Annotated in this window: 51 protein-coding genes and 4 pseudogenes; 25 read left to right on the top strand and 30 right to left on the bottom strand. The window is 68.8% G+C overall.

Annotated features, from left to right (window positions below):
- The 5 genes and pseudogenes from ACFV0T_RS35570 to ACFV0T_RS35550 form a co-directional block, all read right to left on the bottom strand.
- Window positions 1-155: pseudogene (locus ACFV0T_RS35570) on the bottom strand (IS5/IS1182 family transposase); the annotation flags it as partial.
- A 44-nt stretch (window positions 156-199) separates the two neighbouring features.
- The gene (locus tag ACFV0T_RS35565) at window positions 200-367 is read right to left on the bottom strand and encodes a hypothetical protein (RefSeq protein ID WP_385788632.1); all 168 of its coding nucleotides are present in this window, start codon (window positions 365-367) and stop codon (window positions 200-202) included.
- Window positions 364-552: a hypothetical protein gene (locus ACFV0T_RS35560; RefSeq protein ID WP_385788630.1), complete on the bottom strand. Its 189-nt coding sequence runs from the start codon at window positions 550-552 to the stop codon at window positions 364-366. The genes ACFV0T_RS35565 and ACFV0T_RS35560 overlap by 4 nt, the downstream gene beginning before the upstream one ends.
- The gene (locus ACFV0T_RS35555; RefSeq protein ID WP_385788628.1) at window positions 549-830 is read right to left on the bottom strand and encodes a helix-turn-helix domain-containing protein; all 282 of its coding nucleotides are present in this window, start codon (window positions 828-830) and stop codon (window positions 549-551) included. The genes ACFV0T_RS35560 and ACFV0T_RS35555 overlap by 4 nt, the downstream gene beginning before the upstream one ends.
- Window positions 831-1,311: 481 nt before the next feature.
- Window positions 1,312-1,683: a hypothetical protein gene (locus ACFV0T_RS35550; RefSeq protein WP_385788627.1), complete on the bottom strand. Its 372-nt coding sequence runs from the start codon at window positions 1,681-1,683 to the stop codon at window positions 1,312-1,314.
- A gap of 365 nt (window positions 1,684-2,048) precedes the next feature.
- Between ACFV0T_RS35550 and ACFV0T_RS35545 the strand changes: the two are divergent.
- Window positions 2,049-2,246: pseudogene (locus ACFV0T_RS35545) on the top strand (transposase); the annotation flags it as partial.
- Window positions 2,247-2,381: 135 nt separating this feature from the next.
- Here ACFV0T_RS35545 and ACFV0T_RS35540 read toward each other — a convergent pair.
- The 3 genes from ACFV0T_RS35540 to ACFV0T_RS35530 all read right to left on the bottom strand — a co-directional run bounded on the left by ACFV0T_RS35540 (window position 2,382) and on the right by ACFV0T_RS35530 (window position 6,138).
- The gene (locus tag ACFV0T_RS35540; RefSeq protein ID WP_385788625.1) at window positions 2,382-3,110 is read right to left on the bottom strand and encodes an SDR family oxidoreductase; all 729 of its coding nucleotides are present in this window, start codon (window positions 3,108-3,110) and stop codon (window positions 2,382-2,384) included.
- 295 nt (window positions 3,111-3,405) lie between these two features.
- Window positions 3,406-5,214 (bottom strand): MFS transporter, encoded by a 1,809-nt coding sequence (locus ACFV0T_RS35535; RefSeq protein ID WP_385788624.1) that lies wholly within the window; start codon window positions 5,212-5,214, stop codon window positions 3,406-3,408.
- Between the two features lie 165 nt (window positions 5,215-5,379).
- Window positions 5,380-6,138, bottom strand: a complete 759-nt coding sequence (locus ACFV0T_RS35530; protein ID WP_385788622.1) for an IclR family transcriptional regulator — start codon at window positions 6,136-6,138, stop codon at window positions 5,380-5,382.
- 601 nt (window positions 6,139-6,739) lie between these two features.
- Between ACFV0T_RS35530 and ACFV0T_RS35525 the strand changes: the two genes are divergently transcribed.
- The 3 genes from ACFV0T_RS35525 (at window position 6,740) to ACFV0T_RS35515 (ending at window position 9,946) form a co-directional block, all read left to right on the top strand.
- Window positions 6,740-7,702 carry an alpha/beta fold hydrolase gene (locus ACFV0T_RS35525; protein ID WP_385788620.1) on the top strand — a complete coding sequence of 321 codons (963 nt, stop codon included), beginning with the start codon at window positions 6,740-6,742 and terminating at the stop codon, window positions 7,700-7,702.
- A 14-nt stretch (window positions 7,703-7,716) separates the two neighbouring features.
- Window positions 7,717-8,463, top strand: a complete 747-nt coding sequence (locus tag ACFV0T_RS35520; protein ID WP_385788619.1) for an SDR family NAD(P)-dependent oxidoreductase — start codon at window positions 7,717-7,719, stop codon at window positions 8,461-8,463.
- A gap of 190 nt (window positions 8,464-8,653) precedes the next feature.
- Window positions 8,654-9,946 carry an MFS transporter gene (locus ACFV0T_RS35515; RefSeq protein ID WP_385788617.1) on the top strand — a complete coding sequence of 431 codons (1,293 nt, stop codon included), beginning with the start codon at window positions 8,654-8,656 and terminating at the stop codon, window positions 9,944-9,946.
- Between the two features lie 263 nt (window positions 9,947-10,209).
- Here ACFV0T_RS35515 and ACFV0T_RS35510 read toward each other — a convergent pair whose 3' ends face one another.
- Window positions 10,210-11,127, bottom strand: coding sequence for a hypothetical protein (locus ACFV0T_RS35510; protein ID WP_385788637.1), 918 nt, complete (start codon window positions 11,125-11,127; stop codon window positions 10,210-10,212).
- Window positions 11,128-11,319: 192 nt separating this feature from the next.
- Between ACFV0T_RS35510 and ACFV0T_RS35505 the strand changes: the two genes are divergently transcribed.
- Window positions 11,320-11,676, top strand: a complete 357-nt coding sequence (locus tag ACFV0T_RS35505) for a PadR family transcriptional regulator (RefSeq protein WP_385788635.1) — start codon at window positions 11,320-11,322, stop codon at window positions 11,674-11,676.
- The gene (locus tag ACFV0T_RS35500; protein ID WP_385788616.1) at window positions 11,673-12,281 is read left to right on the top strand and encodes an HAAS signaling domain-containing protein; all 609 of its coding nucleotides are present in this window, start codon (window positions 11,673-11,675) and stop codon (window positions 12,279-12,281) included. The genes ACFV0T_RS35505 and ACFV0T_RS35500 overlap by 4 nt, the downstream gene beginning before the upstream one ends.
- 113 nt (window positions 12,282-12,394) lie before the next feature.
- Here the strand turns inward: ACFV0T_RS35500 and ACFV0T_RS35495 are convergent.
- Both ACFV0T_RS35495 and ACFV0T_RS35490 read right to left on the bottom strand, forming a co-directional pair.
- Window positions 12,395-12,523 (bottom strand): annotated as a pseudogene (locus ACFV0T_RS35495) (transposase); the annotation flags it as partial.
- Window positions 12,524-12,936: 413 nt separating this feature from the next.
- Window positions 12,937-13,134 (bottom strand): hypothetical protein, encoded by a 198-nt coding sequence (locus ACFV0T_RS35490; protein ID WP_385788614.1) that lies wholly within the window; start codon window positions 13,132-13,134, stop codon window positions 12,937-12,939.
- 357 nt (window positions 13,135-13,491) lie between these two features.
- On the opposite strand from ACFV0T_RS35490, the gene ACFV0T_RS35485 reads away from it, so the two are divergent.
- The gene (locus ACFV0T_RS35485) at window positions 13,492-13,833 is read left to right on the top strand and encodes a LexA family protein (protein WP_385788612.1); all 342 of its coding nucleotides are present in this window, start codon (window positions 13,492-13,494) and stop codon (window positions 13,831-13,833) included.
- On the opposite strand, the gene ACFV0T_RS35480 is transcribed toward ACFV0T_RS35485, so the two are convergent.
- The 3 genes from ACFV0T_RS35480 to ACFV0T_RS35470 all read right to left on the bottom strand — a co-directional run bounded on the left by ACFV0T_RS35480 (window position 13,790) and on the right by ACFV0T_RS35470 (window position 15,403).
- A complete protein-coding gene (locus tag ACFV0T_RS35480) occupies window positions 13,790-14,050 on the bottom strand; it encodes a hypothetical protein (protein ID WP_385788610.1) in 261 nt (86 codons plus the stop codon). The two genes, ACFV0T_RS35485 and ACFV0T_RS35480, sit on opposite strands and share 44 nt — an antisense overlap.
- A complete protein-coding gene (locus ACFV0T_RS35475; protein WP_385788609.1) occupies window positions 14,047-14,343 on the bottom strand; it encodes a DUF6247 family protein in 297 nt (98 codons plus the stop codon). Before ACFV0T_RS35475 ends, ACFV0T_RS35480 begins: the two co-directional genes overlap by 4 nt.
- Window positions 14,344-14,533: 190 nt before the next feature.
- Window positions 14,534-15,403, bottom strand: a complete 870-nt coding sequence (locus ACFV0T_RS35470; RefSeq protein WP_385788607.1) for an IS5 family transposase — start codon at window positions 15,401-15,403, stop codon at window positions 14,534-14,536.
- Window positions 15,404-15,649: 246 nt separating this feature from the next.
- Here ACFV0T_RS35470 and ACFV0T_RS35465 point away from each other — a divergent pair, with 246 nt between their 5' ends.
- Window positions 15,650-16,240: an SMI1/KNR4 family protein gene (locus ACFV0T_RS35465; protein ID WP_385788605.1), complete on the top strand. Its 591-nt coding sequence runs from the start codon at window positions 15,650-15,652 to the stop codon at window positions 16,238-16,240.
- Window positions 16,241-16,466: 226 nt separating this feature from the next.
- On the opposite strand, the gene ACFV0T_RS35460 is transcribed toward ACFV0T_RS35465, so the two are convergent.
- Genes ACFV0T_RS35460 through dnaK form a run of 8 tightly spaced genes read right to left on the bottom strand, consistent with a single transcriptional unit; the run spans window position 16,467 to window position 25,502 of the window.
- Window positions 16,467-18,278 (bottom strand): FAD-dependent oxidoreductase, encoded by a 1,812-nt coding sequence (locus tag ACFV0T_RS35460; RefSeq protein ID WP_385788603.1) that lies wholly within the window; start codon window positions 18,276-18,278, stop codon window positions 16,467-16,469.
- Window positions 18,278-18,541 carry a UBP-type zinc finger domain-containing protein gene (locus tag ACFV0T_RS35455; protein WP_067378125.1) on the bottom strand — a complete coding sequence of 88 codons (264 nt, stop codon included), beginning with the start codon at window positions 18,539-18,541 and terminating at the stop codon, window positions 18,278-18,280. The genes ACFV0T_RS35460 and ACFV0T_RS35455 overlap by 1 nt, the downstream gene beginning before the upstream one ends.
- Before the next feature lie 5 nt (window positions 18,542-18,546).
- Entirely contained in the window at window positions 18,547-18,993 is a 447-nt protein-coding gene (trxA, locus tag ACFV0T_RS35450) for a thioredoxin (protein ID WP_385788602.1), read from the bottom strand.
- Window positions 18,990-21,629 (bottom strand): ATP-dependent chaperone ClpB, encoded by a 2,640-nt coding sequence (gene clpB / locus ACFV0T_RS35445; protein WP_385788600.1) that lies wholly within the window; start codon window positions 21,627-21,629, stop codon window positions 18,990-18,992. The genes trxA and clpB overlap by 4 nt, the downstream gene beginning before the upstream one ends.
- A complete protein-coding gene (locus ACFV0T_RS35440) occupies window positions 21,620-22,027 on the bottom strand; it encodes a chaperone modulator CbpM (RefSeq protein ID WP_385788598.1) in 408 nt (135 codons plus the stop codon). Before ACFV0T_RS35440 ends, clpB begins: the two co-directional genes overlap by 10 nt.
- Window positions 22,024-22,977: a DnaJ C-terminal domain-containing protein gene (locus ACFV0T_RS35435; RefSeq protein WP_385788596.1), complete on the bottom strand. Its 954-nt coding sequence runs from the start codon at window positions 22,975-22,977 to the stop codon at window positions 22,024-22,026. The genes ACFV0T_RS35440 and ACFV0T_RS35435 overlap by 4 nt, the downstream gene beginning before the upstream one ends.
- A 6-nt stretch (window positions 22,978-22,983) precedes the next feature.
- Window positions 22,984-23,592 (bottom strand): nucleotide exchange factor GrpE, encoded by a 609-nt coding sequence (locus ACFV0T_RS35430; protein ID WP_385788594.1) that lies wholly within the window; start codon window positions 23,590-23,592, stop codon window positions 22,984-22,986.
- Between the two features lie 8 nt (window positions 23,593-23,600).
- Window positions 23,601-25,502, bottom strand: a complete 1,902-nt coding sequence (gene dnaK / locus ACFV0T_RS35425; protein WP_385788592.1) for a molecular chaperone DnaK — start codon at window positions 25,500-25,502, stop codon at window positions 23,601-23,603.
- Between the two features lie 287 nt (window positions 25,503-25,789).
- Between dnaK and ACFV0T_RS35420 the strand changes: the two genes are divergently transcribed.
- Window positions 25,790-27,559, top strand: coding sequence for a PucR family transcriptional regulator (locus ACFV0T_RS35420; RefSeq protein ID WP_385788591.1), 1,770 nt, complete (start codon window positions 25,790-25,792; stop codon window positions 27,557-27,559).
- A 328-nt stretch (window positions 27,560-27,887) separates the two neighbouring features.
- On the opposite strand, the gene ACFV0T_RS35415 is transcribed toward ACFV0T_RS35420, so the two are convergent.
- On the bottom strand, window positions 27,888-28,778 hold the full coding sequence (locus ACFV0T_RS35415; RefSeq protein ID WP_385788589.1) for a LysR family transcriptional regulator: 891 nt from the start codon (window positions 28,776-28,778) through the stop codon (window positions 27,888-27,890).
- Window positions 28,779-29,044: 266 nt separating this feature from the next.
- Here ACFV0T_RS35415 and ACFV0T_RS35410 point away from each other — a divergent pair, with 266 nt between their 5' ends.
- The 3 genes from ACFV0T_RS35410 to ACFV0T_RS35400 all read left to right on the top strand — a co-directional run bounded on the left by ACFV0T_RS35410 (window position 29,045) and on the right by ACFV0T_RS35400 (window position 31,805).
- Window positions 29,045-30,232 carry an MFS transporter gene (locus ACFV0T_RS35410; protein WP_385788587.1) on the top strand — a complete coding sequence of 396 codons (1,188 nt, stop codon included), beginning with the start codon at window positions 29,045-29,047 and terminating at the stop codon, window positions 30,230-30,232.
- A gap of 102 nt (window positions 30,233-30,334) precedes the next feature.
- Window positions 30,335-31,180: an aldo/keto reductase gene (locus tag ACFV0T_RS35405; RefSeq protein ID WP_385788586.1), complete on the top strand. Its 846-nt coding sequence runs from the start codon at window positions 30,335-30,337 to the stop codon at window positions 31,178-31,180.
- A gap of 13 nt (window positions 31,181-31,193) precedes the next feature.
- Window positions 31,194-31,805, top strand: a complete 612-nt coding sequence (locus ACFV0T_RS35400) for an NADPH-dependent FMN reductase (RefSeq protein ID WP_385788585.1) — start codon at window positions 31,194-31,196, stop codon at window positions 31,803-31,805.
- 40 nt (window positions 31,806-31,845) lie between these two features.
- Here the strand turns inward: ACFV0T_RS35400 and ACFV0T_RS35395 are convergent, their stop codons facing one another.
- Both ACFV0T_RS35395 and ACFV0T_RS35390 read right to left on the bottom strand, forming a co-directional pair.
- Entirely contained in the window at window positions 31,846-32,901 is a 1,056-nt protein-coding gene (locus ACFV0T_RS35395; protein WP_385788583.1) for an LLM class oxidoreductase, read from the bottom strand.
- 99 nt (window positions 32,902-33,000) lie between these two features.
- Window positions 33,001-33,378: a DUF2267 domain-containing protein gene (locus ACFV0T_RS35390; RefSeq protein ID WP_385788581.1), complete on the bottom strand. Its 378-nt coding sequence runs from the start codon at window positions 33,376-33,378 to the stop codon at window positions 33,001-33,003.
- A gap of 657 nt (window positions 33,379-34,035) precedes the next feature.
- On the opposite strand from ACFV0T_RS35390, the gene ACFV0T_RS35385 reads away from it, so the two are divergent.
- Both ACFV0T_RS35385 and ACFV0T_RS35380 read left to right on the top strand, forming a co-directional pair.
- Complete coding sequence (locus ACFV0T_RS35385) at window positions 34,036-34,485, top strand: DUF1931 family protein (RefSeq protein WP_385788580.1); 450 nt, start codon at window positions 34,036-34,038, stop codon at window positions 34,483-34,485.
- An 80-nt stretch (window positions 34,486-34,565) separates the two neighbouring features.
- The gene (locus ACFV0T_RS35380; RefSeq protein WP_385788578.1) at window positions 34,566-35,132 is read left to right on the top strand and encodes a type 1 glutamine amidotransferase domain-containing protein; all 567 of its coding nucleotides are present in this window, start codon (window positions 34,566-34,568) and stop codon (window positions 35,130-35,132) included.
- A gap of 126 nt (window positions 35,133-35,258) precedes the next feature.
- Here the strand turns inward: ACFV0T_RS35380 and uvrA are convergent, their stop codons facing one another.
- Window positions 35,259-37,745: an excinuclease ABC subunit UvrA gene (uvrA, locus tag ACFV0T_RS35375; RefSeq protein ID WP_385788576.1), complete on the bottom strand. Its 2,487-nt coding sequence runs from the start codon at window positions 37,743-37,745 to the stop codon at window positions 35,259-35,261.
- Between uvrA and ACFV0T_RS35370 the strand changes: the two genes are divergently transcribed.
- The 4 genes from ACFV0T_RS35370 to ACFV0T_RS35355 all read left to right on the top strand — a co-directional run bounded on the left by ACFV0T_RS35370 (window position 37,738) and on the right by ACFV0T_RS35355 (window position 43,624).
- Window positions 37,738-38,229: a hypothetical protein gene (locus ACFV0T_RS35370; RefSeq protein ID WP_385788574.1), complete on the top strand. Its 492-nt coding sequence runs from the start codon at window positions 37,738-37,740 to the stop codon at window positions 38,227-38,229. The two genes, uvrA and ACFV0T_RS35370, sit on opposite strands and share 8 nt — an antisense overlap.
- 321 nt (window positions 38,230-38,550) lie before the next feature.
- Entirely contained in the window at window positions 38,551-39,684 is a 1,134-nt protein-coding gene (locus ACFV0T_RS35365) for a hypothetical protein (RefSeq protein ID WP_385788572.1), read from the top strand.
- A 290-nt stretch (window positions 39,685-39,974) separates the two neighbouring features.
- Window positions 39,975-41,150 carry a glutathione-independent formaldehyde dehydrogenase gene (locus tag ACFV0T_RS35360; protein WP_385788570.1) on the top strand — a complete coding sequence of 392 codons (1,176 nt, stop codon included), beginning with the start codon at window positions 39,975-39,977 and terminating at the stop codon, window positions 41,148-41,150.
- Between the two features lie 299 nt (window positions 41,151-41,449).
- The gene (locus tag ACFV0T_RS35355) at window positions 41,450-43,624 is read left to right on the top strand and encodes an FUSC family protein (RefSeq protein WP_385788567.1); all 2,175 of its coding nucleotides are present in this window, start codon (window positions 41,450-41,452) and stop codon (window positions 43,622-43,624) included.
- Here ACFV0T_RS35355 and ACFV0T_RS35350 read toward each other — a convergent pair.
- The gene (locus ACFV0T_RS35350; RefSeq protein ID WP_385788564.1) at window positions 43,598-44,134 is read right to left on the bottom strand and encodes a phosphate-starvation-inducible PsiE family protein; all 537 of its coding nucleotides are present in this window, start codon (window positions 44,132-44,134) and stop codon (window positions 43,598-43,600) included. The genes ACFV0T_RS35355 and ACFV0T_RS35350 overlap by 27 nt on opposite strands.
- A 106-nt stretch (window positions 44,135-44,240) precedes the next feature.
- Here ACFV0T_RS35350 and ACFV0T_RS35345 point away from each other — a divergent pair.
- The 3 genes and pseudogenes from ACFV0T_RS35345 to ACFV0T_RS35335 all read left to right on the top strand — a co-directional run.
- A pseudogene (locus tag ACFV0T_RS35345) lies at window positions 44,241-44,584 on the top strand (IS21 family transposase); the annotation flags it as partial.
- A 288-nt stretch (window positions 44,585-44,872) separates the two neighbouring features.
- Window positions 44,873-45,937: a tyrosine-type recombinase/integrase gene (locus tag ACFV0T_RS35340; protein ID WP_385788633.1), complete on the top strand. Its 1,065-nt coding sequence runs from the start codon at window positions 44,873-44,875 to the stop codon at window positions 45,935-45,937.
- Window positions 45,934-47,301, top strand: coding sequence for a DUF6262 family protein (locus tag ACFV0T_RS35335; RefSeq protein WP_385788561.1), 1,368 nt, complete (start codon window positions 45,934-45,936; stop codon window positions 47,299-47,301). Before ACFV0T_RS35340 ends, ACFV0T_RS35335 begins: the two co-directional genes overlap by 4 nt.
- Before the next feature lie 22 nt (window positions 47,302-47,323).
- Here the strand turns inward: ACFV0T_RS35335 and ACFV0T_RS35330 are convergent, their stop codons facing one another.
- The 3 genes from ACFV0T_RS35330 to ACFV0T_RS35320 form a co-directional block, all read right to left on the bottom strand.
- Entirely contained in the window at window positions 47,324-47,854 is a 531-nt protein-coding gene (locus tag ACFV0T_RS35330) for a DUF6985 domain-containing protein (RefSeq protein ID WP_385788558.1), read from the bottom strand.
- A gap of 688 nt (window positions 47,855-48,542) precedes the next feature.
- Window positions 48,543-48,890: a hypothetical protein gene (locus tag ACFV0T_RS35325; RefSeq protein ID WP_385788555.1), complete on the bottom strand. Its 348-nt coding sequence runs from the start codon at window positions 48,888-48,890 to the stop codon at window positions 48,543-48,545.
- A 716-nt stretch (window positions 48,891-49,606) separates the two neighbouring features.
- Window positions 49,607-50,497 carry an alpha/beta hydrolase gene (locus tag ACFV0T_RS35320; protein WP_385788552.1) on the bottom strand — a complete coding sequence of 297 codons (891 nt, stop codon included), beginning with the start codon at window positions 50,495-50,497 and terminating at the stop codon, window positions 49,607-49,609.
- Window positions 50,498-50,792: 295 nt separating this feature from the next.
- Between ACFV0T_RS35320 and ACFV0T_RS35315 the strand changes: the two genes are divergently transcribed.
- The 4 genes from ACFV0T_RS35315 (at window position 50,793) to ACFV0T_RS35300 (ending at window position 54,227) form a co-directional block, all read left to right on the top strand.
- Window positions 50,793-51,515: a flavin reductase family protein gene (locus tag ACFV0T_RS35315; protein ID WP_385788550.1), complete on the top strand. Its 723-nt coding sequence runs from the start codon at window positions 50,793-50,795 to the stop codon at window positions 51,513-51,515.
- Window positions 51,512-52,717: an alpha/beta fold hydrolase gene (locus tag ACFV0T_RS35310; protein ID WP_385788547.1), complete on the top strand. Its 1,206-nt coding sequence runs from the start codon at window positions 51,512-51,514 to the stop codon at window positions 52,715-52,717. Before ACFV0T_RS35315 ends, ACFV0T_RS35310 begins: the two co-directional genes overlap by 4 nt.
- A gap of 39 nt (window positions 52,718-52,756) precedes the next feature.
- The gene (locus tag ACFV0T_RS35305) at window positions 52,757-53,545 is read left to right on the top strand and encodes an enoyl-CoA hydratase/isomerase family protein (protein ID WP_385788544.1); all 789 of its coding nucleotides are present in this window, start codon (window positions 52,757-52,759) and stop codon (window positions 53,543-53,545) included.
- A gap of 82 nt (window positions 53,546-53,627) precedes the next feature.
- Entirely contained in the window at window positions 53,628-54,227 is a 600-nt protein-coding gene (locus ACFV0T_RS35300; RefSeq protein ID WP_385788541.1) for a CGNR zinc finger domain-containing protein, read from the top strand.
- Window positions 54,228-54,343: the final 116 nt, after the last annotated feature.

Here is a 54,343-nt window from a genome sequence, read left to right as displayed (position 1 = left end):
GAGGTCGCCACGAAGATGATCGCTGCCAGGCATTCACGGTCACCCGCCCGGCGACGACCGCCACCCTGCGGACGGTTCACTTCTATCGGAGGCACTACCCGCCGGAACAGCACCCACAACTCATCGGGCACCAGCCGCTCAACCAGATCCGTCATGCACGGATCAACGAACGATCACGCCATCAGAAACGGTGTCTAAATCAGGCGCCGGACTGCTCCTCGATCTCGTCGGCGTCCATCTCGCGCGCGAACTCGTCGTGCTCCGGAGTGAACCGAGGGGCTTCCCGTCGCTCGCGCTCCTCAAGAGCGGCACACTCAGGGCCGAAGGTGGCTTCGGCATGGGCGAAGGAGAACGGCCAGCCGCTCATGCCTCTCTCTCCTCGTCGGCGGTGACCGCCGACCGGGGCGCGGGAACGACGCCGCCGGGGCGCGTCATGATCCGACGCAACTCTTGGACCAATTCAGGGCTGGGCGGCGGAGCGGCCGCGACCACCTCATGGATGTGGGCGACGATCTCCGGGCCGAGAAGCGCCAGCCGCTCTTCGCGGGTCACCGTACGCCTCTCCGCGACCGGCGGGGCAGCGGCACCAGATGCACCATCGGATGCGATCCTCCCGCCATGGCCGGCATCGCAGGCGCTTGGCCCGGCGTCGGCTCGTGGTGGAACTGGGCGTCGATCCGGTTGAGGTCGTCGTCGGAGAACGTGACGACCCGGCCCTTCTTCGAGTGCGGCAGTTGCTTGATGTGCCGGCGCAGCCATGACTCGTCGACGCGGAGGATCGCCGCGGCTTCGGGGTAGGTGTGGCGGGCGCCATAGCATGACGTGTTCATGTCGATATGTGTGCCCATCCGCGGCGTGCGGTGCTCCACTCAATCGTGGGGTTTGCCGTCGGCTCCTAGTCGTTCGTCTCGGATCCTTGTCCAGGTAACTCGGTAAGCTCGTCACCGGGTTGGACCTGGGCGGGGGTGATGGTGAGTGAGGGAGTCGGATGCCTCCGGGCCGGGGCTGGCCGTGCGGAACTCCGTGTCCCTGGGTGTGTTCCTTGCGGTCGCGGCGGATGCCAAGGTGCCGCTGCCGGTGGTCGAACTGGCGGGCCGCGGCGTCACGGCAGACGCGGCTGCGACTCGCTGGCCCGTCGACGGAGGTGGGCACGCGGGCAGTGGACCTACTGATGGCCAAGCTGACCGGTGACACCGTCCCGGAGGCGACCCTCTTGGCACCAGAGCTCACCCGGCGGGCGAGTACGGCGGCACGGACGACCGTATGAGAAGGGGCCCGCACTCGGTGACTGCGGGCCCCTCAGGCGTCTGCTCAGGCGTCCGAGGCGGCCTCCTGGACGGCTCTCACCAGGCCGTTCGCGAGCCCGAAGGCATTCTCGCGGTAGAAGCCGAGCTGGGTGTGAAACGCCTCTTCCGAAGCGAACATGCTGTGGATGGAAAGCAGCACCGCGTGCAGGATGTGCAGGTCGTCGGCCGTGAGAACCACGTGCTCATCGGCACTGAGCGTGCCGTGGAGCCGCTCCAGCCGCTCCGGGCCGGCCCCCGCCCACACCGTGACAGCGGGATCGCCCTCACGCCGGTGGGCGAGCCACAGCAGCGCGTCACGCAGGAGCGCGCACTGTGCCCCGACGAACCGGACGGAGAAGCCCGTTCCTTCCCGTCGTACAAACGGCCTATCCCTCACGGCGGGCCGCCTCCCGGATTCTTCAGGACGTACCGTCCCGCCTGTATGCCGTCCTCGAACTGCTTAACGGTGTACTGGAATGCGTGAATGTCGTACGCCGTCTTCACCACGAGCACCCGCTTGGCCTGGTCATACACGACCTCCGAACCCTTCGTCGTGTCACGGTACGTGAACTTCCCCCGCCAACTGGCGTGGTAGTCGCGAGCAATGCTGACTTGTGGATCGGTGCGGGGAGGGACGCTGAGGGCGTACTTTCCGAATGACCCTGTGATGGTCACCGAGTAGGCCCGCGTTCGCAGCGCGGGTCGGGAAGGCACGCCCGTGCTCAGCCTAGTCACCGACGACGGCTCCCTCAGTCCGGCTCCCTGATCGACGAGATCGTCCGAGAGGGCGCCCGCCGCGTGCTGGCTGCCGCGCTGGAAGCGGAAGTCAACCAGTACATAGCCGAGTTGGCGGCCGAGTCCGACGAGCGGGGGCATCGACTGGTGGTCCGCAATGGCCACCACCGTTCCCGGATCGTGGTCACCGCTGCCGGCCCGGTCGAGGTCACTGCGCCTCGCTTGGTCAAGCCGCCCCCTGCGCGTACCTCACGGTCTCAGCAGTACAACGCAGAGACCTCAACGCTCAGCCGAACGAACCGACATCGCCCAAAAGATCCAGTAACTCTGGCAAATCGAGGTCAACTCGTCGAAGAATTCCTACTGCCCTTGCCCGAAAGGCAGGTCGGCCCCATCCAGCTGGGGATACATCGCCCTGATGGGACCGGCCAAGGCCGCCTTGACAGCGCGAGTCCAGTCGTCTACGAGAACCTCCTCTCCATTCGACTCGATGACGTCGAAAGCCGCGCGCACGACATCGGCAGGATCGTTCTTCGGAACGTCCAGGCCAAGCGTCATAGGTGTGTCCGTGAATCCCATGTGTACCGCTACGACCCGAACTCCCCTCGGCTCCAGTTCAAGTCGCAGCGAGTTGGTCATTGACCAAAGCGCTGCCTTGGTCGAGCTGTAGCCGGGAGCGATCGCCATCCAGCTGAGCAGCGAGATGACGTTCACTATCCGGCCGTTTCCGTTGCGTATGAGTGCGGGTGCAAAATGCCTCGCCATACGCAGCGGCCCAAAGAAGTTCACGTCGAATGTACGGTGAAGTGCCTCTTCTGCCACATCGAGGAAGGGCTCGCGCTGCGGAATGCCGGCATTGTTGATCAGTAGTGTGACATCTTGGGCACGATCGGCCAGCGCGGCGACAGAGGCCTCGTCCGTGACATCGAGAGCGACCGGGACTACCCGGGAGTCTTCCCATGAACCAGGTCTGAGGTCCGTGGCGTACACGCGAGCCGCACCTCGGTGCAGGGCCTGGGCGACCCAGTGCTGCCCCAGCCCTCCGTTCGCACCCGTGACGAGTACGACGGCGCCGTCGAGAACAGACATGAATGTGGGATCCTTTCCTAAAATGTCGAGGCCGGTCGGAGAATGGATCGGCCGCCGTCGATCAGCAGTGTTTGCCCTGTGATGCAGGAACCTGCAAGGGAGGCGAAGAGCAGTACGGCGCCTACGACTTCGGCCCGCTGACGCTGCGGCCCAGCGCTGTCTTGTGCCTGGCGGCTTCTTGCAGCCGGCGCCGCTACCGAAGCTCTCGGCCCGGTGAGAACGACGTACTCGCCGTCCAGCGAGGATCGGGAGGACCGGTCGGCCCGACGAGGTGGCCGCGTGCGAGCCGGAACGGTCACACGTCGCGGAGGTCCAGGCCCTTGGTTTCGCTGAGCAGGCATCCGGCGATGAGCGTGCCGACACACAGGGCGACCACGTAAGCGTTGAAGGCCCAGCCGATGCCCATTGATCCGAGTTGCGCGTTGAGGTAAGGAGCGGTTCCGCCGAACAGGCCGACGGCGACGGAACTTACCGTACCGACTACGGAGGCCCGGTGTCGGGTCGTGACGTTCTCGGCCAGCACGACCGGGAATATCGCAGCGCTCATGCCCCAGAAGGCGAGCGTGATCGTGGCGGGGAGCGCGAGTGACCACCACTGGGAGCTCACGAGGTTGCTCATCGGAAAGGCCAGTGCGCCGAGAATCGCACCGAAACCGATGATCAGCGGCCTTCTGCCGATTCGGTCGGAGAGGTGCCCCCACAAGGGCAGCAGAGCCGCGCCGATGGCTTGGGAGACCAGTGCGGCCCAGTATGCGGAGCTGGGGGTCATGCCCTGCCGCGTGATCGCATACGTGCCCATGTACGAGGTCCAGGTGTAGTGCACCACGGTGCCGCCGGCGAGGAAGAAGGCGAGGGCCACGGCGCGCCTGACGATCTTGGCCTTCGACCATTCCGTTGCCGTCGTGTCGTCTGCCGTCCGGGGTGAGCGATGACCCTCGTAGACGTCGCTCTCAATCATGGTGCGGCGCAGGAAAAGGGCGTAGAGGCCGACTACTGCTCCGGCGAGGAACGGAATCCGCCAACCCCACTGGGCCGCGAACCCAGCACTCGAGAGGGAAGTGATGGTTCCCGCGAGCGCGTTGGCCGCGATCGAGCCGATCAACAGACTGACGAACACGCCACTTCCCCACAGCCCGCGCCGGGCCTTCGGCGCGATCTCGGAGACGTAGGAGTAGGAGATGGCCGACTCGCCGCCGTGCGCGAAGCCCTGAACGAGCCGGGCCGCCACGAGGATCACGGAGGCCCAGCCCCCGATGGTGGCGTAGGTGGGGATGAGTGCTATGACGAAAGTGCTGCCCGCCATCATGATCATCGTGGTGAGCAGGACGGACCGCCGTCCGCGACGGTCCGCCATGACACCGAAGACGAACCCGCCGATCGGGCGCGCGACGAACCCGACCGCGAAGACGGCGAGCGTGCTCAGCAACGCGGACGTCGGATCGGCGTGGCTGAAGAGAGCAGCCGCGATGAACGGCGACATGACGGCGTACGTGCCCCAGTCGAACCACTCCAGGGCGTTGCCGATCGCGCTTGCCGCATAGGACCGCACTGGGCTGGGTGCGGCAACAGCCCTCCATTGCGGTCTGCTGCCGCTCGTCGGCAGAACCACTTCCGTCTCGGACATGCGCCAAGCTCCTTTGCTCGGTGGGGTGGCTGCACTCTCCTGCATGCCGAGCCCATGCGTTGGCGCCGTCCAGCCATCTTGAATCGCGCGACCAAAGTGGTTGATCGGATTCGGATATGTTGAACGACCGGGTGAGACCCGGTGACGGAGCGTGCTGATGTCGACGATCGGGAACGCGCCTTCTACGTTGACAGCGGCGCGGATGCCGGGGCGCCCGGTCGGCCCCTCCAGGGCCGGCCACCGCTCGCCCTGCCGGCTCTTGCCCTGCGGGCGCTCGCGCAGCGTGCCCACACCGCCCTTCACCGTCGCCTTGGCGCGGACAGGACGGCGGCCAGCGCCGGTCGGCCTGCTTGTGGTGCTCCATCGCGGACAGGAACTGCCGGTCGTCGAGATCTTGGTGCCGTCGAGGTCGGCGAGGGTGTCGATGTAGGAGCCGTCGATCAGCTGGGACGGCTTGGCGCCCTGATGTCCCCGGTCCACCGGGGACCGTCCGGCTGCCGTCCGCGGCCGGATCCTCCGGATGACGTCCCACCATCTGGCCGCTCGCTTCGACGGTCTGCGGGGGCCAGATGAAAACTTAGGTGGTCGGCGCTGACCGCGGTCGTTGGTCGTCCGTACCGTGGAAGACTCGGGAACGGTGGCTCGCTACCAATCCGACCCGTCAGGCGAACACAATCGCTCCGATATCTGGGCCGCAGCCCCACGTGCTGCCGCAACGAATTCCCTCTCGCGACTGGAGAAGCGGCGCAAGGGCGCGCTGAGACTGAGTGACGCCACGACATCTCCTTGGGGCCCTCTGATCCCCACGGCGACACACCCCACGTCCTGCACGGCTTCGCCGTAGTCGAATGCAACCCCGGTGCGACGGATCGTTTCGAGCTCGCGCAGCAGATCGTCCGGGTCGACGGGCGAGTTGCTGCTAGGGACTCGGAGTTCCCGTCCGCGTAGCTGTTCCTCCACCGTCTGTGGCGGAAGTGCGGCAAGCAGTGCGCGGCCGGAAGCGTGGCCGTGAGCGTCGTAGCGCGCGCCGATGCGCGGTCCCATCACGGACAGCGGAACGTCTCCGACCACCTTGTCGATGTAGAGCACGGAATCACGCAGGAACACACCGAGACAGACGGTCTCGCCGAACCGTCGGACGAAGGTCTCCATGACAGGCCTTGCCATGGGGGCGAGGGACGAGGAGGAGCGCTGGACCTCGCCGAGTTCGAATATGCGCCATCCGAGCTCGTAGCGGCCTCGCCGCCGCATCTGCAAGAGCCCCGCCTCGGTGAGGCCGGTGAGCAGGAAGTGTGCCGTGGAGCGAGGGATGCCGAGCGAAGCGGCGGCCTCACTGACTCCCCACTCCGGCGTCGCAGCGCTGAAGAGGTCCAGCAACCGGCCCGCTTTCCCGATCGTCGACATCAGCACGCTCCTTGTCCGCTTCCAGGTCTGCCGATGCCGGCATTCCGGTACCAGGCACTACGCCTGGCGTCCCTGCTGGTCAGCGGCCCCGATCCAAGGTGACTCAGAGGGGCAGGCGTGCGGCAGTCGTCGTCGCGACCGCGGTGTTCCCGGGGCGGCCGGAGTCGGCGCCCGTGTCCCTGGCAGGCGCTGTCTGTCTCGAAGGGTGACCGTCACACCACCCGGACATCGCGCCCGCACTTGAGCATACGTCCGTCGGTTCGACTTTCGAAGTCGCTCGGGGGGAAGAGGCTTGCGGAGCACTCCAGACGCCAGGCACACCCGCAGCTGTTCAACATATTCGAATCCGATCACCCTTTTTGGTTGCGCCATACAGGATCGTTGAACGAGGCCAGCACACGCTTCCGGGATGCAGGACAGTGCAGCTAGCACACCGAGCGAAGGAATTTGGCCCATGTCCGAGAAGGAAGCGATGAGCTGCCCGCGGGCTTGCCTTCTGGGCGTAAGCGCTCCGATGTTCCCGGTGGGTCTCTGCGTTTCGACACGCTGATCGCTGGTTGCCTGCTCGGGGCGAAGCCAAGGGCGTGAACCTGCGCGGCGTGTGACCGATCCGGGTTGCCGCCGTGCCATGCACCCGTGTGTGCCATGGGCTTATCGGCCCGACGCTCCCTCTCCTTATCAACTGCTCAGACAGGAAGTCGCCATGACATTTTTCTCCCTCGACGTTCCCGATTCGTTCGTGGAGGTGGACGGGGTCCGCTTCGCCTACCGCAGGTTCGGCGCGGCCACCGGAACTCCGCTCGTCTTCCTGAACCGGTTCCGGGGAACGATGGACGACTGGGATCCGCTGCTCGTCGATGCCCTCGCCGAAGAGCGGACGGTGATCCTGTTCGACAATGCCGGCATCGGGCGATCCAGTGGCATGACTCAGGGCACGGTCACCGAGATGGCACAGGCTGCTGCAGCCTTCATCACCGCCGTCGCCCAGGGGCCGGTGGACGTGATCGGGTTCTCGCTGGGCGGCTACGTCGCTCAGCGTCTGGCCCTGGGGTTCCCCGAGCTGGTGCGCCGCGTGGTCCTCGCGGGAACGGGGCCGGGTGCGGGAGAGGGCATTCTGCCCTCGAAGCCCCAGGTGGGGCCGCTGCGATCGGCGCCGCACATGGATCTGGCCGCACTGCGCGTCCTGTTCTTCACCGAGTCCGGCGCGGGAATACGCGCCGGCGACGGGCTGTGGGAACGGACGCACCGGCGCGCGGACCGGGCACCTGAAGTCAGCACGGATTCGTTCGAGCAGCAGATCGAGGCCATCAAGTACTTCTCCACGGGCGGCGACACTGCCTACCCGGAACTGGGTCGGCTGTCCCACCCTGTCCTGGTTGCCAACGGCCACGACGATGTGATGGTCCCGACGGTCAACTCGTTCATCATGGCGCAGCGTCTGCCCAACGCCGAGCTCGTTGTCTACCCGGACTCCGGGCATGGTTTCCTCTTCCAGTACGCGGAGATCTTCGCCGCACGTGTCAACGAGTTCCTCGACCGGGTCGATGAGCGAGCGGCGGCGTGAGGGGCCCCTTCGGCATGACGGGGCAGACCGCGCTGGTCACCGGCTCCACGGCCGGCATGGGCCTGGAGATCGCGCGTGGACTCGCGCAAGTGGGTGCGCGAACGGTGATCTCCAGCCATGACGGTGCGGACCTCGAGGCCGCTCGCGCGCGGCTGGGGTCGGAAGGCGTCGACGTCGGGGGCATCGTATGCGACATCAGCGATGCCGCCAGTGCCCGTTCTCTGGCCGAGCGTGCCTTTCAGCGGTTCGGCAGGATCGACAGTCTGATTGTGCATGCGGGCGGGTTCACCCCGAACGGCCCGCTTGCAGAAGCCGGCCGGCAGGACGTCGAACGGGCCTTCTCCACCACGGTCTTCAACAATTTGGAACTCATCCAGAGCTTCCTGCCCCGCATGGCCGCCGCCGGAGGCGGGAGTGTCGTCGTCACCTCCAGTATCGCCTCCGTGCGGGCCTCACCGATTCTGGGCGTCTACGGTGCGGCCAAGGCAGCCCTGAACTCACTCATAAGAAACATCGCCGCCGAGTGGGGCGACCGCGGCGTGCGAGCCAATCTGATCGCTCCGGCCACGGTGCGAACCCGCTTCTCCGAGGTTCTATGGTCCGACCCCTTCCGCGAAGAAGCCGCCGGCCACAAGACAGCACTGGGCCGCATCGCCGAACCGGCCGAAGTCGTGGGCGCCGTACTGCTCTTCGCCTCCCCCGCAGGTTCCTACATCACAGGGCAAACTCTGCTGATCGACGGCGGCCGATCCATTCTCTGACCGGCCTCGACACTTCCAGCGACACGCCCCCGCGCGAACACCGTCGCCGTCTCGGCCACGCGGCGGCCCGGTAGACGGGCTGCGGGCCCGAGCCGATCCCCGGGGTTCTGCGCGCAGGCCCCGCGGCCGGGCCTGCGCGCACCCTCGCCGAAGGAAATCGTCCTGACCACTATCTGAAAGAACCACCGACGTGCACACCAAGTACCGGCGCCCGGCGAGGCGGGTATCACGCCCGGTCGGTTTCTGGCTTCTGACCGTCACGCTGTTCGCGCTCTTCGTCGCGGCCAGCGCGCCTTCCCCGCTCTACGTGGTGTACCAGCACCGTTGGGGCTTCTCACCGACCGTGCTCACCACGATCTTTGCTGTCTACGCCCTGGCCCTGCTGATCGCGCTACTGATCGTCGGAGGACTCTCCGACTACATCGGCAGGCGGCCCGTGCTCGCTGTCGCGCTGATCGTCGAGGCCGCGTCCATGGCCGTGTTCCTGACCGCCGACGGTGTCGGGCTGCTGCTGGTGGCGCGCATCCTGCAGGGGCTGGCGACGGGTGCGGCTACGGGAGTCATCAGCGCCGGGCTGATGGATCTGCAGCCGTCCCCCACATCACGCCTCGGCTCGCTGCTGAACAGCGCCGCCCCGGCCGCCGGACTGGCCCTCGGGGCGCTGGGCACCGGACTGCTGGTGCAGTACGCCCCCGCCCCCACGACGCTGGTCTTCGTCCTGCTCATCACCGCCTTCCTGTTGCTGACCGCGGCGGTGTACTTCCTGCCCGAGCCGGTCACACCCCAGCCGGGCGCCTGGGCCTCGCTGCGGCCGCAGATGGCCGTGCCGCCCCAGGTGCGCCGGACCTTCCTGGCGACCACACCCTGCCTCGTCGCCACCTGGGCGATCAGCGGGCTCTACCTCTCGCTCGGCCCTTCACTGGCTGTAGGGATCCTGCACATCGGCAGCCATCTGGTCGGTGCCGTGGTGGTGGCCACGCTCTACAGCGCGGGAACCGTCACCTCCCTGCTGGCACGCAACCTGGCGCCGCAGCGGGTGATGGCTGTCGGGTGCGTGGCCCTCGCGGTAGGGACCGTTCTTACGCTGCTCGCCCTCGTCGGACCCTCGACGCCGCTGTTCTTCGTCGGAACCGCCCTCGCCGGTGTCGGCTGGGGCAGCTCCCTCCTGGGCTCCTTCAGCGCGCTCGCGGCGCTGGCCGGTCCCACGGAGCGGGCGAAGCTGTTCGCCTCCGTCTACGTCGTCAGCTACCTCGCCTTCAGCGTTCCCGCCGTGGTGGCCGGGCTGGTCACACCGTCCCTCGGCCTGCGCACCACGACGGTGTGGTACGGCATCGTGGTGATCGTGCTGGCGCTGCTGGCCGTCGTGGAAGCCGCCGTCCGCAGGCGCGCAGCCGGGCGCTCGGTGACAGTGGCCTCCTCCGATGGCCTGGCCGCCCCCGGCCCTTCCCACTCGGGGGCGGCCAAGGTCGGGCGGAGCCAGTGATTCCTCATGCGGTCTGTCAACGCGCGAGCACCGACGCCATCCGGGCTCCGGCCCTGCCAGCCACGGTCAACACAATTGCACCAGCAGGCGGTGCAGTGGCGGTGTTCTCCGTCCGTAGCGGATGGTCAGTCCCTCGACCTGTTCAACGAAGTCGCGACGGGGCAGCTTGGCCGGTCGCACACCAGGCGGCGCACCGGCAGGTCAACGACCACTGGACGTCCGGCGAGGCCGGTGTCGGCGAAGTGCCGCTCGCGCTGCCGCGCCTAGGGTGTCGTGCCCGCGGGTTCCAGAATCGGGTTCCAGGCGAACCAGCCCAGGTTGTCGGCACCCAGTTCCCACGGAGATTCCAACAGGAGATTCCTCGTCGCCTCAAGCCTCGCGGTGACGGAAGCCGGAGCGGGACCGATCTGGGTCATCAAGTCGCCCCGTGTGCGCCAGAACTCTTCGTCCTCGCCTCTCAGACGGCTCATCGCCGCTTCCACGCAGGCAGGCCATCTCGGCATGCCGTAGTGGTCGACATGGGTGCCGATCCGAGGAGCGCCGGCCAAGAGGAGGAAGTCCTCTGACGGCAGTCTCCGCTTGAAGTGGGCGAGCATGTTGATGTGCTGTTTCACGTGCTTCTTGATGTCTCCGAGGAATCCCCAGCCGTAGTCCGTCAAGGTCCCCTCGCATCCCGGCCAGACCATGTCCCGGTCCAGGATCAGGTCCTCCAGGTCGTAGAGAAAGAACTGGCTGTCGGAGCCCAGCACATCGAACGCCTGCCGGGTGAGCCAGGTGTTGCGGGCAAACATCGTCCCGTCGTGCAACGCCTTGCGTCGGCTGGTCGGCCGGGAAGCGTGCGCGTCCTCGACCGGGCCGTTGCGCCACACGGACACGACAATGCCGTGAGCCGCTGCCCACCGCAGTCCATCCTCCGCCTCGAAGACGCCCATCTCCTTCAGGCTCTGCCGTGCCCAGTCCAGCGCGACTTGCATCTCCTCGTCCACCGGCGGACCTCCCCCCTCCACGAATTTCTGCTTCTCATCTGCGCGGTTGCCGCGCTCCGCACAGCGCAAGTCAGATCGTAAGCGGCCCCACTGACACCCCACCGTCACCTCTGCGTCCACCGGACCACGCCGGGAGAAATCCAACCGCTGGAAGTCTGCGCTGAGCGCGTGCAGTTCAGCGCGGCGGGCGAGCATGAGTTCCTCCGGCTGCCGCAGGGCCGTGTCCAGAAGCCAGACCCCGCGACGGAGCGACTGGCATACACGTCTGCATCTCGCCGATCGGTGCTGCTCGCTGGGCGGCTGTGGATCGTCGCCCTCACTGACGCCCACATCCTTGTGAGGCAGTCGGGCTATCGGAACAGATCTTCACCAGGTACCTTGTCCCGCATGGTACTGCCGGATGGAGCACGTTCTGGAGTGAGTCAACTCCGGCGCGGAATATTGCAGTTCTGCGTCCTGGCGCTGCTGCGTGGCGGCGAGAGGTACGCCTTTGAACTGGTTCGAGAACTGTGCGACGCTCACGGACTCGTCACCAGTGAGGGCACCATCTACCCGCTGCTCTCACGACTTCGGAAGGAGGGATGGGTCAACACCGTCTGGAAGGAATCCGACTCAGGTCCCCCACGCCGGTACTACACCCTGACCGCGACGGGGCGCCGAGCATTGGACGAGTTCGCTCGCGAGTGGGTGCCTTTCAAAACTTCCGTTGACAACCTCCTGGACAGTGAGGAGAGCCACGAGTGACCTCTAGGCGACATAAGCTCATAGATGAGTACCTGGAACGATTTGACAACGCGTCTGTCTTCCTCCCCGCTGATCGACGCGAAGAACTCAAGCAGGAGATCGTCGAACACATAGATGCCGGCTTGGAAGCAGCAGACGCACAGGAAGCCGACGCAGTCCGCACCGTCCTGGATCGGCTGGGGCCACCCGCGAACATCGTGGCCGCTGAGCTCAGCGGCCAACGGTCCACTGGTTCCACTCCAGTGATCAAACCTGTTGCCCTTGCCGCCGACACGGCGCACAAACACGAGACCGACCGCCAAGACCAGCTGCAACAGGACAAGAACCCTGAGCCTCCTACCTCTTCGCCTACACCTCGACGAAGAAAAATCCTCCTGATCGGGCTGGCAGGGACAGTACTCGTCGTCGGCGCGCTGGCCTTCGGCGTCACAACCAGCAACGATGCGCCTGACTATCAGGGACCGACCCTGGCTCCATCCCAAAATGAAGTCAGCGGCAATACGCCGCCAAGCGCGCAGCCCACCGGCAGCAGCGACAACCCCACTGCACTGCCCTCCGACGGGCACGCCAACGCCCAGGACAACCCCACGGCCGCAACACCCTGACGATCACGCACCGGCAGCACAGCGTCCATCAGACATAGGGTGTCGGTGGTCTTCGAAAAGGGGTTCTGGAACACTTCCAGCGCCAGGGCCACGGAGGGTCACCGAAATCGCGATCATGAACGGCCTCGCGCGGCGAGGAGGACCCGCTTGCGGAGCAGATCGAAGTTGGCACGACCGAACATCTGCCGTTTCAGCATCTTGATCTTGTTGTTGTGGCCTTCGACGGCGCCGGAGCTATAGCGCAGGCCGAGGCCGGCAACGACGGCGTCGAGGTCCTGGCTGCGATGTGCCGGCTTCGTGGCAGTGAGCCAGCTGGGGATATGCCGCCCCATGACAGTCGCGAGATCGCGAAGTACCACGCCGTGACAGTGGCAAGCCCCTAGCCACAGGCCGATGACCAGCAAGCACACAGTTCTCCCACGCAACCGTGACTGACACGCCCCCACTGACACGAAGCCAGCACATCGCACTCGGCCTGGAGTGGGCAGCGTGACGGTGCGGGCTTTTCGTCGTTGACGGGGCACCCCCGAATCGGGTTCCGGGGATCTCTGGCTGATCCCCGGAACCCGTGTTATTGCACGCACGGCGCTACCGCTCACGAGTGATCGGGTACTCATGGTCAGCAGCTCGCCGCGTTCCAGCCGGGGATGCGTGGTCAGTGGTGACGCTTCTCCTGGCTCGCCTTGCCGCTCTTGTGGCCCGCTTCCCGGGTCTCCTCGGACGTGCGGCGTTCAGTGGTGCCCTCGTCCTGGGGCGCGTGGCCTTCCTTGGGCGCGTTCTCGCGGGACGCGTTCTCGCGCTGCTTGGCGGGGTCCATGCTCTTCTTCGTCTGACCGCTCTTGTGCTCAGCCATGATGACGCCTCCATTTGGAGTAGGAACTGACGGTGACTTCAGCGTCACACGCTGTCGAAAAGACGGCATTTTGGAACGTCACCGTGAGTAGCCTGCTCGCTTTGCCCCAGAAAGCGAACATGCGATCTAATCGCTGTATGGACGCCTCCCCGTTCCCCCACGACTCGTCCAGGCCCGGACCGACACCACGTATCGGGGCCTCGCTCACGCTCCGGCCACGCACGGCACCGCCGCGCAGCGGCGACGCCTGCAGGAACTGTCCCGGCTCATCGCCGCACACCCGTACTGGCAGAGTCCGGCCGAAACGCCGACGGCCCGGATGGCGCTCAAGGAACTCGCCCGGCAGCAGGCCCACGCGTGGCGCGCGGTGCCGACCGGCAGCCCGCGACAGAGCGGCGGGCGGCGCTGCTGCGCGCCCACCGCGAGTGGGTCGCCGCGCATGGCGAGGAACCGTCCGTGCGTGAACTCTCCGCGGTGGTCGGGCTGTCCCCGTCGACGGTCAGCCACCACCTGACTCGGACGCGGCCCGCACTGCGGTCGCTGACCGCCACCCGTGACGGTGCGGGGTTGACAGAGCACCCCCTGGCGTCCTGGCCCATGCAGTTGCTGCGCTGCCCCCGTGACACCGTGCCCACGGCGCTGGCATCAAGGCCTGCTACCCGAGCCAGACGATGTCCAGGACGGACAGCCGCCGGGTGAGCCGGTTGATCACATAAACAACGGACAACTGCCCCACGGACGCGGCGCGGACGTCTTCGCCTTCCGGGTCTCCGGCGTTCCACTGGGGCCAGCCCCACGGGGAGCGCACCGCGATGTCCAGGACGTCGCGCACCATCTCCTTGGCATGGGAGGGGAGCTCGGTGAGGGTCTTCGTGGCCTGTGGGGACAGGCGCACCGTCCACGGCTGGTCGGTCACGGGCGGGGGCCGAGGATGTCGTCCAGGTCCACGAAGCCGGTCTCGTCGCGACCGGAGTCCATGTAGGCGTCGACGGCCGGGGTCGCGGCGAGGCGCAACTGCCAGGTGCGTACGACGTCGTGCAGGGGGGTGAGGCTGTAGGTGTGGCTGGAGTCCTCCAACGCCTTGGCCCAGTCCCGTTCGAAGGCCGGCACCCACATCTCGGCACGCCGGTCGGCGCGCAGCGCGGTGAGGAGCTGGGCGGCGGCGGCCGGGGCCGGCGGGGCCGGGATCTCTTCGGGCTGCGCACTCATCGGCACCTCCAGGCGGGTCCTACCCGCCACCGTACGCGCGGCAGCAGGCGACGGAAGCGGCTATGCCTGTTTTCCTTTCCGCCTAGGCCGTGTCTCTTGGATCGGTTCGACTCGGCCATGACGCTGGAGCCTGTTTGAACGAGCCGATGGTCTGCACGACACGGCTTAGAGGTCGTTTTCTCCCGTTGTTTCATCCCGGAATCTGCTGTTTGGTCTGCGCTGTCGGGTCGCGCCAGGAGATGGTGTTCTCTCCGGTGAGGCGGCGGGCCATGAGGTCGGTCATGGCGATGTAGATCATGGCTTCGGAACGTGCGGGGATGGTCTCGTAGTCGCGGGCCAGTCGGCGGTTGAGCATGAGCCAGCCGTAGGTCCGCTCGACCGCCCACCGCTTCGGGATCGGGGTGAATCCTCTGGTCCCGGGGGTGCGTTGGGTGATTTCCATGTCGATGCCGAGGGTGGCGGCGTGTTCGACGAGGTGCTGGCGGTAGCCGCCGTCGACCCACACCTTGCGGACGCGGGGATGTTCGACGGCGACCTGGTCGAGGAGTTGGGTGCCGGCGTTGGAGTCCTGCACGCTTGCCGCGGTGACCAGCACCGCGAGGAGAAGGCCGATGGTGTCGGTGACGATGCTCCGCTTCCGCCCGACGATTTTCTTCCCGGCATCGATGCCCTGGCTGGAGGCGAGCACGCTGGTGGAGGTTTTCACGCTCTGCGCGTCGATCACGCAGGCCGACGGTTCGGCCTCCCGTCCCTCCTTCTGTCGCAAGAGTTGCCTGAGCAGGCCATTGAGCTGGGCGAACACACCTTCCTGCTGCCACCTGGCGAAGTAGCCGTAGACCGTGTTCCAGTGCGGGAAGTCATGCGGAAGGTAGCGCCACTGGACCCCGGTCCGGTCCACATACAAGATCGCATCCATGATGTCGCGCAGGTCGTGCTCGGGCGGCCGGCCGAAGCCCAGGGCCCTGCCGCGGCGCTCGAAGCGCCAGGCCGCCAGAACCGGCTCGATCAACTCCCAGCGGGCATCGGACAGATCACTCGGATACGGACGTCGCGTTGTCACACTCGTGGCGTATCGCTGCGGAGCGAGTGCGCCCAGGCGCGCCGCAATGCCGACAGAAGCATGCAGGTGGCGAAGCAGGCCTTTAGGAATGAAACAGGCACGGGTTCCATCCCGTCCCGCCGGTCACTCCATCCGACCCGCATGCCGCAACCGCAACGATGCTCTCTTCTGCACCACATTGCCGCACTTCATGAAACCGCGTAATTACGTGCAAGTCGGATGAAAACGACCTCTTAGGCTCGCCCCATGACGGAGTCGCCCCTCACCGCAGACGAGATCGTCGAGGCCGAACAGGAACTCGGTGTAACTTTTCCCGAGGAATACCGGGCATACCTCTGCCAGGTGAGCGCAGGCGGGGCGCTTTTCAGGCTTGAGCGGACCAGGCGTGGTTGGTGGTGGGCCGGGAACGACGTGCGGAGGCGCGAGCTGCTGGCCATTCCCTTTGCACATCCCGACTCCTATGCCGAGGCCGACGACGAACTGATGGCGCGTGAGCCACAGGCTGAGGCGTTCGGGGACGACGCCGCGTATCGGAGAGCTTGGCGTGCCTGGGACAACGAGGCCGACAAGTTCGAGGGCCTGAAGACGGCCGGTGCGATCGTCATCCAGGAGCACGGCTGCGGCTTCTCCACTCTGTTGGCCCTCGCCGGCTCACTGGCTGGCACGGTTTGGTGGGACGGACGGGCTACCTGTGACCGGATCGTCCCGCTGTCCTTGGACCACATCGGTGGCGCCCGACCTATCCAATTCGGGGAGTGGTTGGATCACGGTTCGTGGGCACTCTTGCCGCCGGGCTGGGGGCCATCCCTTCCACCAAACCCTGTCGTTCACCGTTAGGTTCTGTCTTCTGGTCAGCTTCGGGTCCAGATGAGGACTCCTGCGAGGTGGAGTGCGGCCTGGTAGGCGATCCCGAGCTTGTCGGTTCGTGCGGCCAGGCCGCGCCACTGCTTGAGGCGGTTGATGCAGCGCTCTACGGTACCTGCAGACCGCCACCGCGATGGCGCCGGCCGGGCATGGCCATCGCCTCCTTCTTCCTTCTCATGATCGCATCGCCCGCCATTCGTCATGCGAACCATGCGGACTCCTTGTGACGTATGCGTGGGGAGACGTCCGAGCCGCCCGCGGCAGCGGAGGTGCCCGTGGTGCCGGGTGCGGCCGTGTGCCCCAGGTGCCGGTGCACGAAGTGGATGGCCATCGCGCCCTCACCGGCCGCCGAGGCCACCCGCTTCACCGAGCCGCTGCGGACGTCCCCTACCGCGAAGACCCCGGGCAGGCTGGTCTCCAGGGTCATGCGCGAGCGCCCGCGGCCGTGCCACACCTCGGGGTAGGCGCAAGCTTCCTGGGCCTCCGGCCCGGTGAGGACGAAACCGCGGGAGTCGAGGGCGATGGTGCCGGCGAGCCACTCGGTGTGGGGGTCGGCGCCGGTGAAGACGAACAGGCCCCGTACCGCGAGTCGGCGGTGCCCGCCCGTGCGGTTGTCGACGACGTCTAGCTGCTCCAGCACCTCCTGGCCGATGACCTCGGTGACCTCGGTGTGCAGCATGACCTCCACCCGCGGATGGCGCTCGACCTGGTCGACCAGGTAGCGGGACATGTTGGCCTCAAGGCTGGGTCCTCGGACCAGCAGGTGCACCTTCGGCGCGTACTTGGCGAGGAACAGCACCGCCTGGCCCGCCGAATTGCCTCCGCCGACGACGGCCACCGGGTCGGTGCGGCACTGCTGGGCCTCGTAGACGGTCGCCGAGTAGTGGACGCTCGTTCCCTCCAGGCGTTCGATGCCGGGCACCTGGAGACGGCGGTAACGAGCACCCGTGGCCAGGACGACGGCGCGGGCGGCGATCTCGCTGCCGTCGGCGAACGCCACCACGTAGTGGTCCTCGTCCTTGTGATGGAGACCGGTCGCCTCCACCGGAATGCTGATCCTGGCGCCGAACTTGTCGGCCTGGAGCACGGCGCGTTCGGTGAGTTCGGCGCCTGAGATGCCTGCGGGGAAGCCGAGCAGATTCTCGATGCGGGACGACGTGCCGGCCTGGCCGCCGGTGGCCATCGCCTCCACCACGGTGGTGCTCAGTCCCTCGGAGGCGGCGTACACCGCAGCCGCGAGGCCGGCGGGTCCGGAGCCGACGATGAGGACGTCGCCGTGACGGTTTCCGGCGGGCAGTGACGGCAGGCCGATGAGCCGGGCCAGTTCCGCGTTGCTGGGGTTGCGCAACAGGGTGGTGTCCCGCCAGATGACGAGCGGTGTCTCCTCCGGGCCGACGCCGAAACGGCGCAGCAGGTCCTCGGCCTCCTCGTCGCTCTCCAGGTCGATCCAGCGGTGCGGCAGCCGGTTGCGGATGGCGAACTCGCGCAGCCGCCGGGTGTCGGGCGAGTAGCGCGAGCCGATGATGCGGAAGCCGGCACCCTGTCCGACGAGCAGCGCGCGACGGCCCAGACAGGCGCGCAGCACGAGGTCACCGATGGTGGAGTCCTGGGACACCAGGTGGCGCAACTGGTCCAAGGAGACAACGAGGGCCTGGCCCGGGTCCCTGGCGACAGCGGTGTAGAAGGCGACCTGTCCGTGCAGCAGCCCGAGTTCGCCGATGAAGCGACCGGGGCCGTGCACGCGCAGCACGCGCTCCTCGGGAGTGCCGTAGTCCTCGACGACGGCGACGGTACCGCTGAGGACGACGAAGAATGTCTCGCAGCGCTCCCCCTCCTGGATGAGCACGTCGTTCGGAGCCATGCTCCGGGGTTGCCCGTGCTCCGCCAGACGTGCTATCTGCTCCTCCGTAAGGCGCGGGTACGCGCCATAGATGTCCGGGGTCTCCCAGAAGACCTCGCCCGCTTCCTCCGGCACCGGTTCTCCGCCTGGCAGCGGCTGGTCGCCGGACATCAGACGAACGCCTCGTGAACGTAGCACCAGCGCCATTCCTCGCCGGGCTGGAACGACTGCACGATCGGATGGGCGTCGGCAGCAGCGTGCCTACGCGCGTGCTTGTTCGGCGAGGAGTCACAGCAGCCGACGTGCCCGCAAGTCAGGCAGAGCCTCAGGTGGACCCACGGGGAGCCGAGCAGCAGACACTCCTGACAGCCTTCTGGGGTCAGCGGCTGGACCGGCCGGACAAGCGCGAGGTGGGGGTCTGCGTGCAGGGTCATCCGGATCACCCTTCCCGGGCCGTGATCGACTGTTCCACCCACTGGCGCAGAGCGGGGGCGGGCGCCGCCCCCGTCTGCCGGGCGACCGTCTCGCCCTGGTCGAGGACGACCAGTGTCGGTACCGCCTGGACCTCGAAACGCTGCGACAGCCGGGGGTTCTTGTCGATGTCGACCTTGACGAGTTTGATTCGGCCGGCGAGATCGGTGGCGACCCTCTCCAGCGCGGGGCTGACCATTCGGCAGGGGCCGCACCAGGTGGCCCACAGATCGACCACGACGGGGACGTCGGCCCTCTCGGCGACCTCGGTGAAGTCGTCGTCGCCCGCGTCCACCATCCACGGTAGGGGCTGCTTGCAGTGGCCGCACTTGGGGCGGCCCTCCGCGGCCAGGGGCACCCGGTTGGTGCGCCCGCAGTTAGGACAACTGACGGTCGTCGCCTGCATCGTGCTCATGCCGCCCGCGCTCCCTTCACGTCCTCGGGCTGGTCGTAGGTGACCACCAGCTCTCCGTGTTCGGCGTCGACGCGGACCGTCGCGCCGTCCTGGACGTCGCCGCGCAGCAGGGCGCGTCCGACCAGTGTCTCGACCTCGTGGGAGATGTAGCGGCGCAGTGGCCGGGCCCCGTACACCGGGTCGTAGCCCTGGTGGGCGATCGCTTCCCGGGCGGCGTCGGTGAGTTCGACGGTGATGCGGCGTTCGGCGAGCCGCTGTCGCAGTTCGTCGAACTGCAGCTCCACGATCCGCTCGATCTGCCGCTCGCCGAGCGGTTTGAACAGCACGATGTCGTCGACGCGGTTGAGGAACTCCGGGCGGAAGTGCCCGCGCAGCTCGCCCATCACCAGGGCGCGGGCGTCCGGCTTGATCTCACCTTCGGCGGTGGCGCCGTCGAGGAGATGCTCGGAGCCGATGTTGGACGTCATGATGATCACGGTGTTGCGGAAGTCGACGGTTCGGCCCTGCGCATCGGTGATGCGACCGTCATCGAGGATCTGCAGCAGGGTGTTGAAGACATCGGTGTGCGCCTTCTCGATCTCGTCGAACAGCACAACCGAGTACGGCTTGCGGCGTACGGCCTCCGTGAGCTGGCCGCCTTCCTCGTAGCCGACGTATCCGGGCGGTGCGCCCATCAGCCGGCTGACTGTGTGCCGCTCCTGGTACTCACTCATGTCGAGGCGGACCATGTTCTCCTCGGAGTCGAACAGGGTCCGGGCGAGGGTCTTGGCCAGCTCGGTCTTCCCGACGCCGGTGGGGCCGAGGAAGATGAACGAGCCGATGGGGCGGCGAGGGTCGCGGATGCCGGAGCGCGCGCGGATGACGGCGTCGGCGACGAGCTTGACGGCTTCGTCCTGGCCGATGACGCGCTCACGCAGAATCTCGTCGAGGCGCAGCAGTTTCTCGCGTTCGCCCTCCTGGAGACGGGCGACGGGGATGCCGGTCCAGGCGGCGACGATCTCGGCGATCTCCTCCTCGGTGACGACCTCGCGCAGCAGCCGCTCCTGCCCTTGCTTGGTGGCCAGTTGCTCCTCTTCTGCGGCGAGTCGGCGCTCCAGGTCCTGGAGTCGGCCGTAGCGGAGTTCGGCGGCGCGGTTGAGGTCGTAGGCGCGTTCGGCCTCCTCTGCGTCGTGGCGCACCTGCTCCAGTTCCTGGCGCAGTTCCTGCACGCGGCGGATCGCCTGCCGTTCGGCCTCCCACTGGGCGTGTTTGGCATCGGCCTCGCCGCGCAGGTCGGCCAGTTCCCTGCGCAGCTCCTCCAGGCGGGTCTTGCTGGCGGGGTCGGTCTCCTTGGACAGGGCCGCTTCCTCGATCTCCAGGCGGGTGACGCGGCGGGTGATCTCGTCGAGTTCGGCGGGCATCGAGTCGATCTCGGTACGCAGCCGGGCGCACGCCTCGTCGACCAGGTCGATGGCCTTGTCGGGCAGGAACCGGTCGGTGATGTAGCGGTGGCTGAGGGTGGCCGCGGAGACCAGCGCGGTGTCCTGGATCTTCACGCCGTGGAACACCTCCAGGCGTTCACGCAGTCCGCGCAGGATGGAGATGGTGTCCTCCACGCTCGGCTCGTCGACCAGGACCTGCTGGAAGCGGCGTTCGAGGGCGGCGTCCTTCTCGATGTGCTTGCGGTACTCATCGAGGGTGGTGGCGCCGATCATGTGGAGTTCGCCGCGGGCGAGCATCGGCTTGAGCATGTTGCCCGCGTCCATGGCCCCTTCGGCGGCGCCCGCTCCTACGACGGTGTGGAGTTCGTCGACGAAGAGCAGGATGCGCCCCTGGGCGGCCTTCACCTCGGACAGCACGGCCTTGAGGCGTTCCTCGAACTCGCCGCGGTACTTGGCACCGGCGACCAGGGAGCCCATGTCGAGGGCGAACACCGTCTTCTCGCGCAGGCCCTCGGGGACGTCGCCGCGAACGATGCGCTGGGCCAGGCCCTCGACGATGGCGGTCTTGCCGACGCCGGGGTCGCCGATGAGGACGGGGTTGTTCTTGGTCTTGCGGCTGAGGATCTGGGTGACGCGGCGGATCTCCGCGTCACGGCCGATGACCGGGTCCAGCCGCCCGGACCGAGCCTCGAGGACCAGGTCACGGCCGTACTTCTCCAGAGCCTCGTAGGCCACCTCGGGGTTGGCGGAGGTGACGCGCTGGTTGCCGCGGACCTGGGTGAGCGCGCTCAGGAACGAGTCCCTGGTGATGCCGGCTTGTTTGAGCAGTCGCCCGGCGGCAGTCGAGGTGCTCTCCTCGGCCAGGGCGAGCAGGAGGTGCTCCACGGACACATACTCGTCCTTGAGGCGTTTGGCCTCCCGTTCGGCGGCGTCGAGCAGGCGGCCGAGGCGCTGAGTGACGAAGACCTGGCCGGGTGCCGCGCCGGGGCCGGTGACCTTCGGGCGGCGGGAGAGTTCCTCGCGCACGGCCGCGCGCAGTTGCTTCGGCTCAGTGCCGGCCTGCTGCAGCAACCGCGGGATCAGGCCGTCCTCCTGATCGAGAAGTGCGAGCAGCAGGTGTTCCCCGTCGACCTCTGTGTGCCCCATGCCGACAGCCGCGGTCTGGGCCTCCTGGAGGGCTTCCTGGGACTTCTGGGTGAGACGGTTCATGTCCATGGGGGTGTTTCACTCCTCGTGCCGCGGCCGCGCAGGGCGGCTTCGAGCAGGCTGATGCGGTCGAGCAGGTCGAGCACCAGGCCGATGGATGCGTAGTTGAGGCAGAGTCCGGTGCGCAGCCGCTGGATGCGGGCGAGAACCGCCGGGGCCATGGGGTCGAACACCAGGTGCCCCGCGGCGTCGCGTTCGGCGTCGACAAGGCCGAGGGCGACGAACCGGCGGATCAGATCGGGGTGGAGGCCCGAGCGACGGGCCACGGCGTCGAGGGAGAGCCTGGGGGCGGGCACGAGCGCGTACCGGACAGCCGTCGAGGCGGTGATGTCGGCGCCTGTTCGTACCGGACGGGCGCCCCTGCCGGCCCAGCCGATGCCTGCCGCTCCCGCGGGTCGGTCGTTCATCGCGTCCTCCTGGGGTCGAACGAGGAAGTGGCGGCGAGCTCCTCGAACAGTTCGCGCTCCCGGTCGCCGAGGGTGGGCGGCACCATGATGCGGAGTTCGGCGTACAGGTCGCCGTTCGAGCCGCGTGGGTTCGGCATGCCCTCGCCACACAGCCGCAGCCGCCGGCCGCTGGACGAACCCGCGGGCACCGTGACTTTGGCCGTGCCACCACCCGGCGTGGGCACCGGCACGGTCGCGCCCAGGGCCGCCTCCCAGGGGGCGACCGGGACCTGGATGTGCACGTCGCGGCCGTCCAGCCGGAACCGGGGGTGGGGCTGGATACGCACCCGCAGGTACAGGTCGCCCGCGGCGGCGTCACCACTGCCCCGGCCGCCCTCGCCCGCCAGCCGGATGCGCTGCCCGTCGGTGACGCCCGGCGGCACGTCGACCTCGTACCGCCGCGGCTGCCCGGTGGGACCGGCGAGCGTGACGGTGCGCCGGCCGCCTCGGTACGCCTCCTCGACGGTGAGCGGCAGCTCGGCCTCCTGGTCCGCTCCGGGGACGCCGCCCGGGGCGGCGCCGGCTCCGAACATGGAGCCGAACAGGTCCTCGATGTCAATGCCCTCCGCGCCGAAGTCGTCGCCGAAGCCAGTGCTGTACCGGACGCGAGGACCGCCCCCGCCCGCGGTCCTCCGACCGCGGAAGCCGCCGCCCGCTCCGGCCGCGACCCGTTCGTCGAAGTCCTCGGGGATCTTGCGGAAGTCCTCGCCGAAGCGGTCGTAGCGGGCCCGGGTCTTGGGGTCGGACAGTACGCTGTGTGCCTCGTTGAGGTCCTTGAAACGCTCCTCCGCCCCGGGGTCCTTGTTGACGTCGGGGTGGTACCTGCGGGCGAGTTTGCGATACGCCTGCTGGATCTCGTCCTGGCTCGCGCTCCGCGACACGCCCAGCACCTCGTAGTAGTCCCGCGCCATGACCGGTCACTCCCGCTTCGCGACGGTCACCGCGGCCGGCCTGAGCTGCCTCTCGCCGTCCCCGTAACCGGGGCGCAACACCTCGACGACCGTGCCCGGTGGGGCGTCGGGGTCCTGGACGAGACCGACCACCTCGTGCCGGGCCGGGTCGAAGGCGACGCCGGTTTCCGCGTGCCGCGGATAGCCGAGCAGTTCGAGGACGTTCACCGCCTGGTCGCGTACGGCCCGGATGCCCTCCACGATCGCGCCCGGATCGGCGCCGGCGTGGGTCAGGGCGAGTTCGAGGTTGTCGAGGACGGGCAAGAAGGCGGCCGCCGTGCGGGACCGCTCGACCGCCCGTTCGCGCTCCAGTTCCCTGGCGTGGCGCTTGCGAAGGTTGTCGAGGTCGGCGAGCGCGCGCCGCCAGCGGTCCTCCAGTTCCTGGATCGCGGTCGTGTACTCGTCCTCGGCAGTCGCGGGGCCGGCGGCGTCGGGTCCCGGTTCGCCGTTCGCCGCTTCGGGCCGGGGCGAGCCCGGTTGGGGCAAATCCCCGCGCGGAGGGCGTCCGGCGCCTTCCGGGACCGGTTCGACCGGATCCGACGCGGCCCGGTCGGGTACCTGGGGGTAGGTGGGCATGGCGCGCCTCAGCCCTTGTCGAACTCGGCGTCGATGACATCATCGTCACCGCCACCGCCACTCGTGGGACCACCGGCGGCGGCATCCTGGCCGGGACCGCCATCCGCGGTGGCGGCGCCCTGATGGGCCACCAGCCCGGCGAGCACCTGCTGGAGTTCGGAGGTCAGGGGCCGCACGCGCTCCACGCCCGCCTCTTCCTTGACCGCCGCCCGGGCGTCGGACACGAGCATCTCGGCGCGTGCCTTCTCGTGCGCGGGCGCTGCGTCGCCCAGTTCGGCGAGGCGCTTCTCGACCTGGTACGCGACGGCGTCGAGTTCGTTGCGGGCGTCGACGGCCTCGCGAAGTGCATGGTCCTGGCCCTGGTTGCGCTCGGCCTCCTGGACCATGCGTTCGACCTCTCCGCGGTCCAGGTTGGAGCTCTCGCTGATGGTGATGCCCTGTTCCTTGCCGGTGTCCCGGTCGCGGGCCTTGACGTTGAGGATGCCGTTGGCGTCGATGTCGAAGATGACCTCGATCTGTGGTTCGCCCCGCGGCGCCGGCCGGATGTCGGTGAGCTGGAACCGGCCGAGCACGCGGTTGTCGGCCGCGGACTCGCGCTCGCCCTGCAGCACCACCACATCGACGGCCGGTTGGTTGTCCTCCGCAGTGGAGAAGGTCTCGCTGCGGCGTACCGGGATCGTGGTGTTCCGCTCGACGATCTTCGTCATCACTCCGCCACGCGTCTCCACGCCCAGCGACAAGGGTGTGACGTCGAGCAGCAGGACGTCCTTGACCTCGCCCTTGAGCACCCCGGCCTGGATCGAGGCGCCCAGTGCCACGACCTCGTCGGGGTTGACGCTCATGTTGGGTTCCTTGCCGCCGGTCAGTCGGCGAACCAGGGACTGGACCGCCGGGATACGCGTGGAACCGCCTACGAGAATGACCTCGTCGATGTCGCTCTCGCCGACCTTGGCGTCGGCCATGGCCTGCTGGACCGGTCCCAGGCAGCGCTCCACCAGGTCGCCGGTGATCTGCTCGAACGTGGACCGCATGATCGAGTCGGTGAGGTGCTTGGGGCCCGAGGCGTCGGCGGTGATGAACGGCAGGCTGACCTGCGTCTGCGTCACCGAACTGAGCTCGGTCTTGGCCTTCTCCGCCGCCTCGAACAGTCGTTGCAGCGCCTGCGGGTCCTTACGCAGGTCGATGCCGTTCTCCTTCTGAAAGTCGTCCGCGAGGTAATCCACCAGACGCCGGTCGAAGTCGTCGCCACCCAGGTGGCTGTCGCCGGCGGTGGAGCGCACCTCCACCACGCCGTCACCGACGTCGAGGATGCTCACGTCGAAGGTGCCGCCGCCCAGGTCGAAGACGAGGACGGTCTCGTGCTCCTTCTTGTCCATGCCGTACGCGAGGGCGGCCGCCGTCGGCTCGTTGATGATCCGCAGCACCTCCAGTCCCGCGATCCGTCCGGCATCCTTGGTGGCGGTGCGCTGAGCGTCGTTGAAGTAGGCGGGCACCGTAATGACCGCCTCCGTGACCCGCTCCCCGAGCTGCTTGGAGGCGTCGTCAGCGAGTTTCCGCAGCACCTGTGCGCTGATCTCCTCAGGCGCGTACAGCTTGTCGCGCACTTTGAAGCGGGCCGCCCCGCCGTCGCCTTCGACGACGTCGTACGCCACCGCCCTGGCCTCCTCGGAGATCTCGTCGAAGTGCCGACCGATGAACCGCTTGGCCGAGTAGATGGTGCCCTTCGGGTTGAGGATCGCCTGGCGCCGGGCCAGCTGGCCCACCAGACGTTCCCCGGTGTCGGTGAAGGCCACCACGGACGGTGTCGTGCGGTTGCCCTCGCTGTTGGGCACGACGGACGGCTCGCCGCTCTCCCACACGGCGATCACTGAGTTGGTGGTGCCCAGGTCGATGCCCACTGCCTTGGCCATGAGGAACTCCTCCCGTTACGGCGCCTGCGTCGACTCTCCGGATCACGTTCGTTCAGGGGTGGGACCTCCGCCGATTTCCTACCGGTGCGCACGGAGGGTCTCGAGCACTCCCCAGGGTGCCGAACCGGGTGGCTCCCCGCCTGCGCCTGGCGAGTCAGGAACACACGGGTCCGGTCGCCCCACGAGGACGAGAGAAGGAATCCGAACGTTCGGATAAGCCGGCCCGGAGCGGGTACTCGAAATACCGCTCGCCTCCCTGAACTCTCGGGGAGAAACGGAGTGATCCCATGGCCGGCAGTCGGACGTGCAGCCCGTACCACCGCTGCCCTGACCGGGCGGGCAGCCTTTCGCGGGGCAGCGCCCGGCGGCCCCCCACGGCCGCGCGCAGACAGCCCCGCACCCCGGCCGACCATGACCCCGGCGACCTGATGGTGCTCTCCAGCGCCCTGTTCGACACCCCGGACGAAGACGAGATCCTGCGACTGACCATGGATCACATCGCCGCCGCGGGGCCATACCGCGCCGAGGCCGGATACCTCAAGGTGGGCGGCGACCTCGTCCCCAGCCCGAGGAACGGGCAGGCGCATGCCTTGGCCGTGGGCCGAAGGGTGCGGGAGTTGGCCGGGCAGGACGGCCCTGTGACCGTACCCGGCAGGCCCTGGGGCCGGGCCCTGGGGCTACGCGGACTTGAGGGACTCCACGGCTACCTCGTGGTGACGTCCCGCTCCCGGCCATCCGAGGCCGAGCGATCCCTGCTCGCCACGATCGTCCGGCACACCGCTGCCGCACTGTCAGTCGCTTTCGCCCACCGCCGCCAACGCGAGGACGCGCTGGAGCTGCACCGACTCAGGGACGAACGCACAGCCCTCCAGCTGCAGCTGATCTCCGTCGTGGCTGAGCTCGGGTACCAGCGGGCCGTTCACGCGCTCATGGCCGACGTCGCTGCCTCGAGCGGCGGCGAGGAAGCCATCACCCGCGCACTGCACAAACTCACTGGACTCCCCGCGCTGGTCGAGGACCGCTTCGGTCGGCTGAGGTCCTGGACCGGCCCCAGCCGCCCCGACCCCTATCCCGAACCGGACCCCGTGCGCCAGGACGAAATGCTGCACGCTGTCGCCCGTCAGGCCGGGCCGGTGCGGATAAGGGACCGGCTGCTCACCCTGGTCCGCCCCCACGGCGAGATCCTGGGCGTGCTGGCCCTGGTCGATGTCCGGGGCGAGGCCGACGAGCACACCGTGCTCGCGCTGGAACACGCCGCCGCGTCGCTCGCCCCGGAGCTGACGCACCTGCGCAATCTGGCCGAAGTGGAGCTGAGGCTGCACCGCGAGCTGGTCGACGACCTCCTGGCAGGGACGGACGAGGCGAGCGCCTACGCCCGGTCCGAGGCAGTCGGACACGACCTGCACCGCAGCCACTACATCGTCGTGGTGCGGTGGCCGAACCGGACTGCGGACGACTCCTTCGCGCAGACCGTGGGACGGGCGGCCGCTGCCGTGGGCATGCGCTCGCTGCTGACCCGACGTTCCGACCACGTGGTCCTGGTCGCCGACGACAGGCCGCACGCCCGGGCGTTGTACGAGGCGCTCGCTCGGGAGACCGGGACACGGTCCGGGACGATCGGGGTGAGCGCCCCTTGCGACTCCCTGACCGACATCCCCCACCACTACGAGGAGGCGCAGCGCGCCCTGGAAGTGCGCCGCCACTCCCGCGAGCGCTACGGCACGACGTTCTTCGACGAGCTCGGCCTCTACCGCATCCTGGGACCTGGCAACGATTACCGGGAACTGGAGACGTTCGTCCACGAGTGGCTCGGACAGCTCATCGACTACGACTCCCGGCACCACTCGGCCATGGTGGAGACCCTGTCCCGGTACTTCGACTGCGGCGGCAACTACGACGAGACCGCCGAATCCCTCGCGATCCACCGCAGCACGCTGCGCTATCGGCTCCAGCGCATCCGCGACATCAGCGGCAACGACCTCGCGAACGTCGAGGACCGGCTGAACCTCCAGGTGGCGACCCGAGTGTGGAAGATCGTGCTGGGCGGCCCCGGCTGATACCTCGCTAGAACTTCGTGCGATCGTGTCAGCAGCGGTTGGGCGCGGGCCGCACTGATACAGCGCTGCAGTGGGTGGGGGCCCTTCCTCGGTTTGATCCAGCGAGGTCGCGTCGCGCCAGAAGATGGGGCCTTGGTTCATCACCGCCACCGCGATGATCGGCGGGGCCTTCGGCACAGCCTCGAAGGGGACGAGAAGGTGTCCGACGCCGCCTATGGACGACGGCAGCGTGAGCGTCAGCGGATGCCGCGGCAGATGTCGCGGCCGGAGCGAGTCGGAGGCAGGGGGCCGGACACCCCCGACGGGTGACAGGGCCGCGGCCCTGGCGTCACAGGGCGATGACGTGGAGGTCGACCAGGTCGAGCAGCGCCCCCAGGGCCGAGCTGGGCCGCCGGGTCGACGACGTGCCGAGATGCATGCTCCAGCGGAGCATGGTGCCGTTGACGTCCAGGACGTGCAGGCCGGGGGTGCGGGCAACGGCGAACGCGGGCAGGAAGGCGATGCCCAGACCGTGCCGGACCAGTGCCGCCCCCATGTCGATGTCGGGCACTTCCAGTGCCACCCGGCGGACGACGCCCGCCACCGCGAACGCCCGGTCGACCACCTCGCGGTTGCCGTAACCCGGCGGGAAGTCCACGAAGGGCTCCCCCGCGAGGTCCGCAAGTGCCACCTCCCCCCGCTGCGCGAGCGGATGGGCGGCGCCCACCACCAGGACGAGCGGCACCGTGGCCAGCTCCCGTGCGTCGATCCCGGCGGGCTTGTGCTCGGGCAGCGACAGGAAGGCCACGTCCAGGTCCCCGCTGAGCAACGCGTGCGCCAGTCCCGCCGAGCCGGTCGTCGCCAGCCGCAGCCGGACGTCGATCGCCGGATGCCGCGCGTGCAGCTGCCCGAGAAGCGCAGGCAGGTCCACCACCTCGACCGAGGCCATGGCGCCCACGTTCACCGTGCCGCGCAGCGTGTCCTGTGCGGCGCCCACGGCGTCCTGGGCCGCCTGGGCGGCGTGCAGGGTGGCCCGAGCCTCCGGCAGCAGCGCCGCGCCCGCCCCGGTGAGCCGGACCTGCTGCGACGTGCGCTCGAACAGCGCGCAGCCGAGCTCGCGCTCCAGGGAGCGGATCGCGGCGGAAACCCCCGACTGCACCACGTGCAGCCGACGTGCGGCACGCGTGAAACTCAGCTCCTCGGCGACCGCGATGAAGTGCTCCAGCTGACGTAGCTCCACACGAGAAGTATCACTCGCATTGCTCGAGCCCAGCAAAAACATTCGTTGGCATTGATCCCGGCTGGTGAGGAGGATGGAAAGCACCATCCAATTCCGCCCGAGGAGGGGTACCCCTGCCTGCCGTTCCCACGCCGCTGAGCCGTCCCACAGCCAACGCTCCCGGCGACCCGACCCACCGGATCCCAGCACCCGCTCCCGCCGACCTGCCGCCCCGCGCCCCCGCCCGGCGCCGTGCCTCGCACACGACCGGCTTTTGGTTCGTGGCGGTGGCCTTCACCGTGCTGATGGCCTTCGGCACCGCGCCGACCCCGCTGTGGCCGCTGTACGAGGCCCGGGACCACTTCGGCGCGACCACGGTCACGGTGGCGTACGCCTCGATGGTCGTGGGCGCAGCGGCCGCCTTCCTCGGACTGGGACACCTGTCGGACCGGCTCGGCCGGCGCCGCATCATCGTCCCGGCGCTGCTGGTCGGCATCGTCGCGTCGGTCGTACTGATCGTGTGGCGGGACCTGCCGGGGCTGATCGCGGGCAGGATCCTGAACGGTGTCGGACTGGGGCTGATGGCCTCGACCGCGACGACGTACCTGCACGACCTCCACCACGAGGCCCGTCCGGAACGGACGGGTGCGGTGCTGCCCAGCATCGTGGCCACCGCCGCCAACCTCGGCGGCCTGGCCTCAGGGCCCCTGGTCGCCGGAGCCGCCGCCGAATGGCTTCCCGCGCCCCTGATCACCACCCAGGCGATCTTCACGCTCGCCATGGCAGTGTGCCTGGCGCTGGTGCTGTCCACCCCGGAGACCGTGGACCTGGAGCTGCCCGCGGCCGAACCGCCCAGCAGGTTCGTCCTGCGCCCCGGCGGCCGGCGGACGTTCGGCGCGGCCGGCGCGCTGGGCGCCTTCGCCTTCGCGATCCTCGGCCTGATCTCCTCCCTCGGGGCGAGCGTGCTCCACGGCATCCTGCACACCGACTCGCACCTCGTGGTCGGCCTGGCGGCCTTTCTCATGTTCGGTTCCGCGGCGGCCGCCCAACTGGTGCTGGGGCGCCTCCCACTGCCCCGGGTCCTGACCGTGGGGGCAGTGGTCTTCCCGGCCGGCCTGCTCCTGTGCGCCGTCGCCCTCTACCACCCGGCGCTCTGGCTCTACCTGGTCGCCGTGTCCCTGTCGGGAGCCGGCTCCGGGCTGCTGTTCAAGGGAGGCGTCGAACGTGCCGTCTCAGTGGCCGAGCCCGCCTCACGCGCGGGGGTCCTCGCCGTCTTCTTCGTCGTCGCGTACCTCGGGATGGGCCTGCCCTCGGTCCTGTTCAGCATCGCCTTGCGGCACTTCGCCGTGCAGACCGCGATGATCGGCTTCGCGGCGGTCCTCTCCTGCGGTGCCGTCGTGTCGGTCGCCGTCGCCTTGCGTGACCGCGCACCCGGTCCCGGCACGCGCTCGGCGCAGTCCGCTCGCCCCTCCTGACCTCCCTGCGGCGCATGCGACACCGGTTGTCTGGGAGGCGCGGACCTGGGCACTCGGTGCGGGCGCGTGTGACACGGATCCACGGCGGACGGGAGGCCCGAGATGTCTGCGGAATCGGCCAGAACGATCCCGCTCCCCTCCGGTGAGGAGATCGCGGCACTCGGGCAGGGCACCTGGTACCTGGGCGAGGATCCGGCCCGGCGTGAACAGGAGATCGCCGCGCTGCGGCTGGGCGTGGACCTGGGCATGACCGTCGTCGACACGGCGGAGATGTACGGCGACGGCGCATCCGAGGAGCTCGTCGGGGAGGCCCTCCGGGGACGCCGGGAGGAGGTCTTCCTCGTCAGCAAGGTGCTGCCCGGCCACGCCGACCGGAAGGGCACCGTCGCCGCCTGTGAGGGGAGTCTGCGGCGGCTCCGTGCGGAACGGCTGGACCTCTACCTGCTGCACTGGCGGGGACGGTGGCCACTCGAGGAGACCCTTGCGGGATTCACCGACCTGATGGAGGCGGAGAAGATCCGTTACTGGGGCGTGAGCAATCTGGACGCCGCCGACATGGTCGAGCTGACCACCCTCCCCGGTGGCGACGCCGTGGCCACCGACCAGGTGCTGTACAACCTCTCCCGGCGCGGCATCGAGTGGGATCTGCTCCCCTGGTGCCGCGAGGCCGGGGTGACGATCATGGCCTACTCCCCGATCGAGCAGGGGCGGCTGCTGAAGGTCGAGGCTCTGGGTGCCGTGGCCCGGGCCCTCGGAGCCACGCCGACCCAGGTGGCACTCGCCTGGGTGCTGGAACAGGGGGTGGCCGCGATCCCGCGTTCCGGATCACCCGACCACGTTCGGGAGAACCGCGGCGCGATGGACCTCCACCTTCCCACCGAGGCGCTCGACGCCCTCGACGAGGCGTTCCCGCCGCCCAGCGGGCCCACGCCCCTGGAGATGCTCTGAAGGAGTGGACAGGATGACGCGCCCCCCGCTCGTCGTCGGAATGGGGGGCTCGCTGCGCACCCCGTCGACCAGCCTCACCGCACTGTGTGTGGCGGTCGAGGGGGCCGCCGAGGCGGGCGCCGACACCCAGGTGATCGACCTCAAGCGGCTGGAACTTCCGTTCTACACCTCCGAGCACGGGATCCCACCGTCCGCTCGCCGGTTTGCGGACACCGTGCAGGCCGCCGACGCCCTGCTGTGGAGCAGCCCGACGTACCACGGGTCGGTCAGCGGCGCGTTCAAGAACGCGGTGGACTGGCTCGCCCTCCTGGCCGACCACGACCCGCCCTACCTGAGCAACACACCCGTGGGGTTGCTGGCGACCGCCGGTGGAGTGCAGGGCCTGCAGGCGATCAATGCGATGGAGTTCATCGTCCGGTCGCTGCGCGGCTGGGCGGTGCCGCTGGTGTTCGCGGTCCCGCGGTCCTCTCGGGTCTTCGATGGCGACGGACGCCTCACCGACCAGGCGGTCGCGGACCAATTGCGCGGCCTCGGCGCGGAGGTGACCGGGGCGGCCCTGCAGTTCCGGGCGGAGGGCACGTGTGACTACGCCCAGGAGCGGCCGTCCGGGGCCGTCCTGGAGTGAACCTCCCCTACCACGCAGGGGCGCAGGAGGTCGCACTCCCTCAGGGCCCGGTCCGCCCCGCGGACCGGGCGGGCTCGCCGCGCGCCCCGGAGCGCCCGGGCGGGAAGTGCGGCAGCACGTGCTCGGCCAGTTCGTCGATCACTTCGGCGACCGGGCGGCGGCTGTGCTTGAAGTTGATCATCAGCTGGTCGATGCCGATGTCCTGCCAGGCCCGCATCATCGCGAGGAACGACACCCGGCCCACCGAGAAGCCCTGGTGGATGCGCCGGGGCAGGGCCAGCGGGTCCTCGGTCAGGTCCAGATAGGTGGCCTGGGCGTACGGCTTGAACCCACCGCCGTCACTGCGGGTCAGCTCCCGCCAACGCTCGATGTTCTCGGCCTGCTGCTGGAGCGGCGGGGTGTAGTACAGCCAGCCGTCCGTGTTGCCGGCGATCCACCGGACGTCCTGCCTGCCGTGTCCCGTCATCAGTACGGGGATCCGCCGGTACACCGGCTTGGGCAGCAGATCGGTGCCGCGCATCTGGCCGAGCGGCGACTCCACGTGCGGGAAACGGTGCTCGAGGACGACACGGAAGTACTCCAGCGACTGCCGGAACCTCTCGGCCCGGTCGCCCAGGTCCTGACCGAGGGCCGGGAATTCCACGGGCCGGTCACCGGTGGCCACCCCGAGCAGGAGCCGTCCGCCTGACAGCTGGTCCACCGAGGCGGCCGCCTTGGCGGTGTGCAATGGATGCCGCAGCGGCATGACGATGCTGGCGGTCCCCAGCGTGATCGAGGTGGTGCGGGCGGTGAGCTGTCCCAGGTACACCCATGGGTCGAAGACCTGCCCGGCGTCCCCGAAGCTCGGGTCCAGCAGCGGCACGTCACGGACCCACACCGAGGCGAAGCCGGCCCGCTCGGCCTGCTGGATCCGCTCGATGTGCCCGGCCAGGGACGGCACGGGCCCGTCGAAGCCCTCTAGTGGCGTGATGGCGCCCACGGTCATCCTGCCGCCGGGATACGCCCTGGCCATGGCCGCGTGCTCGGAGAACGGCCGCTGCGCCCCGCCTTCAACGTCCACGGGTGCGCCGGCTGAGGGAACTGTCGGTTGCGTCATGCGATCCTCCGGCGATTTCATGCAGTGGCCGGCCAGCCCCTGGCACCCCGGCCTCCGTCTCCTCGATGACGGCGCCGCCCTTGTCGGTCACGGCTCCTCCTAGCCCGGGGCGCCGACGAGAGCCTCGAAGTCCCGGGGCAGCTGGGCCAGTACGTGGCGGAACTCCCCGTCACTGACCGCGTCCCTCAGGGTGCTCAGCTCGGCCCGTACGCCCTCGCGGGCCTCGTCCGGGCTCACCCCCGCTCGTCTGCTCACCCGATTGACGAACTCGTCGAGTCCGAAAGGCTCGGCCTCAGGAGTGGGAGAGACCAGCGGTTCCTTCAGCGGCTTGGGCAGTTCGGACGCGAGGTCCTCCGCCTCACCCCTGGTGAGCCGCTCGGCCAGGGTTTCCAGGGTGGCTCGGGTGAGGGGCTCCGCCTTGTCCGGAGGGACAGTGGCGCGCCGGGTGATGGTGTCGAGGAAGGTGCTGTAGTCCATGAGCCGTCCTCCTTCTCAAGCTGTGCAGCTCGCCGACGGGGACTTGAGACAGCCACCGAAGGGTGCGTCGTGCGGGTGAGAGGGGCGGGCCGAGGCACGTCATGGTGCATGCGCCTCAGCAGGGCCGAGTGACACCCCACACTTCAATGCTCCGGATGTGGGCCACACCCTGCCTGCTCCCGGCGGGAGGAAAAGAGGTGGGCTCGATAGAACTCCGAGCACAAGTGCATGCGCCTCCGCCCCGGCGAGGGGAGCCGGCGCCGGTCTGCCCGATGTGCGTCAGGGCGCCGTGCCTGCGGGCGCAGTCGGCTTTCCCGCCGCCGCGTTCCGGCCGGCCCCTTCGGCCCGTTCGGCGTCGAAAGCGACAGCGCGTTCGATGCAGGCGAGCTGTCGGGCGATGTCCGCCAGCGACACTTTCGTATCGATCCGAGACGTTGCAACGCCGTGCAGCCTCCTGCGGACGGATGGCCATACGGCTGGCCGGGGATGCCTGCGCACTTCATGCTGCTCTGCCAGGGGAAGAGGGGGCTCCCTTTTTCGGCCTGGGGTGCGGAGGCGCTCGGCAGGGGGCTCTGCGAATCTCGACCGGGTGACAGCCGATGGCGGCGCGGGCGGGAGCGAACGACGCCGTCCGTTCCCGGCGAGGAGGCGAGAAGCATGACTGTGATGGGTGTGCCGAAGTTCCAGAGGTTCTTCCGCGCCGCCGCAAGCCTCGACATGGACAAGAACGACCTGAAGCGGTACGGCGACTTCGTCGGCGCCAAGCTCCACGACCTCCTGGTCGTCGGCCAGGCGTCGGCCAAGGCCAACGGCAGGGATACCGTCGAACCGTGGGATCTGCCGATCACCAAGGGCCTCCAGGAGAGCATCCACCGGTTCCGGCGGCTCGACGAGGAGGTCGAGCTGAAGCCGATCCTGGAACAGCTCGCTGCGCACCCTCCCCTCGACAGGACACCCACCCAGGAGACCGAAGAGCGCTACCCCGAGATCATCGGTGGTCTCAGCGTCGCACTCGCCGAGACGTTCAGAATCATGTATCCGGATGTCAAGAACCCGCAGACCAGTCACTGGGAGGGCGTGACCGCGGTGTTCGACCAGCTGCTGTAGGAGCCGCGCCCCGGTGCATGTCGCCGGACCGAACTGAGATGCCGGACGGGGGGTGGGCCAGAAAGTGAAGGGATCCGACCATGACACAGGAACTGCAAGGGATGCGGGTGGGAATTCTTGCCACCGACGGCGTCGAGCGCGTGGAACTCGACCTGCCGCGCGGTGCGCTACAGGGTGCGGGGGCCAAGACCGAGATCCTCTCGCTCCACCCCGGCGAGATCCAGGCCCGGCAGTTCGACCTCAACGCGGCCGGAACCTTCCCCGTCGACCGTCTGATCGCCGACGCTTCCGTCGACGACTACGACGCCTTGCTCCTGCCCGGCGGCACCATGAACCCTGACCAGCTACGCATGGACCGCGACACGGTGCGGTTCGTCAAGGACTTCATGGCCAGCGGGAAACCGGTCGCATCGATCTGCCACGGCCCGTGGACCCTGGTGGAGGCTGACGCCGTGCGCGGTCGCAGGCTGACGTCCTGGCCCAGTATCCGCACCGATCTGCGCAACGCCGGCGCGGAGGTCGTCGCCGACCAGGAGGTCGTCGTCGACGGGCAGTTGATCACCAGCCGTGGCCCGGCCGACCTGCCCGCCTTCTGCGCCGCCATCGTGGAGCAGTTCGCCAGGGCGCACCACCCCGTGCCCGGCTGACCCGGCGGCCTGGTCGCAGTCGGTAGGGAGCAGGCGCGGTGCACGGTCGACGGCATACGGTTGCGGAGCGAGCCGCACCGCCGTTCCTTGGCGGAACGTGCCTTTCGATTACGGGCCGGGCAGGGTCTACGATCCGTTCCCCCGGTGGCGGCGCGCCAGCCGGGCCGCGAGATAGGGTGCGGTGGCGCTGCGGCGGGCCCTCGCCACCTTGGCCGGCGGGCCCGCGGCCACCACCCGCCCACCCGCGTCGCCGCCGCCCGGCCCGAGGTCGATGACCCAGTCGGCGGTGGCGACCGTGTCCAGGTCGTGCTCGACGAGGACGACCGTGTTGCCGGCGTCGACGAGCCGGTGCAGCTGTCGCAGCAGCAGCGCGATGTCCGAGGGGTGCAGTCCGGCCGTCGGCTCGTCGAGCAGGTAGAGCGCGTGCCCGCGGCGGGCTCGCTGCAGTTCGGTGGCCAGTTTGATGCGTTGCGCCTCACCACCGCTGAGTTCTGTCGCGGGCTGGCCCAGCCGCAGGTACCCCAGACCCACCTCGCGCAGCGTCTCCAGACTGCGGGAGGCGGCCGGGACGGCGGACAGGAACTCGGCGGCGGCGTCGACGGACAGCGCCAGCACTTCCGCGATGTTCTTGCCGCGGTAGGTGACTTCCAGCGTTTCGGCGTTGTACCGGGCGCCCTGGCAGGTCGGGCACGGCGCGTAGGTGCCGGGCAGGAACAGCAGTTCGACCGCGACGAAGCCTTCGCCCTGGCAGGTCTCGCACCGGCCTTCAGGCACGTTGAAGGAGAACCGCCCGGCCGAGTAGCCGCGCGCCCTGGCCTCGTCCGTCGCCGCGTACAGCTTGCGCACCGCGTCGAACATCCCCGTGTACGTGGCCAGGTTGGACCGGGGAGTCCGGCCGATGGGCCGTTGGTCGACCAGGACCAGCCGGTCGAACGACTCGACCCCCGACGCGTCCTGGACGTCGACCTCCAGCCGCGCCTCGTCGGGCTCCTCGGGTACGAGTCCGAGGTGGCCGCGGACGACCTCGGCGAGCACCTGCGTGACCAGTGTCGACTTTCCGGAACCGGACACGCCCGTCACCGCCGTCAGTACGCAGAGCGGGACGTCGACGGACACGTCGTGCAGATTGTGGCGGGAGACGCCGCGAAGGTGCAGCCAGCCGTGCGGTGTGCGCGGGCGGTGGTCGAGCGGCTGGGCGCGGCCGAACAGGTACTGGCTCGTGGCCGACTCCCCGACCCGCTCGAGACCGGCGACCGGGCCGCTGTACAGCACGCGTCCGCCGCCCTCGCCCGCGCCGGGGCCGATGTCGACCACCCAGTCCGCCCGCCGTACGACGTCCATGTCGTGCTCCACGACAAACAACGAGTTGCCCGCCGCCTTGAGGCGGTCCAGCACGTCCAGCAGCGGTTCCGCGTCAGCCGGGTGCAGGCCCGCGGAGGGTTCGTCGAGGACGTAGACGACGCCGAACAGCCCCGAGCGCAGCTGGGTGGCGATCCGCAGGCGCTGCGCCTCGCCGGGCGACAGGGTCGTCGAGCGGCGCCCGAGGCTGAGGTATCCGAGGCCCAGGTCGAGCAGTACGTCGACCCGCGCGACCAGATCGCCGCAGATCCGGACCGCGACCTCGGTCGTCTCCCCGGATCGGGCGGTCGACGTGGTGGCGTCGGCCTCGGACCGCCCCGCGACGGGCCGCAGCAGCGCCACCACCTCGGTGAGCGGCATCGCGTTGATCTCGGCGATGGAACGTCCGGCGAAGGTCACGGCGAGCGCCTCGGGCCGCAGTCCGCTGCCGTGACACTCGGGGCAGGGCACACTCCTGACGAACCGGAGCGCCCGTTCGCGCATCTTCTCGCTCTTGGAGTCGGCGAGGACGTGCATGACGTGCTTGCGGGCGCTCCAGAACTTGCCCTGGTAGCCGTAGTCGACGCGGTCCTCCTCCGGCTCGATGTACACGGAGGGCTGCTCGTCCGTGTACAGCAGCCAGTCCCGGTCCTTCTTCCTGAGCCTGCGCCACGGTCGGTCGATGTCGATCCCCAGGCCGTTCACGACACTGCGCAGGTTGGCGCCCTGCCAGGCACCCGGCCAGGCGGCGATCGCCCCCTCGCGGATGCTCAGCGAGGGGTCCGGGACGAGCAGGTCCTCGGCGACGTCGTGCACGACGCCCAGTCCGTGGCACTCCGGGCAGGCGCCGGCCGCGGTGTTGGGTGAGAACGACTCGGCTTCCAGCCGTGCGGCCCCGGGCGGATAGGTGCCGGCGCGGGAGTACAGCATGCGCAGCAGATTGGACAGCGTGGTGATGGTGCCGACCGTCGAGCGCGAGCTGGGCGACCCGCGTCGCTGCTGCAGGGCCACGGCCGGTGGCAGTCCGGTGATTTCCTGCACGTGCGGTGCGCCGACCTGTTGCAACAGCCTTCGGGCGTACGGTGCTACGGACTCGAAGTAGCGCCGCTGGGCCTCCGCGTAGAGCGTGCCGAACGCGAGCGAGGACTTGCCCGAACCGGAGACGCCGGTGAAGGCGACCATCGCGTCCCGCGGAACATCGACATCGATGTTCCGCAGGTTGTTCTCACTGGCGCCCCGGACATGCACGAAGGGGTCGGTCGCGTCCTTGTTCACCGTTCCTGATTACCTGATCGCGCCGGGAACCGCGCGACAGGCGCCGTCACCGGGCCTCATGGGCGTCGGCCATGTTGCCCGTGCCGGCCGGCCCGCCGCGGCGACCAGGCGGGTATCGGCGTCGATGATGACCTGGCACGTTCGCCGAGAACCGGTAGTGCGGGACGAGGCGCCGACCTTCCGGTCGTGGACCGGGATCAGGGTGCCGTCCACGATCCACATTCGTTCGGTGTCCGCCAGCCGCCGCGGGGCCGCTTCGAGTGCCGGCAGCGGACGAAGCCACTGGGGCCAAGCCTTCTCCAACAGCCTTTGGGCGGCGGGCACTCCGCTGTTGGCGGATGCCGACAAGGTGGCGTTGCTGCTGGAGACCACCCCCACCGGGGTCTTCGCCGCCGGCGACGTCAGGAGCCGCTCGGCCAAAGGGGTGGCCTCGGCGGCCCCCGGTGCCGGACGTAGAGAGGCACTCGGCAGGAACGCCGCGTGACATGGACGAGCAGGAACAGCGCGACGTAGAGGCAGTGATGCCTATGAACAAGGTGATCACGGTGACGAGGTTGAACAGGAGGCGGGCCTGCTGCCGATCGATCCTGTCGCGGTGCCGACCGGGGTGGCGCGGAGCTGGTGTTCGCGGTGGCGCACGCAACCGTGGCCCGGTGGTTGAGCAGGCCCTGCACGGGGTGGACGAGGGGATCTGACCGTACCGCCAGCACCTGCTGGCAGGGGCCAGCGTGTCACGCGGCGTCGGCGATATCTCGGGGGCATCCTGTGGGCACGGGCGATCGCGGGGCAGCGACGAGAAGGAGTCATGCGGGTGTCGTCTCAGGGCGTTACGGTCGTGGCTCTTCTGGCGGATCCGGATGCGCCGACGGAGATCGCGCAGCGCATGGCCCGGATACTTCCTGATCGACTCGCCGACAAGTCAGGCCAGGGACGACGGTACGACGTCGAGGTGGTCAGCGAGCCCTTCACCGCAGGGACCGAGGACCCGCCCACCTTGATGCAGCGGATCATGGACCGTGGCAGTAAGGAGAATTGGGACATCGTCGTGGCCCTCACCGACCTTCCGCTGCACTCACACGGGCGCAAGCTCGTGGTGGACCTGAGTCACGAATACGGCTTGGCGTTGCTGTCCCTTCCCCCGCTCGGGGGCTTCCGGCTGCAGACGAGAGCCCGGCGGGCCGTGGAAGAAGCCGTGCTCAGCTTGGCGGGCCCGCAGGCCACCGGGGCTGAGGGACCTCCGCGGAGTCAGCCGCTTCTGGGGCCCTTTGTCAGTCGCCTCGCGCCTATTCACCCGGGCGAGGTCGGTGAGGAGGAGACCGCCGATCTGCGGTACGTCGTCAGCGGGCCGCGCGGTTATCTGAGGGTGCTCCTCGGTATGGTCCGCGCCAACCGGCCGTGGCGCTTGGTGCCGGGCTTGTCGAAAGCCCTGGCGGCCGCACTCGCCACGGGAGCAGTCGCCACTGTGAACTCCACCATCTGGAGCCTGGCCGTGTCCCTGAGTACGCCGCGCCTAGTGATCTCCACGGTCGGGTCTGTCGCGCTCATGATCGGCTGGCTGATCGTGGACGCGAACCTGTGGCATCGAACGGATGAGGTTTCGCCCGAGGCGAGGAACAGGGCGGCTCTATACAACGCCTCGACGGTCGTGACCGTGGGTATCGGGGTGCTCGTCTGCTACGTGGGTTTGATGGTCATCAACTTGGTGTGGGCGCTGTTCATCCTCAACGACCGAGTGTTCGCTTCCATGACACGAGCCCCGCTGAACGGTACGGAGTACTGGACGTTGTCCTGGTTCGTCGCTTCGGTCGCGACGGTGGGCGGCGCGCTGGGATCGGGCTTGGAGAGCGACGAGGCGATCCGGGCAGCCGCCTACTCCAAGCGCGAACAGGAACGTCGCCGCATGCTCCAGGACGATGACGGTGACCAGTTGGTGACCTGAGTCGGAGCTTCTTTGGTGATTGGTGGTCGTCCACGTATGAAGGTTCCGCTGATCCGTCGGTGCGTCGTTGTTTCGCGTCAAGGACCGACGGGGACTCGGACGGCGCGCCGCCGACGCGCCGCCGGACAGGCCCACGGCGGCACCACCGTTCCACTCGAACCGGGTGGACGGACCATAGAGGCAGGTCGGAGCCATGGACCCCGTCGCACCAACTCCCGGGAATCATGCGCTGTGCGCCGTCTCCATCGCACCCGTGCTGCGGTCATGCCGCGGCACCGAAGGAAGCGATCATGAAAGCAGCGGTATATGAAGGTCCGCGAACGGTCACGGTAAAGGACGTACCGGACGCGAAAATCGAGCACCCCTGCGACATCATTGTCAAGATCACCACTACCAACATCTGCGGTTCGGACCTGCACATGTACGAGGGCCGCACCTCGTTCGAGACTGGCCGCACCCTGGGACACGAAAACATGGGCCAGGTCGTGGAGGTGGGCCCGGCCGTCCGCAAGGTCCAGGTCGGCCAGTATGTGGTCCTGCCCTTCAACATCGCCTGCGGCTTCTGCAAGCAGTGCGAGCGGGGTCTGACCAACTACTGCCTGACCATGCAGCCGGAACCGGCTCTCGCCGGAGCCGCTTACGGATTCGCCGACATGGGCCCCTACCAGGGCGGCCAGGCGGAACTGCTGCGCGTGCCCTACGGCGACTTCAACGCGCTGCGTCTGGGTGAGGACGCCGCCGAGCGGCAGACCGACTACGTGATGCTCGCCGACATCTTCCCCACCGGCTATCACGCCACCGAGATGGCCCACGTCAAACCGGGCGACCAGACCATCGTCTTCGGGGCCGGTCCCGTCGGGCTGATGGCGACCTACTCCGCTCTGCTCAAGGGCGCCGGACGCGTCTGGGTAGCCGACCATCAGCCCGACCGGCTGCGCAAGGCGGAGGAGATCGGGGCCATCCCGATCAACACCGCCGAGCAGAAGCCGGCCGAGGTCGTCAAGGAGGCCACCCTCGGTCTGGGCGCCGACAACGGCTGTGAGTGCGTCGGCTACCAGGCACACGACCCCAAGGGCCACGAGGACGCCAGCCTCACGCTCAACGGACTGATCGACTCGGTCAGGTTCACGGGCGACATCGGTGTGGTGGGCGTGTTCTTGCCCCAGGACCCCGGCGGCGCGGAGGCCCAGGGGGAACTGGAGGCGCAGGGCAAGGTCCCGATCGACTTCGGCATGATGTGGTTCAAGGGCCAGCACATGGGCACCGGGCAGGCGCCGGTGAAGAGGTACAACCGGGCACTGCGAGATCTGATCGCCGGCGGAAAGGCAAAGCCGAGCTTCGTCGTCTCCCACGAACTCAGCCTGGACGAGGCCCCCACCGCCTACGAGCACTTCGACGCACGTGACGAGGGCTGGACCAAGGTGGTCCTGCATCCGAACGGACACGGGAACGGCCACAAGCGGTAGGCGACCCGGGGGCGGGGCGGGACCGCCGTCCCGCCCGTCCTCCAGCCGGGGCTGGGGGCAATCGCCCGCGCGTGCGGACCTGGACCAACGGCGATTGCCCGTGCTCCGGCCCGGTAGGACGGACGGCGGACCCTCAGGAGTGTCCATGGTGGATGCACAGCGGCGCGGCCGCTGGCCTGCCCGCGGGGCGTGTGGGAGGCTTCCCTGCCCGACGGTAGCCGCACCTCAACGCCCGACGGTAGCCGCACCTCAACCATGCCGATGCGACCCGGCAGGGTGTTCCGGCTAGGCTCACACCCGTGACGTGGCTGCGGGCCTTCGGAGAGGTCGTGCGATCCGGGCTCACGATCGACGAGACGCGGCTGGAGCCCCTGCTCGCGCTGCGCACGGCCGCTGGGGTGGCGATCGTCGTCGGGCCGGCGCTGTGGCTCGCCTCCCCTGCATATGCCGCGTCCGCCGCCCTCGGTGCCTACTCCGCGGGTGGGGCCATCTACCAGCGCACCTGGCGTCCACGCAAGGTGATCGCGCTCGGCGCGGGCGCGGGTCTGGCGCTCAGCACCTTCGTGGGCTACCTGGCCGCGGGGCGACTCGTGACATTCCTCCCACTGCTGGCCGTATGGGCCTTTGCCGCGGGAATGGCGTGGGCCGTCGGATCGACTGCTGGGATCGTCGCAGCGACGACCGTCGGCAGCATGCTGGTCACCGTCACCTTGCCCACGAGCGTCGGGCGAGCCCTGGAGCACGCCGGGGTCATCGCACTGGGAGGAGTGGCGCAGGCCGTGCTGATCTTGCTGTTCCCGATCCGGCGTTGGGGGGCGCATCGCGACGCGCTCGCCGACGCCCTGGCCGCCGTGGCGGACTACGCCCGCCGGCTGCGGCACGACCCGACCGCCCCGTTCGACCCGGAGCCGCTGATGACGGCCCGGGACGCGGCCGCCGTGACGCCGTCACAGGCCCGCACCCGTCCCCCCGTCCTGCACGGCCCCCGAGGACTCGCCGAGCGCATTCGGCCGGTCGTCGCCGCGCTCGCCGACCCGGACGTCGGCGCCCCGGCGGAGGGACTCGGGCGGGACCGCGCGCGGGAGTTGCTCGACGCGGCCGCCGACGTCCTGGATGCGGCCGCTCGTTCGATCCGCCGCGGCACTCCCGCCGAGGTGCGGCCCGGGAGCACGGACGTCCTGCGCGTCGACAAGGAACACGAGGTGCTGGAGGGCCCCGCGCGGCAGGCCGCCGAGCAGCTCGTGGAACTGCTCGGCGAGGCGTTGGAGATCGCCAGGAGCGGCAGCGCGTCCGGGAGGACGCCCACGCCGCCCGGCTCCACGAGCGCCCAGTTCCTGGTGCGCCCGACAATGTTCCGGCTGGTCCCGGTCGTCGTCCGGGCGGTCCGCCGTGAGCTCCGCCGGGACTCGCCCGTGCTCCGGCACGCCGTCCGCCTGGCGGCGGTGGCCACGCTCTGCTACCTGATCGCCGCCCGGCTCCCCCTGGGCCACGGCTACTGGGCGCCCATCACGTCGGTGATGGTGATGCGGCCGGACTTCCACCGGACGTACGCGCGCGCGGTGGCCCGTCTCGCCGGGACCCTGGCGGGGGTCGCGCTCGCCACCGGGATGGTGCGGGCCCTGGGCCCGGATGCCCATGTGTTCGGCGCGCTGGCGGTGGTCTCGGCGGGCCTGTCGTACACGCTGAACCGTACCGGCTACGCCTACTCCCAGTGCTTCACCGCCGCGTACGTCGTCTTCCTGCTCGGCATGAGCGGCCAGGCGTGGGAGCAGACGGTCCCGGAGCGGGTGGTGCTCACCCTGCTCGGCGGGGCCCTGGCAATGCTGGCCTACGTGGTGTTTCCCGCGTGGGAGACACCCCGGCTGCCGGGCCGGCTAGCGGACTGGCTCGCCGCCAACGGCCGCTACGCGGCCGCGGTGCTCCGCAACTACGCCGAACCGACCCGGGACCATCACGCCGATATGCGCAGGGCACTGCTGGCGAGCAGGGAGGCACGTGCCGCCTGGCATGAGGCATACGACCAGGCAAGGCAGGAACCGGTCCGCCCCAGGGGTCTGACGTCGCGCGAGGCGCAGGAGGCGCAGGAGGCGCTCAAGGGGTTCGGTCGGGCGGCGATGCTCATGGAGAGCCACGTCCCGCGGGCCGACAGCCGTTTCGTCCCCGAGGCGGAGCGGTTCGCCGAGGCCCTGGAGGCGGACACCGCGCAGGCGGCACTCGACGTGCGCGAGCACAGAAATCCGGACTGGGGGCGCGTGGAGGAGGCGCTCCACGCGTGGGAGGGCGCCGACGGGGACCGGAGCCGGGTGGTGCGGCGCGGGGCGGAACTGCAGAAGCGGGCCTTGGAAGACCTCGCGACCGCCGTGAGCCACACACCCCTGGAACGGGACGTCGGCTCTGCTCGCGAGGAGCAGCGGGTGCGGGCGGCCGCGGCGGCGGAAGACGACGGATCAGGGCCCGCGCACCGGGGTCGGTGACGGCGCTGGCGGCGGGGAGCGCCGCGCCTCCTGGAGCGGGAAGTAGTCTCCCGGCCGCGTCGAACGCCGCCACACGTACGCCGCTGTCGCCATCACGAGGATCAGACCCGCGAGGATAAGCAGTTCGATGCCCTCGACGTTCCACCGGAAGGACTTCTCCGCCTCGGCCGTCACGATGAGCACCTTGCGGATGCCGGCAACAAGGCCGACGACGAGGAACGGCTCCGCGTCGAGGGTCTGGTTCCTGATGGTGAGGCGGACGGTGTGGAGCAGTTCCGCCACGATGAACAGCACAAGGCTGTTGTCCAGGGCGGAGAGAACGACCGTCTCCTCGCGGTACGGCCCCTGGATCGACCTGACGACGTCGTGGACGACCCCGACGGTCAGGAGCCCCGCGAGCAGTACGAGGAGCGCCGCGACGACGAGATGGATGCCGTCCTCGATGAGCTGCAGGAGGCCCTGTACGCGGCCGCCCTCGATCTTCGGGAGAATGGGTCGCACAGTCAGCATGCTAGGGGTTCTCCGGCCCGCAGGCGCGGCGTGCTGCCGAATGGGGGTGCCCCTACGGGTTTGGTCAAGCTGATGGGGTGGGTTGCGGGTCGTAGAAGGTGCCGTTGTCGACCGGGTCGTCTCCGAGCCCGGCCGGATCGCCCAGTGCGATCTGTGGTTCCCAGAGACGAAGGTGCAGGTCGGAGCCGGACAGCAGCGGATCCTGCCGGTGCTGGTCATGACGCTTGAGTTCTCCCGGTTCCTGTCCGCGGTGATGATCCCGTCCCGGCAGGCCGGCGACATCCTGTCGGGTATGTGGTCCCTGATCCACGGCATCGGCCGAGTGCCGAAGACGCTGGTCTGGGACCGGGAGGCCGCGATCGGCGGCACCGGGAAGGTCACCGCCCCGGCCGCGGCCTTCGCCGGCACCCTGGCCACCCAGATCGGCTCGCCCCGCCACGGGATCCCGAGCAGGCGCGGTTCACCGGGCAGCCCGTCCACCTCCGCCTGGTCAACGACGACCTGCGGGCCGGCGCCGAACTCTTCGCGTTCGTCGCCGCCAACCCTGCCGAGGCCCGCCAGATCCTCGGGCCCCATCCGTGGTCCCGGGTCACCGACGCGCATGCGGCCGGCTGGTCCCGCCAGGTCTCCCGCATTCCGCACCAGCGGGAACTCAGTGACGAGCACTACGTCGACGACCACGCGCTCGCCCAGATTCCCGCCGCACTGCCTCTGCTCGGCCTCGGCCGCGATGAGCAGATGCTGGTCACCCGCGGCGACGGGCAGCAGGTCACCGTCGACGGCTTCGATGACCCGCAGGCCATGCGCATGATCCTGCTGCAGATCCTCACCGGACGGCGGTCCAGCGAGATCCGCACCAGCCGCTTCGACTGCCTCTCCCCAGTCCCCGAACGGGGCGTCGACGCCGCCGAGGGCGAACAGATCGCCCGCTTCCACTACGCACAGAGCAAGATCGACATCGCGCCGGACAACATCCTCGTCGACGCCGAGGTCGTTGCGGTCATCGAGGAACAACGACACTGGGTCCGCGCCCACTTCCCCGGCATCACCCCGCGCCACCTTTTCCTGCAGCGGACCGGCAACCGCCAGGGCGACAAGCCCTACCCTTCGGGCACCTACAACTGGATGCTCCGCGAGTTCAGCAAGCTCGTGAAGATCACCGACAGCAAGGGCAAGCTGGTCGGGCTCAGCCACACCCACCGCTTCCGCCACACCAAGCTGACCCGACTCGCCGAACTCGGCCTACCCGTCCACGTGTTGATGCGCTACGCCGGACACGCCACCCCGTCGATGACGATGCACTACGTCGCCGCCCGCCAGGAGCATGCCGAGCAGGCGTTCCTGGCCACCGCGAAACTCCGCGCAGACGGCACCCAGGTGGCCTTCTCTCGCGACGACCACGACAGCCTCCACTTGTTCGACCGCGCCGACCGGTTCCTGCCCCACGGCTGGTGCCTGCTGCCGCCCCTGCCGACCTGCGACAGGGGAAACGCCTGCCTGACCTGCTCGGTCTTCGTCACCGACGCCTCCCACCAGACCGCACTTCAGCGGCAGTTGGCCGAGACCGAAGCCCTGATCAACCGCAGCACCACCGCGTTCCAGGAACGGCACGGCCGCCCGATGCCCGAGGACAACGTCTGGCTGATGCAACGCAGAGCCGAACACGCGGCCCTCACGAAGCTGCTGGACACCATCCACTCCAAGCCGGGACGCGCGGTCCAAGGCGCCGGCTGCGGCGCCGCCCCCACCGGCCCCGTCCCTCTCACTCTCGACCTCGACCGTCACCGAAGGATCCGGCCATGACCGACGACGCTCGCGCCAAGCGCACCCAGACCCTTGCCGCCGCGCAGGCCAAGTGCCAGGCCAAGACCGACGCGGCAGAGAAGGCAATCCGCACCCTGGTCAAACGGAGTGAGCCGATCACCTTCCAGGCCGTCCAGCGCGAGGCCGGCGTCTCCCACGCCTTCCTCTATAACCACCCCGACCTGCGAGGACGTATCGAACGACTCCGGGCCCAAGCCCGTCCCGCCCCCACACCGGCCGCTCCGGCCGACGAGCAGAGCACCCTCGTCCTCGCGCTGACCGGCCAGATCACCCGCCTCAAGAAGCAGCACGGAGAGGAACTACAGGCTGCGGGACGCCCTGGAGCAGGCACACGGCGAGAATCTCGACCTCCGCCGCGAACTCGCCCGCCGCGGCGGAGACACCCCACCGCCACAAGCCCGAGTCATCGGACCCTGCTGACCTCACCCAGCGGTCATCAGGCCGATGAGCTCGGCATCCGTGCTCCCGGAGCACAGCCGGACGTCGAAGTTATAGCCCTCGTCGCAATACACCAGGTCAAAGCCCGCCGGAGCGAGCCTGCGGAACACCGCCGCCAACCTCACAGCGTCAGCCTCCGGGACATCCAAGTACAGACACGTCCCGTCCTGATGCAGATATGCCTCACCGGCGCCGTCTTGCGCCTCGAAGGACCAGCAAAAACTCCGTGCCTCGCTGCGAGGTGTCGCATCGATCTCGACAGCAGCCCACCCGGCTCGGATCGCCGCGGTCAGAGCGTCACGATCGACCTGCCAGCCACCCGCGTCTCCACCGACCATCACCATGAACGTCGCCACAGCGACTGTCTATCACTACCGCCCAGGCACGGACTGCTTCTCACACTCCATCGATCGCAGAAGTGTCCTGAGCTGGAATGTCAGCCAGAAACAGAAACCAAACCGGGGATAACGGGCGGGATCGGCAAGACACACCTGGCCATCGGGCTGGGCGTCAAGGCCGCCCACGCAGGCTACTCGGTCCTGTTCGACACCTCGAGCAACTGGATCGTCCGCCTGGCCGCGGCCCACCAGGACGGCCGGTTGGAAAGGGAGCTGAAGAAGATCCGCCGCTACAAGTTGATCATTATCGACGAGGTGGGCTACATCCCGTTCGACCAGGACGCAGCGAACCTGTTCTACCAGCTCATCGCGTCGCGCTACGAGCAGGGCTCGGTGATGATCACCTCGAACCTGCCCTTTGGTCGGTGGGGAGAGACCTTCTCCGACGGCGTCGTCGCGGCCGCGATGATAGACCGCCTGGTTCACCACGCCGAGGTCCTCACCCTCACCGGCGACTCCTACCGGACCCGCCAACGACGCGAGCTCCTGGCGAAAGAGAACCGGTGAGGCCGACCATCAGCAGGGAACCTCAGCCGAACCGGTGATAGACGACGTCAGCGAGATCCGCGCGGTCGAAGGCGGAGACATTGGTGAGGTGGCTGTCGAACGGGCCCACCTTCGACACCGAGCAACCGCGGCGGAACACGATCTGAAGACCGTGCTCGGGCTCCCAAGCGCACTCGCACTCCACGGAGACATATACCTGCCGGTCGCCGTGGGCGTCCTCCCGCTGGACCGACACCTCGCCTCCGGGCCGGACATGCGACCAGACGTCGTCCGGGCTGGCGATGGACACGAAGCCCTCGTCGTCGCCCACCTCGGCCCTTACATCCAGGTAGTACTGGAAGACCGGCACCGACGCGGACTTCAGAGCCGACTCGTCAAGCCCCCGAAACGCGCTGATGGCCGTCTCGAAGTCGACCTTCGTGTCGTCATCGTCATAGCCGGCGACGACGAATCGGCACAGGGCGTCACCGAAGACGGGAACGGCAAGTGGCGCACTCACGTAGTCGCCAGATTCAGCATCGGCTGTCACGGGGCCGAGGCCGGGGACCTCCATGCGCGCACTCTAAGGGCTGTCCCGTAACCCCCGGCGGGCGCACGACGACAGCTACGGCACCTCGCCGCGTTGTCGGATCGCCCGAATACGCCCAGTATGAGGACGGCCCTCCGCCTTGCGATGCACCGCATCTGACGCCGCGCGCTGATCCACCGGGGATTACGGGACAGCCCTTAGGGCTTCCATTGAGAGCCCCGGACGGCACAGGCACGCTACGACCCCAGGGGGTCAAATCTGCGGGACTGGTCGGTGGTCAATTCTGCGAGAGCGTTGACACGCGCGGGTGATCGTGGAGCGGTCCACGCCGTAGAGCCCAGCCAGAGCTGCATGAGGAAGCTGTAACCGCAGGACGACCAGGTTGGCGATGATCCGGTCGGTGAACGCCAGTTGGTGGTTCGGGCCGACCCCGGCTGCCCGCAGACGGGCACGACCCCTGCGGTTGTGCAGTCGACCCTCCTCGGAGGCCATCCACGCATGAGCCAACTCGCCGATCAACGCACCGAGTCGACGGTACTGAAGGCCGGTGAAGACGGGTTGGGACAAGGCAGTGCGGCCAAGGTGTTGCGTCACATCAACACCCAACCCGCGCGGCCCCCTTCACGTCCCGGCGCACCCACTGCGACTGCCACGCACCATGACGTCAGTCTGCTCTCCACCGCTTGCGGTTGCGGCGATGCGCGCGGCTCAGTCAGAAGGTGTCGAGCGCGCCCACGGCCGCACGGATGTGGCCCGGCCCGCCCCCCGGCCGCCTCCCGGCGCACCACCAGGAGAGCAGCCCCTCCACCTCGCGCGTATGCATGCCCAGGTTGTGTTCGACGCATAGGGGCCACGCCTGCCACAGACGCTCAGCGACAGTATCCTGCGCGGCGTCGGCGACGATCGCCAAGGCATGAGCAGGATCTTCTGCCGTCTTTGGGTACAGATGACTGCCGTGCCACTCGCCGTTGGCCAGGGCGACGTAGACATACTCCGGCTCGCCCGCCTCGTAGGAAGGCTGGGCCAACAGTTGCAGAGGTCCCTGCTCAGGAAGAGTCACTGCCAAGTCCCGGTTGAGGAGCGCTAGAGCCTCGTCCCACAGGGGGTACTCGCCCAGCGAGACCCGACGGACTTCGGGTTGATCGCAAAGAGTATGCATAGGGGCATCCTCCACTACGGACGGCCGACCCCAATCGCACACCAAGTCGTAACCTACGGTCGGTCGGCATCGAACCCAGCTGATTACGGGGACAGCCCTTGAACGATCATTCCACACGTCCAGGGAAGAAGATCAAGAACCACGGGCCGCCTGATGATCGGTGAGCGTTCTTCATCCGCCTGCCTCGCCAAGTCGTCGCCGGTGAAGGCTGCGTGGTTTCGGCGAACTGAGCCGGCAGCGGATCCCAGGTGATCACCGCATCCGCCTCTTCGATGCTGACAATGAGAGCGCTGCGACTGTTGATCAGGCACAGATGGCGGTTCCGCCTGTTCCTCTCAGCGCCTTGCGGTTGCCGGCCTTGTCAGGCACGACCGTTGTGGTCGACGAAGCGCACGCTCTGACCCCCCACAGCCACGTGCAACTGCAGTGGCTTCTGGGCTGGCTGGGGAGTCTGCGTACGCCGGTGGTGCTGTCCGCGACGATGCCTGCCTCGATCAGCCGCGGCCACCGCGGTCGTCACCGGCCGCACTCGGCATCGGCACGGTCATGGTCAGGCGCGGTTCCCCGTGCCGTCGGCAGCGCCGCGGAGCGCACCGGCGGCGCGGGGACGCGGAGCGTCACAGGTGCTGCTGGAACCATTCGAGGGCGGCGCTGCTGGCCCGCTCGAACTGCCGGTCGTACGGGTCGAAGTGCCCGCCCGGAATCAGGACGAGTCGTTTCGGTTCCAGTGCCCGTTCGTAGGCCTCGAGCGCGACATCGGTCACGGTCAGGTGGTCCGACTCGGCGACGATCATCAGCAGCGGCCTGGGCGAGACGCGCTGAATGAGCTGCCCCGGCTCGTACATCCGCGCCCAGCGGGTCGAGCGCACGGTGACCCGGTTCTCCCAGGTGTCTTCCGCTGGGGCCTGCAGGTAGAACTCGATCGCGTCCGCCGAGGTGTAGGACGCCTTCACGCCCGGGTCGGCGCTCACCACGTGCTGGTATTCCAGCGGTTCGCCGCGTGCCGCGCGGCGTTCGGCGTCGGCGAAGCCCGCCTCGAGGGCCGGTACCAGGTGCGGGGGCACGCGTCGCAGGGCCTGGAGGTAGCCGCTGATGTTGGGTACCTGCGCCACCACGGCGGACAAGCGGTGGTCGGTCGCGCCGAGCACGATGGCGTGGCCGCCGGCGTAGCTGCTTCCCCAGACTCCGAGCCGGGAGGGGTCCACCTCCGGCTGCGCCTCCAGGAAGGAGATGGCCCGGCGCCAGTCCTCCGCCTGCTGCCAGGGGTTGACGTCGTGGCGCGGCTCGCCGGCGCTGGCGCCGAAGCCCCGGTGGTCGTGGACGAGCACCGCGAACCCGGCCTCGGCGAAGCACCGGGCGAAGCCTTCGAGCGCATGCTCCTTGACCCCGGCGTAGCCGTGCGCCATGGAGATCGCCGGGTGCCGGCCGGGTGTGTCGGGGACGAAGTACCAGCCCCGCAGGACGACTCCGCCATCGGCGGTGAACTCGACATCGCGCCGCTCAACCACAGGTACTCCCTTTCTTGCCGGCCTGCCGCAAAGCCCGCCGTGTTGGGCTCCGCGGCCGCAGTGGGGGCTCGCAGGCCCGGCACGCCGTGCGTGCGGCGTCCACCTGTACGGATCAGGCGGACGAGGTCGATGACCCCGGCTGGCCGTTGCCTTGACGGGCGGTGAGCCTAACATCGGAAAGTCACAGGCAATAGAGCTATACCTCTGACAAGAGCATCCCCCGCCGGCAGGGTTGACGACATAGGTGATCTCCATATGCTTGTGACTCTCAGTTCGGCTCCCGAAGGGGAACGTCATGATCATCAATGCCGCTGATCTCGACCCGACCTCCAGTTACAAGCTGCTGATCGGCAGCGTGTTGCCGAGGGCGATCGCATGGGTCAGCACACAGTCGAGCCAGGGCACCGGCAACATCGCCCCGGTCTCGTTCTTCACCGTGGTCGGCCGGCTTCCCCCGGTCGTCTCGATCTCCCTGCAGCCCCGGGCGGACGGGGTGACCCTCAAGGACACCTTCGTCAACATCCGCGACACCGGCGAGTTCGTGGTCAACATGGCAACGATCGACCAGGCCGACAGCCTTCACCGGTCCGCCTTCGAGTTCGACAGTGATGTCGACGAATTCGAGGCGCTCGGCCTACGCAAGGGCGCCTGCGACATCGTGTCGGCGCCGCGCATCCTGGATGCGCCGATCTCCATGGAGTGCGTCGTCGACCGCATCATCGCGATGCCCCCGTTGCCCGACCACGTCGTGTGGGGGCGCGTCGAGCGCTTCCACATCCGCGACGAGGTGTATCTCGACAACGGAAGAATCGACGTCGGCGCCCTCGGGGCGGTCGGGCGGCTCGCCGCCGAGTACTCCCTCGTCGACAACGTCTTCACCACCCCGTTGCCGCAGGAGCTCGTTGAACAACTCCGCGTGCAGCGCAGCCGGCGGCTCGATGAGCGTGCCACCGACTACTCACCCATTGACACGGCCGAATGGTCGGCCTCCGGCTCGACGAGGACGGAAACGGCATGACCACCACACCCGGGGGCATCCCCATCACCCGGACCCCGGCCCGTCAGGCCGGCGCTGCGACCGTGTTGCTGATTCACGGATTCCTCGACGACACGCAAGTCTGGGACGGGGTCGTGGACGCGCTCGACGGCAAGGTCGCGACCGTCAGGTACGACCTGCCCGGCTCAGGGGCACGCGCCGGTGGCGCCGCCGACCCCCGGGATCTGTCGCTCGAGGGGTTCGCGGCCGAGGCCGGTGCGCTGCTCCAGCAGATCGATGCGCCCGTGATCGTGGCCGGGCAGAGCATGGGCTCGCAGGTCGCCGAACTGGTGGCGGTACGCCATGCCGACAAGGTCCGCGGCCTTGTGCTCCTGACGCCTGTTCCGCTCGGCGGCACTCGGCTGCCCGACGAGGTCGTCGCCCCGTTCCGGGCGCTCGGGGGGCAAGTGAACGCTCAGCGTGCGGTGCGTTCGCAATTGTCACCCGCGCTGGGTGAGCGGGAACTCGACCGGCTCGAGCGCGCCGGCGGCGCTGTCGCCCCTGACGTCGTGGCGCGATACGTGGACATCTGGAACCAAGGCGTCGACGACGCTCCCACTCCGAGCCGCTACACCGGGCCGGTCCTCCTCCTTCGCGGCGGGGCCGACGGATTCGCCAACCAGGAACTGGTCGAGGCGATCGGCTCCCGGTTCGGGCAGGCCGACGTTCAGGTGGTCGACGGCGGCGGCCACTGGCTCCACGTCGAACAGCCGGCGATCGCCGCCTCCGCGATCCTCGACTTCACGGACAAGGCCGTAGCGGGGATCGCGACGCGCGGGTGGCAGACGGGATTCGCCGACAAATCGGAGAACAGCTTCGCGGACGGTTTCGCCGAGGACATTGTGCTCGAGGCCGCCGTTCTGACCAAGCCGATCCGAGGAAAGGCGCTCGTCGCGCCGGCGCTCGCAGCGGCCAGCTCGCTTTATGAGTCGCTGGAGTTCACCGAAGAGACCACCGACGGCCCGACCAGCTATCTCCAGTGGCGGGCAACGGCCTTCGGCGGCGTGGAGATCGCAGGTGTCACCGTGCTCCGCCGCGACACCGACGGGAAGATCGCTTCTGCGGCGATCCACCATCGCCCGCTGACCGCCGCCCTCCGGTTCTCCGGCGCGCTTCGCGATCTGCTCACCGGCGTGATTCCGGCCGACCACTTCCACGGCGCTCAGTACCCGCACCAGGGCTGAGACAACACACCTACCAAGGACGACAAAAGGTAGCACCGGATGCCTCACCTGCATTTCTCCATCCACGACTCCGTCGCCGAGTTCACCCTCGACCACCCGCCGCAGAACCGCATCGACGACCAGATGTCGGAGGAACTGCTGGCCGCGGTCGGCAAGGCGGAAGAAGCGGGCGCTCGTGCGATCCTGATACACGCGGCCGGCGAGGACTTCAGCTTCGGCGGCGACATCGTGCAGTGGCCGCAGCTCGGGAGCGGGGAACTGCGCGCCCGGTTCGAGAGCTACATGTCCGCCTTCAATCGCCTCGAGCAGGTCCCCGTCCCGGTCGTCGCCGCCGTCAACGGCCTGTGCTTCGGAGGAGGATTCGAGCTCGCGCTGCGGGCCGACGTGGTCTTCGCCGGACAGTCGGCCAGGTTCGGACACCCCGAGCAGAGCATCGCGATCGTCACCCTCCTCGGGGGGATCTACCGCGTGGCCGCCCGCGCCGGCCGAGCGCGAGCGTACGAGTGGGCCCTGACCTCCGAGCAGGTCCCGGCCGAGGTGATGGCGGCGGCGGGCGTCATCAACCACATCGTGCCGGACACCGACACAGTGGAACGGGCGCGGTCGTTCGCACGGTCCGTCGCCTCCGGTCCCACGCGCGCGCACGCCGCCCACAAGGCACTGCTGAGGCTTTGGGAGTCGGGCGGGTCACGGGCCGCCGACGACGCGATGTTCGACATCGCCATGCCGCTGTTCGGCACCCAGGACGTCAGCACGGCGCTGCCGGCGTCGGTCGAGGCCTACCTGGCAGGCCGCCCTCGGCCGCGTTTCGACTTCCAGGGCCGCTGAACGGGCCGGCGACCTGCAAGAACATAACTCCGATAGACTCTTACAGCAGCACAGGTCTGCCGGTAGGACGAAGGGGAGCGGAATGACGGCACGGTGGCCCGCGAGTATTCGCTACGCCGAAGCGGAGGACGCCGCCCCCGGCGGCCTCGGCTTCGTCGTGGACCTGCTCAGCACGGCCAGCCACGGCAAGCCGCCCGAGCCGGACCTGCTGTCCGACGTGGAAACGGCGCAGGCATGGCTTGACGCGTCGTTGAAGGCGTTGCGGGACGCCGACCCGCAGGCTCCCGCGGAAGACGTCGCGCTCGACGATCGAGGCCTGCGCAGGCTGCGCATGCTGCGCGACCAGCTGCGCCGGGTACTTGCCGGGGAGGCGCCGAACGGGCAGCAGGCGATCGTGGCACGCACCTCGGTGACCGTCACCGCTGCCGGGCCGGCGATCGCACCCGGTCAGGGCGGAGTCGAGGCCCTGCGCACCTACGCGCTCATTCAGCTGCTTGCCGCGTCCTATCGCGACACTTTCAAACGGGTGAAGGTGTGCGCGAACCCTCGCTGCCAGGGCGCGTTCTACGACCGGTCCAAGAACTGCTCGCGCGTCTGGCACGACGTCACGGCGTGCGGGAACGCCGAGAACGTGCGGGCCTACCGGGCCCGCAAACGGGCGCAGAAGACCCCGTTGCACTGAGCAGAGCCGCCCCCGGGCGGCTCTGCTGTGCTTTCGGGCGCGACGGCCGGCATCCGCAAGGGGGCGCCTGGAGCCCGGCGCCTGGCTCGGCACCAACCGGCGCGAGACGCTGGACG

The organism is Streptomyces sp. NPDC059582 (genome assembly GCF_042735715.1).
Classification (GTDB): Bacteria; Actinomycetota; Actinomycetes; order Streptomycetales; family Streptomycetaceae; genus Streptomyces.
Note: the sequence above shows the minus strand (reverse complement) of the source record. Positions and strands in the feature narration are given on the sequence as shown.

What these genes read in the sequence shown, in the direction of transcription:
- ACFV0T_RS35565 (WP_385788632.1), bottom strand. Translation starts at nt 367, where the DNA reads ATGAGCGGCTGGCCGTTCTCCTTCGCCCATGCCGAAGCCACCTTCGGC.
- ACFV0T_RS35555 (WP_385788628.1), bottom strand. Translation starts at nt 830, where the DNA reads ATGAACACGTCATGCTATGGCGCCCGCCACACCTACCCCGAAGCCGCG.
- ACFV0T_RS35540 (WP_385788625.1), bottom strand. Translation starts at nt 3,110, where the DNA reads ATGTCTGTTCTCGACGGCGCCGTCGTACTCGTCACGGGTGCGAACGGA.
- ACFV0T_RS35530 (WP_385788622.1), bottom strand. Translation starts at nt 6,138, where the DNA reads ATGTCGACGATCGGGAAAGCGGGCCGGTTGCTGGACCTCTTCAGCGCT.
- ACFV0T_RS35520 (WP_385788619.1), top strand. Translation starts at nt 7,717, where the DNA reads ATGACGGGGCAGACCGCGCTGGTCACCGGCTCCACGGCCGGCATGGGC.
- ACFV0T_RS35510 (WP_385788637.1), bottom strand. Translation starts at nt 11,127, where the DNA reads ATGCTCGCCCGCCGCGCTGAACTGCACGCGCTCAGCGCAGACTTCCAG.
- ACFV0T_RS35505 (WP_385788635.1), top strand. Translation starts at nt 11,320, where the DNA reads ATGGTACTGCCGGATGGAGCACGTTCTGGAGTGAGTCAACTCCGGCGC.
- ACFV0T_RS35490 (WP_385788614.1), bottom strand. Translation starts at nt 13,134, where the DNA reads ATGGCTGAGCACAAGAGCGGTCAGACGAAGAAGAGCATGGACCCCGCC.
- ACFV0T_RS35475 (WP_385788609.1), bottom strand. Translation starts at nt 14,343, where the DNA reads ATGAGTGCGCAGCCCGAAGAGATCCCGGCCCCGCCGGCCCCGGCCGCC.
- ACFV0T_RS35465 (WP_385788605.1), top strand. Translation starts at nt 15,650, where the DNA reads ATGACGGAGTCGCCCCTCACCGCAGACGAGATCGTCGAGGCCGAACAG.
- ACFV0T_RS35460 (WP_385788603.1), bottom strand. Translation starts at nt 18,278, where the DNA reads ATGTCCGGCGACCAGCCGCTGCCAGGCGGAGAACCGGTGCCGGAGGAA.
- ACFV0T_RS35455 (WP_067378125.1), bottom strand. Translation starts at nt 18,541, where the DNA reads ATGACCCTGCACGCAGACCCCCACCTCGCGCTTGTCCGGCCGGTCCAG.
- trxA (WP_385788602.1), bottom strand. Translation starts at nt 18,993, where the DNA reads ATGAGCACGATGCAGGCGACGACCGTCAGTTGTCCTAACTGCGGGCGC.
- clpB (WP_385788600.1), bottom strand. Translation starts at nt 21,629, where the DNA reads ATGGACATGAACCGTCTCACCCAGAAGTCCCAGGAAGCCCTCCAGGAG.
- ACFV0T_RS35440 (WP_385788598.1), bottom strand. Translation starts at nt 22,027, where the DNA reads ATGAACGACCGACCCGCGGGAGCGGCAGGCATCGGCTGGGCCGGCAGG.
- ACFV0T_RS35435 (WP_385788596.1), bottom strand. Translation starts at nt 22,977, where the DNA reads ATGGCGCGGGACTACTACGAGGTGCTGGGCGTGTCGCGGAGCGCGAGC.
- ACFV0T_RS35430 (WP_385788594.1), bottom strand. Translation starts at nt 23,592, where the DNA reads ATGCCCACCTACCCCCAGGTACCCGACCGGGCCGCGTCGGATCCGGTC.
- dnaK (WP_385788592.1), bottom strand. Translation starts at nt 25,502, where the DNA reads ATGGCCAAGGCAGTGGGCATCGACCTGGGCACCACCAACTCAGTGATC.
- ACFV0T_RS35420 (WP_385788591.1), top strand. Translation starts at nt 25,790, where the DNA reads ATGGCCGGCAGTCGGACGTGCAGCCCGTACCACCGCTGCCCTGACCGG.
- ACFV0T_RS35405 (WP_385788586.1), top strand. Translation starts at nt 30,335, where the DNA reads ATGTCTGCGGAATCGGCCAGAACGATCCCGCTCCCCTCCGGTGAGGAG.
- ACFV0T_RS35400 (WP_385788585.1), top strand. Translation starts at nt 31,194, where the DNA reads ATGACGCGCCCCCCGCTCGTCGTCGGAATGGGGGGCTCGCTGCGCACC.
- ACFV0T_RS35395 (WP_385788583.1), bottom strand. Translation starts at nt 32,901, where the DNA reads ATGACGCAACCGACAGTTCCCTCAGCCGGCGCACCCGTGGACGTTGAA.
- ACFV0T_RS35390 (WP_385788581.1), bottom strand. Translation starts at nt 33,378, where the DNA reads ATGGACTACAGCACCTTCCTCGACACCATCACCCGGCGCGCCACTGTC.
- ACFV0T_RS35385 (WP_385788580.1), top strand. Translation starts at nt 34,036, where the DNA reads ATGACTGTGATGGGTGTGCCGAAGTTCCAGAGGTTCTTCCGCGCCGCC.
- ACFV0T_RS35380 (WP_385788578.1), top strand. Translation starts at nt 34,566, where the DNA reads ATGACACAGGAACTGCAAGGGATGCGGGTGGGAATTCTTGCCACCGAC.
- ACFV0T_RS35365 (WP_385788572.1), top strand. Translation starts at nt 38,551, where the DNA reads ATGCGGGTGTCGTCTCAGGGCGTTACGGTCGTGGCTCTTCTGGCGGAT.
- ACFV0T_RS35360 (WP_385788570.1), top strand. Translation starts at nt 39,975, where the DNA reads ATGAAAGCAGCGGTATATGAAGGTCCGCGAACGGTCACGGTAAAGGAC.
- ACFV0T_RS35350 (WP_385788564.1), bottom strand. Translation starts at nt 44,134, where the DNA reads ATGCTGACTGTGCGACCCATTCTCCCGAAGATCGAGGGCGGCCGCGTA.
- ACFV0T_RS35340 (WP_385788633.1), top strand. Translation starts at nt 44,873, where the DNA reads ATGCTGGTCACCCGCGGCGACGGGCAGCAGGTCACCGTCGACGGCTTC.
- ACFV0T_RS35335 (WP_385788561.1), top strand. Translation starts at nt 45,934, where the DNA reads ATGACCGACGACGCTCGCGCCAAGCGCACCCAGACCCTTGCCGCCGCG.
- ACFV0T_RS35330 (WP_385788558.1), bottom strand. Translation starts at nt 47,854, where the DNA reads ATGGAGGTCCCCGGCCTCGGCCCCGTGACAGCCGATGCTGAATCTGGC.
- ACFV0T_RS35315 (WP_385788550.1), top strand. Translation starts at nt 50,793, where the DNA reads ATGATCATCAATGCCGCTGATCTCGACCCGACCTCCAGTTACAAGCTG.
- ACFV0T_RS35310 (WP_385788547.1), top strand. Translation starts at nt 51,512, where the DNA reads ATGACCACCACACCCGGGGGCATCCCCATCACCCGGACCCCGGCCCGT.
- ACFV0T_RS35305 (WP_385788544.1), top strand. Translation starts at nt 52,757, where the DNA reads ATGCCTCACCTGCATTTCTCCATCCACGACTCCGTCGCCGAGTTCACC.
- ACFV0T_RS35300 (WP_385788541.1), top strand. Translation starts at nt 53,628, where the DNA reads ATGACGGCACGGTGGCCCGCGAGTATTCGCTACGCCGAAGCGGAGGAC.